We start from the raw sequence: 57,300 nt of genomic DNA on the forward strand, positions 1-57,300 counted from the left end.
ACCAAGGCCGTCCTCACCCTGGAGAGTCACCGCTGAAGAAGCTCCCTGGAGCTGTACCGGCCCGCGCGCCGCGAGCAGCCGTCGGCGGCCCGGCACGTGGTGTGGCAGCCCCTCCGGGAGACGGTCAGGCTGACCGGTGGCGCCGCCCACACGGCCGCCCGGCTCACCGAGGACCTAGATACGGCACTTCGGTCCGCGTCCCGGATACGGCTCTCACCCTTCTGACGATCCGGCCGTGCCCACGGCCCTGTTGTCACACTCCCGCCCCGGCAGGCCGTCCTTCTGAATAAGGGCTTCCGGAAACAACGATCTCCGGTTGAACGTCGGAATGGCCGAATCAATTCGCCGGCTCGCCGATCATTCCGAAACAAGCCAGTTCCCGCCAATGGCTTGATAGTTGCCCCTATCAACCCCTATCTTCCGTCAGGCTGGCCGGAGTTCGCCCAGGTCTCGGTCTTGTTCCCGAATCTCGTGTGGCGTGCATTACGTCGTGAGGGAGTGTCTCCGAGGCATGCTCAGGGAAGGGGAAGCACCGTGGTCAGAATGTGCCCACGTAGTATGCTGAACGAGCCATGAGGCGTAGACGTATTCAGGCGCGCCTTTTCTGAGATCACCACATGGTGGCGCGCGCCCGCACCGGCACTTCACAGGCCCATGGCGCCGGATACAGTCCGTCGAACAGGATTGAATCAGAGTGGAATCAGGGGAACGCACACTCACCGAGCTGTTCGAAGATGTCGTCGCACGCTTCCCGGACCGGGTGGCGGTGACGGCGGAAGACCGGGAACTCACCTATCAGGAACTCGATCACCGGGCGGCAGCGGTCGCCCGGCGGCTGCGGGAGGCGGGCGTGGGGACCGGTTCCCTGGTCGCCCTGCTCGTCCCGCGCACCAGCAGACTGGTGGTCGGTCTGCTCGGCATCCTCAAGTCCGGTGCCGCCTACGTCCCGGTGGACCCCGGCTATCCGCGGGAGCGGATCGCCTGGACCCTCAAGGACAGCGGCGTCACCCACCTCGTCACCACCGACGAACTCTCCGGGCCGCTGGGTGACTTGGGCGTCGATGTCCTGGTCCTCGACGAGTCGGCCACCGCGTCGGAGCCGCCCGCCGATGCCGGCCCGGGCGATCTGGCCTATGTGATCTACACGTCCGGGTCCACCGGTGTGCCCAAGGGCGTCGAGGTGGAACACCGCCATGTGGTCCGGCTGTTCGACGTCACCCGGGGCTGGTACGGCTTCGACGAGCACGACGTCTGGTCGCTGTTCCACTCCGTGGCCTTCGACTTCTCCGTATGGGAGTTCTGGGGCGCGCTGCTGTTCGGCGGGCGTCTCGTGGTCGTGTCGCAGGAGTCGGCCCGGTCCCCGGAGGCCTTCCACGAACTGCTCCGGGAGCAGCGCGTGACGGTCCTCAACCAGACACCGTCGGCGTTCGTCCGGCTGGCCGCCGTGGACGAGACGGCCCGGCATCCGCTGACCGCCCTGCGCGTCGTGGTGTTCGGCGGCGAGCGGCTGGAACCAGCCGCCCTGCGTGGCTGGTTCGACCGCCACGGCGGCGAACGGCCGCGTCTGGTCAACATGTACGGCATCACCGAGGCGACCGTGCATGCCTCGTACCGGCCGGTCACCGCGGACGACATCGGCGCATCGGGGGTCAGCCCGATCGGTGTGCCGCTGCCCGACCTCGGCTTCCATGTGCTGGACGAGCACGGCCGGCCGGTGGCCGACGGTTCCCCCGGCGAGCTGTATCTGTCCGGGGCGGGGCTGGCCCGTGGGTATCTGGGGCGCCCGGAGCTGAACAAGGAGCGGTTCGTCGAAGTCCCCGGCCCGGACGGCACGCTGCTGCGCTGCTACCGCACCGGCGACCGCGTGAGGGCACTGGCCGACGGCGGCTACGGCTATCTCGGCCGCGCCGACGACCAGATGAAGATCCGCGGCTACCGGATCGAGCCCGGCGAGATCGAGGCCGTCCTCGTGCAGCACGCGGAGGTGTCGGCCGCCGTGGCGGTCGCCCATGACTACGGCGCCGGGGACCTGCGCATCGTCGCCCATGTCGCCTCCGGCACCCCCGCGGACGTCCTCGCGCCCCGGCTCGGCGAGCGGGCCGCGGCCGTCCTGCCGCCGCACATGCGCCCTTCGGCGTACGTCGTCCTGCCTGAACTGCCGCTCACGCTCAACGGCAAGGTCGACAAGGCCCGGCTGCCCGAGCCGACCGCCGAGGCCGCGCTCGCCCCGGTCGCCGTCACCCCGGACACAGCCGGCGAACTCACCGGCAGCGAACGGCGGATCGCCCTGATCTGGCAGTCAGTCCTGGAACTGCCCGAGGTCGGCCGGGACACCGACTTCTTCGACCTCGGCGGCACCTCGCTCTCCCTGCTGCGCATGTTCGGCCAGGTCAACGAGGAGTTCGGCACGGACCTGGACATCACGGTGCTGATCGAGGGGGCGACGGTCGAGGCCCTGGCCCGCCATGTCGACGCGGCGCTGTCCGGCACGGCCCCGACGGCCTGAGCTGCGGGCGCACCGGCCTGCCGTACCACTTCCACCACGGAGGGACGCATGAGCACCATGCCCGATTTCACGCTGAGCCCCGAGGACCTCGCCGCTTTCCACCGCAACGGCTTCGCCGGTCCGTTCACGCTGTACGAGCCGGACGAGATCAAGAAGACCTGGGGTCGTACCCGGCTGGAGCTGCTGGATCGCAGCGCGGCTGTCTACAGCGACGACGCGGCGGTGTCCGCGGCGACGAACATCTCCAACTACGACCGTCATCTCGACCACGCCTTCCTGGCCGAGCACATCACCCGGCCGGAGATCGCGCACCGTGTCGCCTCGGTGCTCGGCCCCGATGTGCTGTGCTGGCGCACGGAGTTCTTCCCGAAGCACCCGGGGGACGAGGGAACCGACTGGCACCAGGCGGACACCTTCGCCAACGCGTCGGGCACCCCGCAGATCCAGTGGCCGGGCGGCTCGGACTTCGGCGGGACGATCACGGTGTGGTGCGCGTTCACCGAGGCGAGCGCCGAGATGGGCTGTCTGCAGTTCATCCCGGGCACCCATCGCACGATGTTCTACGACGAGACGAAGCGGATGCACTACGCGCCGGACCGGAACACGAGCGTGCAGAAGGACGGCGTGCGCCGCGGGTTCTTCGGCTACGACTACCGCGAGCTGCAGATCGACCCGGACTGGAAGCCGGACGAGTCCCAGGCCGTCTCGATGGAGATGCGGGCGGGGCAGTTCATCATGTTCTGGTCCACCCTGATGCATGCCTCGCATCCGCACCAGGGCCTCACCCGGGACATGCGGATGGGGTTCGCGGCACGCTATGTGCCCACGTCCGTGGAGATCTACCCCGGCACCGACGAGATCGAGGAGTACGGCGGCCGGGTCAGCCTGGACCGGTACGGCGCGGTCCTGGTCAGCGGCGCCGACAAGTACGGCCACAACCGCATCGCCACCCGCACCACCCGCGACCATCCCTTCGTGACCCAGTCACCGGCGGGGGCCTGATGCCGACGCCGTCCGCGGCGGGCGGCAGGCCCGGCGACGGCTCGCCGGCGGCGCTCGCCCACGCCCTGCTGGACACCGCGTCGATCACCCGCGCCGTACCGGACCGCATGCGGGTGGCGCCCGCCGAACCCCTCCCCGCCGGGACCCTTTCGGCGGCCCAGGAACTGCTCGACCGGGTGACCCTCGCTCTCGGCCTGCCCGAGGTCGAGGTGGTGGGCGAGCCGGACGGGCTGACCGCGGTGGAACTCGCGGTCAGCCGGCGGCTGGCGCTGCGCGCACCGGGCGCCGTCGCCGACGGCGAGCAGGAGCAGGCGGTACGGTCGGCGCTCGCCGCCTTTCCCGGGCCGGCCGTGCTGGTGCCCGCGCGGGACGGTACGCCGCTCCGGTGCTGGGTTGCCGGCCCCGAGAACGCACCGGCTGTCGCCGTCGTCAGCGCCTGCGGCATGCCCGTCGGACTGGTGGCGCGCTGGCTGGGCGCCCTGGCCGCGGAGTACCGGGTCGTGACCTGGGAGAGCCGCGGCCTGTTCGCCGCCGCCGACGGCACGGGTCTCGGCGACCTGGCCGACCACACGCTCGACGCCCAGAGCGAGGACGTGCTGGCCGTCCTCGACGGGTTCGGCATCGCCGAAGCCCATGCGCTGGGGCTGTGCGGGGGAGCGGTCGTCGCGCTCGCGGCGGCCGCCCGCTCGGACCGGATCACCTCCCTGAGCCTGTGGCACGGCGACTACGAACTCGGGGGCGAGGCACCCAAGACGGCTCACCAGCGGGATGTGGAGTCCTTGCTGACCATGGTCTCCCGGGGGCGCGCCCAGGCGGCGGCCATGCACCGGCTGATCAGCCGGCCCAGCACACTGGAGACCCTGCGCCCGGACATCGCCCACTACCTCATCCACCCCTACGCCACCCCCGAACTCCTGCGCCGGTACGGGCTGTTGAACGGGGCCATCATGTCGGCCGACTGCCGTGGGCTGCTCGACACCCCGCAGCCGGCCCTGGTCGTCACCAGCGACCGGGACACCACGGCCCACCCCGCCGGTTCGAAGTTCGTCGCCGCGAGCCTGCCGCGGGCCGAACTGCGCACGATGCCCGACGGCGACCACCTCACCGCCTTCGACGGAGGCGGCGAACTGGTCGCGCTCGCCCGGGAATTCCTGCACTCCGTGACGGTCCCCGAACGGAAGGGCACATGAACGAGATCGCCGACAGCGCCCGGCACAAGCAACTGGCCGAGGTGCTCAGGGAACACCCCGCGGTGGCCGACGCGCTGGTCACCGGCGACACCGGCGGCGACGGGCACGCCCGGATCGTGCCCGACCCCGCCGCGGCCGCCGTGCTGCACCGCTCCGTCGCCCTGGAGGAGGCCGGCCGGCTCGGTGCCGCCCTCGGCTGGCACGAGCCCGCGGGACAGGTACGGGTGGCCGGACTCAACCGCAGCGAGACGGAGTTCCTCCACCGCGAGATCTTCACCGACAACGCCTACTTCCGGCACGGCATCACCCTGCCCGCCGGCGCCGTCGTGCTGGACGTCGGGGCGAACATCGGCATGTTCACGCTCTGCGTGGCCCGGCGCAGTCCGGGCGCCCGGATCATCGCCGTCGAGCCGGTCGCCGAGCTGGCCGACGCGGTCGCCGTCAACGCCGAGCTGCACCAGGTGGACGCCACCGTCCTGCGCACCGCGCTGGGCCGCGCCGAGGGCCTGGCGGAGTTCACCTTCTACCCCCACAACAGCGTCATGTCGGGCCGGTTCGCCGACACCGCCGAGGACCTGGAGGTACTCAAGGGCTATCTGCTGACCGGGGAGAACGCACAGCAGGGCGAGCACCTGGATCGCCTCGCGGCCGACCGGATGACCGCGCAGACCCGCCAGGTACCCGTGACCACGCTCACCGCCGTCGTCCACGAACACGGCCTCGCCCGTATCGACCTGCTGAAGATCGACGTGGAGAAGGCCGAGGCCGAGGTCCTGGACGGCATCGACGACGAGCTGTGGCCGCGCATCGACCGGATCGTGCTGGAGGTCCACGACGTCGACGGACGCCTCGCCGCCGTCCTCGCCGAACTGCGGGGCCGAGGCTTCGACGTCACCCACGAACAGGACGCGCGGCTTGCCCTGACCCCCTGTCACAACATCTACGCCCGGCGCCCACGGGCCGACACCGCGCCCACGACCCCCACCGCACCCGTCGGGGGCCTGACCCAGCGCCGGCTGGAGGAGGAACTGCGCGACCTCGTCGCCCGGCGCCTGCCCTCGGTGCCGGGACCCGGCCACTACACCCTCACCACCGATCTCACCACCCACACCGACGACCACGGGCCCGCCCGGGAGCGGACTGTCCCCGCCTCCCCGCGGATCGCCGTGCTCGCCCGGATCTGGGCGGAGCTGTTCGGCCCGGAGGCGGTACGGCCCGACGCGGACTTCTTCGACCTCGGCGGCGACTCCCTGACCGCCGTACGCCTGATGGCGACCCTGGAGAGCGAACTCGGTGAGGACGCCCTCACCCCGGATCTGATCTTCACCGACAGCACCTTCGGCGCGCTGGCCGCCGCCGTCGAGGCAAGTGGGGATCCCGAAAGGACAGCGCGTACATGAGCTCCATGCACCACCTGCTGCGACGGGCGGCGCCCCCGTCGGCCGTCGCGGCGGGGCTGATCGCCGTCGTGGTGGGCATCACCAGCTCGGCGGCGATCGTCTTCACGGCCGCCCGGGCCGCGGGCGCCACCCAGGCCGAGCTCACCTCCTGGATGCTGGCGCTGGGCGTCGGCATGGGCGTGACCTGCATCGGCCTGTCGCTGCGCTACCGGGTGCCCGTGGTCACGGCGTGGTCGACGCCGGGCGCGGCGCTGATGGCGACCGGTCTGCACGGAGCGACCATGGCCCAGGCCGTGGGCGCCTTCCTGCTCTCCGCGGCCCTCATCACCGTGTGCGGGGTGACGGGCTGGTTCGAACGCGGCATGGACCGCATACCCGTGCCGCTGGCGGCCGGGCTGCTCGCCGGAGTCCTCCTGGAGTTCGGAACCCGGCTGTTCAGCAGCATGCACGGTGATTTCGCGGTGGTCTTCCCGATGTTCGTGGCCTACCTGCTGTCCCGCCGCTGGCTGCCCCGCTACGCCGTCATCGCGGCACTGGTCACCGGAGTCGTCGCCGCGGCGGCGGGAGGCTCGCTGGATCTGGGCGGGGTGCGGTTCCAGGTCGCCTCGCCCGTCCTCACCGCACCGGACTTCTCCTGGCAGGTGCTGATCAGCGTGGGCCTGCCGCTGTTCGTGGTCACCATGGCCTCGCAGAACCTGCCCGGCGTGGCGGTCCTGCGCAACGAGGGCTACCACGTCCCGGTGTCGCCGCTCATCAGCTGGACCGGCGGCGTCAACCTGCTGCTCGCGCCCCTCGGCCTGTTCGGCCTCAACCTCGCCGCCATCACCGCTGCCATCTGCACCGGCCGCGAGGCCCACGAGAACCCCCGCCGGCGCTATACGGCGGCGGTCTGGGCCGGCATCTTCTACCTCTGCGTCGGCGTCTTCGGCGGAGCCGTCGGCTCCCTGCTCACCGCCCTGCCCCCGGCGCTCGTGGCGGGCATCGCCGGGCTGGGCCTGCTGGGCACCATCGGCGGTTCGCTCAGCAGCGCGCTGTCCGACGAGCGATGGCGCGAGGCAGCCGTCGTCACCTTCCTCACCACCGCCTCCGGCGTGACCCTGCTCGGCATCGGCTCCGCCTTCTGGGGCCTGCTCGCCGGCCTGTGCACCGCCTTCGTGACCCACACCCGCCACCGCCCCGCCCCACCGACCCCGCCCACCCCGGCCCGCACCGAGTCCCAGCAGCTGCCCGACAGGAGCCGGATATGACAGGGACGGCCCGGACCCGTACCGAGCCGCAACACCCTTACAGGAACCCGACATGACCGGCACGGCCGGGACCCGCACCGTGGAGTCCGGACGCTGGTTCCACCGTCCGCTGCCCCGGCCGGAAGCCCGCCTGAGACTGGTCTGCGCCCCCTACGCCGGAGCCGGAGCCGGCGTGTTCCGGCCGTGGGCGGAGCGGCTCCCCGCCGACACCGAGCTGGTCGCCGTACGGCTGCCGGGACGCGAGAACCGGCTGCGGGAGCGGGTCCCGCCGAACTGGCCGTCGCTGGCCGCGGACTTCGCCGCCGCGCTGGAGGAGCATGTCGCCTCCCCCTACCTGCTGTTCGGGCACAGCATGGGCGCCATGCTGGTCTACGAGACCGTCGTACGGCCTCTCGCCCGGCCGCCCGAGCGGGTCCTGCTGTCCGGCTGCCGGGCACCGCATGTGCCGCGTGCCCTGCCCGCCATCCACGACCTGCCGCCGGAGGGATTCCGCGCGGAGCTCGGCAGACTCGCCGGCACACCCGCCGACGTCCTCGCCGACCCCCGTCTGATGGCCATGCTCGACCCGATGCTCCGTGCGGACATCCGGCTCGCCGAGACCTGGTCCCGCCCGGCACCGGATCCGCTGCCCGTGGCCGTCACCGCGTTCTGGGGCGAGGACGACGACGTCGCCCCACCGGACGCGGTGGCCGCCTGGCGGACCCTCGCGCCGCACGGCTTCCGCGCCCACCCCATCGCCGGCGGCCACTTCTTCCTGCACGAACGTGCCCGGGACCTGCTCGGGCTGCTCGACGACGAGATCACGCTGTGCCTGGCGGAGCGACGAAGGAGCGACGGATCGTGAGGTCACCCTATTTCGACGACGGCCACGCCGCCTTCCGTGAGGAGGTGCGCGTGTTCCTGGCCGCCGAGGTGATGCCGTACGCCGCCCGCTGGGAGGAACAGGACACCGTCCCCACTCCGGTGTGGAAACTCCTCGGCGAGCGCGGCTACTTGGGCCTGTTGCACCCGCGTGCCGTCGGCGGAGGCGAACGCGACCTGTTCACCTCCGTCGTCTTCCTGGAGGAACTCGGCCGCACCGGGTTCGGCGGGCTGCGGGCGGCCGTCTCCGTCCATGCCTACATGGCCACGCACTACCTCTCCTGGGTCGGCGGGCCCGGCCTGTGCCAGGAGTACCTGGCGCCGGCCGTGCGGGGCGAGCGGGTGGCCGCCCTCGCGATCACCGAACCGGGCGCCGGGGCCGATCTGTCGGGCCTGGCCACCACGGCCGTGCGGGACGGCGACCACTTCGTCGTCGAGGGCACCAAGTCGATGGTCAGCAACGCCATGACCGCCGACTTCCTCGTCACCGCGGTGCGCACGGCCCCCGGCGGATCCGGACCCCGCGGCGCGACCGGGCTGTCCCTGCTGGTGATCGACACCGCGCTGCCCGGCGTCACCCGCACCCCGCAGCGCACCCTCGGCTGGCGTTCCGCAGGCACCGCCACCGTCACCTTCGGCGCGGTGCGGATCCCCGCCGACCGGCTCATCGGCCGGCTCGACCACGGCTTCTACTACCTCATGCGCGGACTGCAGCTGGAACGCCTGGTCGCCGCCACCCTGGCCCTCGGCGGCATGGACCGCACCCTGGACGAGCTGCGCGCCTTCCTGCGCGCACGCGAAGTCGCCGGCGAGGAACTCGCGCACAAGCAGGCGCTCGTGCACCGCGTCGCCGACCTGGCGACCGAACTGGCGGCCGCACGGCAGCTCGTGCACCACACCGCGTGGCTGTACGAACAGGGCGAACTGCCCGCCGTGGAGTGCTCGATGGCCAAACTGCACACCACCGAGCTGGCCTGCCGGCTCGCCGACACCGCGCTGCAACTGCAGGGTTCGCACGGCTACCTGGATACCTCCTACGCGGCCCGCGCCCAGCGGGACGCCCGCGCCGCCACCATCGCCGCGGGGCCCAGCGAGGTGATGCGCGACCTCATCGGCCGGGCGGTGCTCAACCGTCCCGCCGACCGGAGCTCGGCGGCGAAGGGGAAGTGATGGGCAATCAAACGGCTTATTTCTTCCTGGCGTTGGCCCTCGTGCTGGGGGTGGCGCGGCTGTGCGCCGCGGGCTCCCGCCGGCTGGGGCAGCCGGCCGTGGTCGGCGAGATCGTCGCCGGTGTGCTGCTCGGCTCGACGCTGCTGTCCCAGACCTGGAGCTGGCGGCACGCCGTCCCGTACGACGAGGTCCAGCCGCTCCTCGGGGCGCTGGCCAACGTCGGTCTGGCTCTGTTCATGTTCGTCATCGGCTACGAGATGGACCCGGCCTTCCTGCGCGGCAGCGGCCGTACCGCCCTGTGCGTGGCGACCGGTTCGGTGGTGTTGCCCCTGGTCGGCGGCTGCCTCGCGGCGCTGCCGTTCGCGGCGGACCACGCGCCCTCGGGCGCGCCGGGATTCGTGCTGTTCATCGGCGTCGCCCTGTCCGTCACCGCCTTCCCGGTCCTCGCGCGGATCCTCGCCGACCAACGGCTCAACCACACTCCCATCGGCCGGATCGCCATGGCCGCCGCGGGCGTGAACGACCTCGTCGCCTGGGCCTGCCTCGCCGTCGTCGCCGCGCTGTTCACCAGCACCCAGTCCTGGCACATGGCGTTCGTCCCCCTCTATCTGGCGCTGCTGATCTGGGTGGTGCGCCCGCTGACCGCCCGGCTGCTGCGCGGGCGCGGGGCGGGGGCACCGGACCCGGCGGCGGCCGTGGTCGTGGTGGCCGCCGGGCTCATGGCCTCCTGCGCGGCCACGGAATGGCTCGGCATCCACTTCGTCTTCGGGGCGTTCGCCTTCGGCGCGGTCATGCCACGCGAGGGCGCCGGGGAGCGGCTGCGGGTCTCCGTGATGGACGGACTGGAGAAGTCGGCCACCCAGATCCTGCTCCCCGTCTACTTCGTGGTCGCCGGTACCCGCGTAGATCTGACCACGTTCCGCGCGGCACACCTCGGTGAGCTGGCGGTCATGCTGGCGGTGGCGGTCGTCACGAAGATGGCCGGTGCCGGCCTCGGTGCCGCCGCGGCCGGACTGCCCCGGCGGGAGGTGCGGACCGTCGCGGTGCTGATGAACACCCGTGGCCTCACCGAGATCGTCATCCTCACCGTGGGACTCCAACTGCACTTCATCGACCAGGCGTTCTACTCGATCCTGGTGGTGATGGCAGTGCTGACCACTGTCATGACCGGACCACTGCTCCTCGCCCGCCGCGCCACGGAGGGGGACGGTGTGCCCGTGGAGCGCGGGGCGGACCGTGTTCCGGAGCCCGCGGCAGGCGGCCGGGAGGAGACCCGCCCAGCGCATCAGGACAAGCGGTCCTGACGGCCCCGCCTCAGGCAGGCCGCACGGACTCGTCCCACACGCTGGTGCGCAGCAGCCCCGCGCGGTGCAGCCGCTGCTCCAGTTCCAGGACCCCCTGCGCCGCCTGCCGCGGACACGGAGCGGCCACCCCGATCAGACCCCAGCGCCCGGCCACGGAGGTGATCGCCCGCGCCCACCCCTCGTGCCCGGGCCGCTCGACGCTGTCCTCCAGCCGCTTCAGATCCGTCTCCGGCGTCGGCCGCACCACCTTCGTCGCCGCGTACACCCCCTGCCGCCTGCCGAGCGTCTCCCGCGCCTCGGCGAGGAACGCCCGCACGTACTCGGCACCGTTCGAGGAAAGGTTCAGATCCTGCATGGCGACCACGGTCCGCCGGCCGAAACGGCCACCCAGACGGGCGATGGCGAAGTCCACGCCGCCCTTGACGAACCCCAGATCGCGCCCCGAACCCTGGAACGCACCGTGCAATGCCGCCATGCCCTCCTGTACGGCACGGAACTGAGCGGCCGTGATGTCGAACCGGGCGCAGGTCTCCTCGTCCACGTACACGCTGCCCTCCCAGACGCTGCCCCGGGTGATCTGCACCGTTCCGCCCTCGGCGGGCTGCCCGGCCACCACATGGGCGGAGGGCGCCAGGATGAACTCGTAGCCGGGGACGCGGTGGCGCAGATAGTGGGTGTGCGCCTCCAGGACGTAGTCCTCCTCGGTCTCCATCGCCTGGCGGGCCAGCGCGTCGAGCGCCGCGTCGTCGGCGAGGGGCACCGCCATGCGGATCCTGCTGCCGGTGAGTGCCTCGGCGGGTTTGAAGCAGCCGAGCTCCAGCCCGTACCGCTCGCGCAGCAGGCGGGCCGCCGTGTGCACCCGGTGGCGCAGCAGCGCCTCGTCGGCGCCGGCCCGGGACACCGAGTAGCCGGGCAGCCGGGGTAGCAGGACACCGAACTCCCGGTGGAACGCGGTCACTTCGGCCTCGGCCGCCAAGGTGGTCTCCGGCGCGCGCTCCGCGCCCGGCGCGGCGAGGCCCACCGCGTCCTCGACCGTCGGGTACAGCGTCGTCTTCCGGTTCCAGCGCTCGGCGACCTCCGGCCCGTTGGCGTCCACCCGCAGCTGCTCCAGGCCCGCCGCGCGCTTCAGCCAGAGCAGCAGCACCCGTGCCTCGGTGTCGATCGCGAACAGCCGCACCACCGTCTCCGGTGCCGCGCTCAGCTGCCGGACCAGGCGCTCCAGGGGTCCGGCCGGCCGGTCCGGGAGCGAGTCGACCGCCATCGCGAGCAGGGCGTGCGTCAGGTAGTAGTAGCGCAGCTCGGGTACCTCCACGGGAACCGCCTCGGACGCCGCCACCGCCTGCCGCCACGGCTCGCCCCGGCCCACGACCAGGTCGCCCGGCGCGGCCAGATACACCGCCCGCGCTTCGTTGTAGGCCGAGAAGTCGTCCGGCGAGCGGCCGAGGGCCAGTTGGGCCACGTCGGCCTCGAAGCAGCCCTTCAGCGTGGACGCGGTGCCGAGCACGATGGCCGGTACCTGGCCGCGCGGTGCCCCGAACGGCAGCAGCTCCTTGCCCGCAGCCTCCTTCGCACCGGCCAGATCCGTCCCGAGCAGACGCCGTGAGACCTGCTCCAGTTCCTCGGCCGAGAGCAGATCGGGCCCGGTGACGAACCCCTCCCACGCCAGGGTCCTGCCACGGTGAACGACGGTCTGTTCCTGTTTCTGCATCCACGGCTCCAGGATTCGGTGCGGAAAGCGACAGCTCGATCACATTCTGTATCCCCCCGAACGGCGGCGAGACCGCACACAGGTCACGACAGCCTCACTCACAGCATGCGCCCGAGGGCGCCTTCCGGCCGCGGCGCCGGTGATGGGATGATGATCGACGACATCAAGGCGACGGCGGTCCGAGGAAGCCGGTGGAAATCCGGCGCGGTCCCGCCACTGTGACCGGTGAGCGAGTTCCGGCAGGCCACCGCCCCGTCCGGGGTGGGAAGGCGGGGCGAGCGGCGACCCGGGAGCCAGGAGACTCACGCGGTCGCCTCCTCGACGGACACCGGGGCGGATCTCCCCGGGAGGGGAGTGGTGCGGCGTGCCCGAGAGGCCGACGCGGAGAGCATCAGGCGGTGCGGCACCGTGCCGGGTCGTGGTGTGCCGGGACTGCTGCTGCGGCAGCCCCAAGGTGACCGGGGTCGATCACGCGGCGCAGACCGCGCGGCTGCGGGCGGAGATGCCGGTCCGTGTTTCCGGGTGTCTCGACGTGTGCGACCAGGCCAACGTCATCGTCGTACAGCCCTCGGCCGCGGGCCGGGCCGCCGGTGCGCGGCCGGTCTGGCTCGGGCTCGTCAACGACGCGGACGCGACCGAGGACATCGTCACCTGGGTGCGCGCCGGCGGCCCGGGCGTGGCTCCCCGGCCGGACATCCTCGACCTGTACACCTTCACGCCGCCCCGGCGCCGCGCGGATCCCCCGGCGTGAAGTGAGCGTGGCGCGATCACCGCGGCGAGCGCAGGACGCGCTGGACGCCCAGCCCACGCGCCAGGCCGTCCTGGACGCCGTACTGCTGCCCGCCGGCTGGCTCCTCGGCCGCGCGGGCGACGGCTTCCGCATCGCGATGAACGGCCGGCACGGCGGCCGGATCGGCATCGCCGCCTGCTCGACGCCGAGGCACCGCGTTTCCGCCTCGCCGGCAGGGCGACCGAGCCGGCCGCCGCCCGCGCACACCGGATACTCGGTGGCCGACCGCGCGCTCCAACGGCACGGCGGCCACGGCTGCCTCAGCGAGTACGGCATCCAGAAGAACGTCCGCGACCTGCGGGTCCATCAATTCCCGGAAGGAACCGACGAGATCATGCGCGTCATTGTGGCCCGCGGCCTGACGGAGGCGTTCGGATGACCGGCACCGAAGAGCCCGTCCTGTTCCACACCACCGGCCGGGCCGCCCACATCACCCTCAACCGGCCCCGGGCCCTCAACGCCCTCACCCACACCATGGTGCGCCGTATCGACGCGGCGCTGACCGCCTGGGAACACGACCCGGCCGTCGAGACCGTGGTCATCACCGGCGCCGGAGAGCGCGGACTGTGCGCGGGCGGCGACATCCGCGCCGTCCACGACGACGCCCGGGACGGCGACGGCACCGCATCGGCCGCGTTCTGGCGCGACGAGTACCACCTCAACGCCCGTATCGCCCGCTACCCCAAGCCGTACGTCGCGCTCATGGACGGCATCGTGATGGGCGGCGGGGTCGGCGTCTCGGCGCACGGCAGCGTCCGGATGGTCACCGAACGGTCGCGGGTCGCCGTGCCGGAGACCGGCATCGGCTTCGTGCCCGACGTCGGCGGCACCTATCTGCTCGCCCTCGCCCCGGGCGAACTGGGCACCCATCTCGCGCTGACAGGCGCGCAGATCGGCGCCGGCGACGCCCTGCTGTGCGGCCTCGCCGACCACTGCGTACCGTCCGCCGCGCTCCGCTCCCTCGTCGACGACCTCGCCGAGATGCCCGTACCCGACGTCCTCGCCCGGCACGTACAGCCGTCGCCGCAAGGGGAGTTGGCGGCAAGGCGTGAGTGGATCGACGCCTGCTACGCCGCCGACTCGGTCGAGGAGATCGTCCACCGGCTGTTCGCCCACGGCGGCCCGGAGGCGAAGGAGGCCGCCGAGACCCTGCTCGCCAAGTCGCCCACCGCCCTCAAGGTCACCCTGGCCGCCGTCCGCCGCGCCCGGCGCCTCGGCTCGCTGGAACGGGTCCTCGACCAGGAGTACCGCGTCTCCTGCGCCGCGCTGAGCACACCCGACCTGGTGGAGGGCGTCCGTGCCCAGCTCATCGACAAGGACCGCGATCCGCGCTGGTCCCCGGCGACCCTCGTCGAGGTCTCCGACGCCGACGTGGCCCGCTTCTTCGTTCCGCTCGGCGACCGCGAACTGGGGCTCGCCGGGCCCGACTGCGCCCAGGAGATCCCCTGGTGAGCGGGATGGCCGGGGTCATCGGACTCGGGCACATGGGCGCCCCAGGGCCGCCAAACTGGTCTGGTCCGGCCACCGGTTGAGCGGTCACGACCTCGCGTCGGCGCTCCTCGGCCGTGCCACGCACGCGGGCGAGCCCGCGCCCTCGGCCGCCGACGCGGACGCCGAGGTGGTCGTCACCGTGCTCCGCGCCGGCCGCCAGGTCCTCGGCCTCTACGGCACCGCCCTCCCGGCGGCCCGGCACCCTGTCCGTCGACTGCCCCACCATCGGCGTCGCCGACGCCCGCACCGCCCACGCCCGCGCGGCCGCCGCCGGAATGCGGGCCCCGGACGCGCCCGTCTCCGGCGCAGTGGCCGACGCCGAGGCCGGCACGCTCACGTCCATGTCCGGCGGACGAGAGGCCGAATTCGCCGGGGCGCGGCCCCTGTTGGAGGCCACGGGCAAGAAGGCGGTCCACTGCGGCGGTCCCCGGGCGCCGGGCACCCCCAGACCCGCCGCCGACCACCAGGGACCGGAGCGCAGCACAGGCATGAGCACGCACCCGGCCGCCGAATACGAGACCGTCGACTCGTTCTCCCCTGGGACCGGTTCGGACAGCCCCGTACGCCGATCGCGGCGGCCGTGGCGGGATACGCTGACCGGACACCACCCTCGCGGAAGGCGTCCGCTTCGAACGGCGTCTGTTCCACGCGGTGTTCGCGACCGCCGACCAGCAGGAGGGGATGGCGGCCTTCATCGACGAACGGCCGCCCGGATTCCGCCACCGCTGACCCACCGGCCCCCTGCCGCCCCGCTCGGCGGGAGAGGAAGATCACGTCGGGCGGAGGCGGTCTTGGCCATGTGCGCGTCAGGCGGTACGGTCGGTCCGATATCGACGACGGCGACACGGAAGCTGGTGAGAATCCGGCACGGTCGCGCCACTGTATGCGGGACCCCCAGGGGGCTCGCGAGTCAGACCCGTGGCCGTCGTCATGTGCACCACCGAGATGGGACGCGAACTCCCAGAGGAGGTCCTGCCATGGCGCAGACCGTCGCCCAGCCGACAGCCACCACCCCCGTCGTTCCCGCCAAGCTGCCGCTGAAGGCGATTGCTCCCTGGGCGGTCTTCTTCGGCATCCTCATGATGATCCTGCTCTACTTCATCGGCGCCGAGCAGGGCGCCACCTCCGTGTTCAACGGCACGGGCGTCCACGAGTGGGTGCACGACGCCCGCCACCTGCTCGGTTTCCCCTGCCACTGACGCGGGGACGCCGCACGCCCATGAACTCCGCAACCGTACGGAACCTTCTCGTACGGGGCATGCTCGCCGGCCTCGCGGCCGGCGTGCTCGCCCTGATCGCGGCCTATCTCCTCGGTGAGCCGAACGTCGACAAGGCGATCAGCTACGAGGACGCCCACTCCCACGGGCCGGAGATGGAGGTCGTCTCTCGCTCCCTGCAGTCCACCGCCGGCCTCGCCACCGGCGTCCTCGTCTACGGGGTCGCCTTCGGCGGCATCGCCGCGCTCGCCTTCTGCTTCGCCCTGGGCCGTGTCGGCCGCTTCAGCCCCCGCGCCACGGCACTGCTGCTGTCGGGCTGCGCACTGCTCGCCGTGTACGTCGTGCCGTTCCTGAAGTACCCGGCCGGTCCGCCGTCGGTCGGCAACCCCGACACCATCGGCGAGCGGACCACCCTGTACTTCCTGATGATGGTGCTCAGCGTCCTCCTGGCGATCGCCGCCACCATCCTGGGCAAGCGGCTCGCGCCGAGCCTGGGCACCTGGTGGGCGACCGTGGCCGCGGTGGCCGCGTTCGCCGTCGTGATCGGACTGGCCTACCAGTTCCTGCCCGTCGTCAACGAGGTGCCGAAGGACTTCTCGGCCACCCTGCTGTGGCGGTTCCGGCTTGCGGCCCTGGCGATCCAGGTCGTTCTGTGGAGTGGATTCGGCCTCGTCTTCGGCGAGTTGGCCGAGCGGGTGCTGAACCCCAAGCCGGCCACGGCCCCGAACAGCCGGGCGGTTCCGGCCGGGCGCTGACTCCTTCCGGACAGCAGAGGGCCCTTCGGAACCTTCCGAGGGCCCTCTGGCGTTCTCCGGACACCGATACGCACGGCACCACGGGCAGGGCACAGGAGAAGCCGCCGAGCGGACGCACACCACCCGGGCGAGGAGCGGAGGAACCGGATGGCCAGACCCCCTCAGCCGCGCCATATCACCCTCGGCGGCCGCGAGGCGGTCGCTCTCACCCTGGAGGAGTACGAGCAACTGGTCGCCAGCCGCCGCCAGATCGGCGGCCAGAGCGCCCGCGTACGGGTGCTCGCCCGGCAGGCCAAGCGCGCCGAACGGCTCCTGCACGACCTGGAGACACTGATGATCACCCAGGGGCACGCCTGCCAAGGCCACCCCCAAGGGGACGACGCCCGCCAGGAACACCCGTACAGGGCACCGGCGACATGCCCCGATGGCGCGCTCGTGGCGGATGCCGCCGGGGCCGCCTGTCTGCGCTGTGCGGTGGCGGCACTGCTGCGCCGTCACCGCGATCCGGCAGCCTGAACCGCCGACGCCGGCCTGTCGGCTCAGGCCGCCTCGTGCCCCGGCCTCGCCCCGGTTGTCGATGACCGGCCCGGGGCCGTGATGTCCGCCGTGCCGTCGGTGAGGTGCAGGACGAGGTCGGCCTGGGCCGTCAGGCGCAGGTCGTGGGTGATGAGGAAGGTCGTGCGCCCGGCGGTGAGGCGGCGCAGCGGCGCCATGATGCGGGCCGTGGAGTCGTCGTCGAGTCCGGCCGTGGGCTCGTCGAGGATCAGGACGGGCGCGGTGCGGAGCATGGCCCGCGCGAGGGCGATCCTGCGGCGCTGACCGCCGGAGAGATTGTTGCCCCGTTTGCCGACGGGGCTGTCGTAGCCGTCGGGGAGCATGCCGACGAATCCGTGTACGTCGGCCGCGACGGCAGCGGCGAGGACCTCCGCCTCGGTGGCGTCGGGACGGCCGTAGGTGATGTTCTCGCGGACCGTGCCGTCGAAGAGCATGCTGTCCTGCGGGAGCAGGGTGATGTGCCGGCGCACCTCGTCCACGGGGAGTTCGGCGATGTCCCGGCCGTCGAGCAGGATGCGGCCCCGGGACGGTTCGTGGAACCGCAGCAGCAGCTTGCCGAGGGTGGACTTGCCGGTGCCGCTGGGTCCGGTGACCGCGACGAGGAGGCCGGGGGCGATGTCCAGACGCACCCGGTTCAGCACGGGCTCGCCGCTGCCGGGGTAGGAGAAGCCGACGTCCTCGAAGGTGACGGCGCCACGCACCGGCTCGGCGAGCGGCGGGACGTCCGGCCGCGGAGCCGTCTGTTGGACCGTGCCGGTGCGTAGCACCTCGATGAGGCGTTCGCAGGCGGCGGTTGCGGAGGACGCGCTGACGACGAGTTCGCCGAGTTCCTGGAGCTTGGGGTGGAGATAGCCGAGGAAGGCGGCGAAGGAGAGCAGGCCGCCTACGCTGAGGTGGTGTTCGGAGATCTGCCAGGCCCCGGCGCCGATCACGGCCAGCACGCTGAGGGTCTCGATCAGTTCGCCCATCGGGCCGTACACCGAGGACAGCCGGATCTGCCGCAGTCCGGCGCGCATCCAACTGCGTCCTTCGCGATGCAGCTTGCTGCTCTCGGCCTGCTGCCGGCCGTAGGCCTGCACCAGGGCCATGTTGGCCAGGCTCTCCTCCAGCAGGCCGGCCAGCCGGCCGTTGCTGTCGCGTTCGGCGCGGGTGGCGGAGCGCATGAGGGTGCCGAACCACCGGGCGCCGAACCAGATCAACGGGGCGGCGGCCAGTGTGATGAGGGCCAGCTGCCAACTGGTCCAGAGGGCCGCCGCGGCGAACACCACCGCGCCGACCGCGGCGGTGATCAGTTCGACGGGCGCGGAGGCCACCAGCGACTCGACGGTCTCGATGTCGCCGGTCAGCCGGGAGACCAGGTCACCGGTGCCGAAGCGGTCCAGGGCGTCCGGGGGCACCTGCTGCAGATGCCGGAAGACGCGGTCGCGCAGGCCGAGCAGGAAGTGTTCGCTGGTCCACCCGGCGAGACAGCCGCCCGCCGCGGAGGCGACCGCACCGGCCGCGGCAAGCCCCAGCCAGAGGGCGGCGGGCCCCCAGAAGGCGCTGAGGCGTCCGGGGGCGAGCACATCGTCGGTGAGGACGCCGACGATTCCGATCGCGCCCGCGTCGCACCCCGCGGAGACCACCAGCAGCGCGGCGGACACCAGCACGGCGGCGCGGTTGACGCTGACCAGCGGCCAGAACGTGCGGAACGCGGCCAGCGGGGAGATACGCGCGTGGCGCATCCGGGACGAGGCACCGGCCGCGGCTTCCGCCCCGGATCCGGCCACGGACATGGTGAGGGGTGCTGCGGTGTGCATGGCCGGCGCTTCCTGGGCACTGCCCGATCCGACGGCGTGCCGGGGTCCGTCGCACGCGTGTGCTGCGCGACGGACCCCGGCACGGTCTGCCTGTGTGGACGTGTTCCGCGCCGCCGTACTACTTGGCGGCAGCCTTCTTGTGCTTGCGGTGGTGGTGCTTCTTGTGGTGCTTGGCCTTGGCGGCGCCACCGCATTCCTTCTTCTTGGCCTTCTTGGCCAGCGTGATCTTGGCGAAGGACATGACTCGATTCCTTCCTGAGGGGACGTCAACCGGCGCTGATCGCCGGACAGTTCGTCTTGTGTTGCACCTGTGAGTACGGGGGCGGCCGATGCCTCATTCAAGAAGGAAGGTGAGCGTTGACCTATATTCCCTTACCTGATCCACGTACGGGATCGCGAGGTCCTTGCTCTTGGCCGGCACCCTGGTGTTGTCCAAGACGCGGATCATCGCGCGACCGGTGATCGCGTGCGCCTCCTCGCCCGTTCGCCGCAGCGCCCGGTACTGCGACGGTGCCATACCGGCCGCCGTATCCGGGTGGAGCGCCGCCCCACCCCGCCGTAGGCGTGCGCCGCCCCTGCGGCCCGGTCTTCCGGCGAGGCGGCGGGACCCCGAGCGCGCGACCCAACTCCAGTGCGCCCGTGCCAACTTGTGTGCGCCGACCCCGCCCGACCTGACGGGTCGTCACTGAATCGGGCGGTGGCACGTGACGGCGCACGACGAGCCGTGAGCTCTTCGCGCCCTGTGAGTCATCGGCCGTCGCTGCCGTACTGCCTACAAGCCCGCCGGGACCACCGGTGGGCGGGCACCGCAGTGGAGAGGAAGGCCTATGACCGCACGACCGCGGCACCGCCACACCACGCCCTCACGGCTCCTGCCGTCGCTCCGCACCGTCCTCACCGTCACCAGCTTCGGCATCGTCCTGCCGCTCCTCGCGCCGGCTGTCAGCCGAGCGGCCTCCGCGACCACGTGGGACCGGGTCGCCGCCTGTGAAAGCGGCGGCAACTGGAGCACCAACACCGGCAACGGCAACTACGGAGGGCTGCAGTTCACCCAGCCCACCTGGGTGGCGTACGGCGGAACCGCGTACGCGCGGCGGGCCGATCTGGCCGGCCGGGCGGAGCAGATCAACGTGGCGGAAGCGGTGCTCGCCCGGCAGGGGCCGGGCGCCTGGCCGGTCTGCTCGGTGCGGGCGCACCTCACGCGAGACGGCGGGCAGAGCGCCACGGCCCAGCATCCCGGCGTTCCCCTGCGCGCCGCGGCCTCGTCCCACTCGCGTGGCGGCACCGGCCAACGCTCCCACGCGACCTACACCGTGCGCGAGGGCGACACCCTGTCCGGCGTCGCCCGGCAGGCCGCCGTGCGCGGTGGCTGGCAGCGCCTGTACGCAGCCAACCGGAATGTCATCGGCCCGGACCCGGATGTGATCCAGCCGGGCCAGCAACTCACCCTGCCCTCGGCCGGCTAGAGCCTGCCCGGCGGATCGGGTCGCAGGACACGACGGTGCCTCACCGGCCCCGCGCCTGCCAAGGATCCGCCGGACACGACCCGGTGTCCCGAGTCGGAAGTCTTCCGGAAGGGCATTCGGGCATCGGTCGCACTCTGACCGATCTGAAGAAGGACCTCTGACTCAGGACACTAGTCCTCCCCGGGGGCGGCCAGTGGGCGCCCCAGTCGCAGGTTCCACCGCCCGGCCCGGCCGCTGAGTTCGGTCACGGTCAGCGGTGGCACGTCGAGGCGCCAGAAGACCGAGGCGGGCAGGCCCAGGGCCTCGACGACGGCCGCCCGAATCACCTCCGGCTCGACCACGGCGACCGTACGGCCGTCCGTGTCCTGGGCGGCGTCCAGCCAGCGGCCGATCCGCTCGCACACGTCCCGCACCGACTCCCCACCGTGCTCCGCCCAGCCGGGATCCGTGAGCCAGTGGCTCACCGCCTCCGGCTCCGTGGCCCCCACCTCCTGCAGGGTGCGGCCCCGCCAGCGGCCCACATCGAGACCTGTCAACTCGGGTACGGGTACGGCGTCGAGGTCCAGTGCCGCGGCCGTCTCCCGGCAGCGCGCACCGGGGGAAGTGACCACCCGGGCAGGGGAGGGAAGCGACCCGGCCGCCGCACGGGCACAGGCCGCGCCGAGGTCGTCGACGGAGTCGCCGTCGTAGAAGCGGGCCTGCCGCAGCGACGGGCTCATGGCGGGCGAGACGAGGGTCACGCGGCTGGTCACGCGGCTGCTCCTGTGGTCCGTGTCAGCGGTGTCATGGGGTACGGGACTCGACCGGGTACGGCGCATACGTACGCCGGTCCGATGGGGGTCGCGGCTCAAGGGTCGCCCAGGGCTACCCCCTCGGCGACACGAGCCGGTGCGCATGCCGCAGCTCGCAGCCGAGCGCGACGGCGAACCCGGCGCGCGGGGCGTGGTACACCGTCCACAGCGGGCAGGTGCAGCCGACTGCGGCGAGGCCAACTCATGGGACCCATTGCCGAGTTGATCGAGCAACGGGCGGTGCTCCAGCAGCGCCGGCCGGGTGGCCGGCTGCAAGGCTCGTAGGCCGTCGCTCAGCCACGGGGAGAGGAACAGCAGCCCGGTGTCCCGTAGCGCCAAGGACGCCGCGAGGCGTTCGGCCTCGGAGAAGAACTCCGGGTCGGCATCAAGGACTTCGGCGGTCCGGAGCAGCACGGGTCCCGTCAGCGGGCGCCGGCTCTGTTCGAGCTGGGTCATGCCGTGCTCGCGGCGCAGCCGGCGTGGGCGTGGACCTTGCGGTCGGCCGGTCGCCGGGCCATGCGCACCTCCTTGCCTCGCCTGTCTCGGTCGCCTCGGTCGCGAACATAGCATCCGCAGAATTCGCAGAGCTCGCCTGGAAGCGCCGCCGTGGCCACCGCCGGCGTCCGCAGCTGCGGGGCGTGGCCGGCGGTACCTGCCCCCTCTGGAACATCTACGAGGCGTTCGCCGCCCCCGGCCACGTCCAGATCGCCGAAACCCCCGACGGAACAGCGGTACTTGTGGACGGCGCGGGCCGTGACCCGGCACCGCGGGGGCTGGGGCGAACCCGGCAAGACCGTCGCCATCGGCCTCGGCCGCGAGATCCGCCATGCGCATCGTCTCGTCTGCTCCGACGGCCTCGACCTCGCCGACGCCTCCGCTGCCACGCCCATCGGCATGGGCTGCCGTGTCTGCGAACGCCTCGACTGCCCTCGACGCGCCGCCCCACCCCCTCGGCCCCCGCTGCGGATCGACCAGAACACCGGCACCCTCGTGCCGTGTCCCGTGTCCCGTGTCCGACGGGACGGCTGGATTCTGACCCCTGCCCGCCGGGTGCGACGGCTGTTTCCGGATCGCGCCGATGTACCGCCCACTTGCGGACGTGCCGGGAATGACCCGACGGTGGGTGGGAAGGGTGCCGTACGGCGCACCGCGGGGAGCGGTCGGCCGGGCCGGGGACGTCGGGCGCGGCGGGTGGTGGGGGAGGGGCCGGGTATGGGCGGGCAGCCCTTGTATCTCGAACCGCGGCTGGGTCGGCGGCTGCGTTCCGTCCTGGAGTCGCCCGGGTGGTTGCACATGCTCGCGGACGCCCTCGGGTCTCCGCTGCATGTCGTCATTCCCGATCAGATCGTGGAAAACTTCGATGGTTTTCGGTCAACCTATGGCAGACATCATCTGTCCGGGCAGGTGTTCTTCGCCCACAAGGCCAACCGGTCCAGCGCCGTGCTGCGGCGGTTGGCCGCGACCGACGCGGGTGTCGACGTCGCGTCGCTGGGCGAGCTGCAGCGCGCGCTGGGCTCAGGCTTCGCACCCGACCGGATCATGGCCACCGGCCCGAAGAACCCGGAATTCCTGTGGCTCGCCGCGCGCGGCGCGGTCACCGTCGGGATCGACGCCCCGGAGGAACTGGAGCAACTCGCCGTGCTGGTACGCACGTACAGCCTGCCGCGCGTCCGCATCCTGCTGCGGCTGTCGGGGTTCGAGGCCGCCGGCGTACGAGTGCTGAGCAGGCGCAGCCGTTTCGGCACGCCCGTACGGGAGCTGGCCGCCGTGCTGGACATGATCGAGCGGTATGCCGACGCGGTCGACCTGACCGGGGTGGGGTACCACCTGGACACCACGAGCGTCACCGAGAAGGCGACCGCGCTCGAAGGCTGTCTGCGGGCGCTGGAGGAGTGCAGAAGCCGCGGTCTGCGCCCGCGGGCGGTGGACGTCGGCGGCGGGTTCGGGGTCAACTACCTTGCCGACAGAGGGCAATGGGAGCGGTACACGACCGAGCTCACCGGCGCGGTGCTGGGCACCCGACCGCCCCTGACCCGGGGCGGGCACGGCTACGGCCTGCGCAACGAGGGCGGCACCCTCCGCGGGACACTCGGTCTCTACCCCGCACACCGGCCCGCGGCGGGGGCCCGCTACCTCGACGAGCTGCTCACCCACCCGGCCCCCTCCTTCGGCGGCCGCCCCCTGGCCGAACTCCTGCTGGAGCACCTGTACGACCTGTACGCCGAACCCGGGCGGGCCCTGCTCGACCAGTGCGGGACGACCCTGGCGAAGGTGCTGGAGGTCCGCACCCCACGGGACGGCGGGCCGCTGCTGGTCCGGCTGGCGGCGAAGGCCGACGACGTGGCGCTGGAGGAACACGGGGTGCTCATGGACCCGATCGTCGTCCCCCGGCACGCCGCACCCTCCGGCGACCCTGCCGAACCAGCCGCGGTCCAGCTCTTCGGCAGTCTGTGCCTGGAGACCGACCTGATCACGCGCCGGACGGTCCACCTGCCCCGCCGCCCCGAGCCGGGCGACCTGCTGGCCTTCGCCAACACCGCCGGCTACTGCATGGACTTCCACGCCACGCGTGCCCAGGACCAGCCCGTCGCGCGCAAGGTCGCCGTCTGGCAGGAGGGCGGCTCATGGCGGTGGTGCCTGGACGACGAGTACTGGCCGATATCCGTGGGGGGAGCCCAGTGAGGTACGACAGCATCACCGAAGCCATCGGCAACACCCCGCTGGTGCGCATCGACCCGGATGTGCACGGTCTCACGCACATCGACCTGTACGCCAAGCTGGAGTTGCTGAACCCGTTCGGGTCGGTGAAGGACCGTGCGGCCTGGAACATGGCGCGCCCGCTTCTGGCCGCCGCGACCGAGCGCGGCAGCCAGGTCGTCGAGCTGTCCAGCGGCAACACCGCCAAGGCCCTGGCCGTCCTGGCGGGCATGCACGGCCTGACCTTCAAGAGCGTCACCAACCGGATGCGGATCCCGGAGATCAAGGACCTGCTGCTGTTGCTGGGCGCCGAGATCGAGGAGCTGCCGGGCCAGAGCGAGTGTCTCGACCCGACGGCCACCGACGATCCGCTGACCCTCTTCCACCGCACGCTGTCCGAGCCCGGCACCGCCTGTCTGCACACCGACCAGTACTTCAACCCACGCAACACCGAGGCCCATCTCACCGGCACCGGCCCGGAGATCGTGAAGGACCTGGACGGGCGGGCCCCGGACTGGTTCATCGCCTGCGTGGGGACGGCCGGCTCCTCCACGGGTGTCGCCCGGGTGCTGCGCGAACACGATCCCTCCGTACGGGTCGTCGGGCTGGTCGCGGCCAAGTCCGACTTCGTCCCCGGCATCCGCACCATCGACGAGGCACACGAGGTGGGCCTGTTCGATCCCGGCACCTACGACTCGATCGAGACGGTCGGCTCCGACGAGGCGATCGAGGGCATGCTGACCCTCAACCGCCGGTGCGGCATCCTGGCGGGACCCACCGGAGGAGCCGCCTACTTCGGCGCCCTGCGTCAACTCCGCGCCGCCGACGCCGAACTGACGGAGCGCCGATCGGCGGTCTTCATCGTCTGCGACCGCGTCGAGAGCTACCTCGGCTATGTGCGGGAACGGCGCCCCGACCTCTTCGGCCGCCCCCGCCGAGCGAACTCCCCCGCCGACCTGTCCGACGCCGAGGTACACCAGGCCCCGTCCGCCGATGTCACGGAGGCACGGACATGGCTCGACAGCGGCAGGCCGCCCCTGGTCGTCGACCTGCGCAGCTCCTTCGCCTACGCCGCCCTGCACATCGACGGCTCGGTCAACATCGTCGACGAGCTGTTCGAGGAACTCCTCCGTGGCGGACTGCCGTTCAGCCGCAGCCGTCCCGTGCTGCTGGTCTGTCCGGTGGGCGAGAAGTCCGCACGGTACGCGGCACTGCTGACCCGCATGGGACATCCCGACGTCCGCAGCCTGACCGGCGGCATCATCGCCTGGCGCGACGCCGGCGCACCCCTGGTGCGGGACTGACCCCCGACACGAAGCGGCGACGACCATGACGGCATCCAGGACCCGCACCCAGCCGACCGAGGTCATCGAGGAGCTGGGGGAGTGGCAGCGCGACCTGCGCGACCAGTTCCCCATCCTCACCGGGCACCCCGAGCTGTCGTACCTGGACAGCGCGGCCACCGCCCAGAAACCGCAGCCCGTACTCGACGCGGTCCAGAGCTACCTCACCACGACCAACGCCAACGCCGGGCGGGGCACCTATCCCTGGGCGAACAGGACCACAGCCCTCGTCGAGCAGACCCGGGAACGGGTGAAGCGGTTCCTCGACGCCCCGGACCCGGAGCGGTCCGCTGTGCACTTCACCAGCGGCACCACCGAGGGGCTGCGCACCATCGCCCGCGACTGGCTCCCCCAACTCCTCACCGACGGCGACGAGATGGTGGTGCCGCTCGCCGACCACCAGGCCAACATCTCGCCCTGGCTGGAGGCACGGCAACAGCTGGCCCGCCAGGGAGTGCACGTCCGTGTCCTGCCGATGCCGTACCAGCGGGCATCGGGCGACTACGACCACACGGCCCTGGCGGACCTCGCAGGACCGCGCACCAGATTCGTCGCCGCGACCCACGTCCACCATGTCTACGGCGGCGACATGAACCTCCACCGCATCCGCCGGGCGGTCGGCCCCGACGCCGTCATCTGCCTCGACGCCGCCCAGAGCGTCGGCCACCTGCCCGTGTCCGCGGCCCGACTCGGCGTCGACTTCCTCGTCTTCTCCGGCCACAAGGCCATGGCCCTGCCCGGCTCGGGGGCCGTCTGGGCACGCCAGACACGCGGACCGGCGTTCATGCCCGGCGGATGGCCGGGCACGCCCAACACCGTCGGCATCGCCTCCCTGGCCGCGGCGCTGGACTGGCTGGAGGCCGCCGGGACCGACCGCATCGAGCGATGGACGGTCGCCCTGGCGGCCCGGCTCACGGACGGACTGCGCCACCTGGACGCCTACGAGATCCTGGGCTGCCGGACCAGCCTGGCCGCCGACTCACTCGTACAGCAGCGCCAGGGCATCGTCACCTTCCGGCACCGCGACATCGACTCGGGCGACCTGGGGTTCATCCTCTTCAGCCACGGCTTCATGGTCCGCTCCGACAGCCACTGCCAGGGCGAGGCGGGGGAGCGGTACGGCTCGGTGCGGGTGAGCCTGCACGTCTACACCACCGTGGAGGAGGTCGACCGGCTGCTGTCCGTACTTACCTCGCTCGGGTGACGTGGCACCGGATTCCGTAATGGGAACCGTTTCCACCAGTAGGGTCTCGACTCGGAAGCAGCGGTGGATGCGAGACAGCGAGGTGGCACGACCCGATGGGGCTGAGCCTGGCCACGGCCGAGCGATGGGTGGAGCGCTGGGAGCGCCAGCAGCAGCGGTACGCCGTCGACCGCGAGGAGCGCTTCACGGTGATCGCGGACGTCGTGGAGCACATCACGGCGAGCGCCGGCGGCAGGCCCCTCGTCGTCGACCTCGGCTGCGGTCCCGGGTCGCTCGCGGCCCGGCTGGCCCGGCGGCTGCCGGACGCCGACATCGTGGCCGTGGACCGGGACCCGCTGCTGCTCGAACTCGCCCGCACCCACCACCCGGACGCGGCCCGCTATGTCGACGCGGTGATCGGTGCGGACGGCTGGACGCAGTCGCTGGGCCTCGACCGCCCGCTGGACGCGGCCGTGTCGACGACGGCACTGCACTACCTGACCCCGGACGGCCTGCGCCGCACCTACCGGCAGCTCGCCGGGTTGCTGCGACCCGGTGGTGTCCTCGTCAACGGCGACCATCTGCCCCAGGGCGAAGCCGGGCTCGCCGGCATCTCCGCGCACATCGGACGCCGCCGGGCCGAGCGACAGCGGGTCTTCGCCCACGAGGACTGGTCCTCCTGGTGGACGGCCGTCGCCGAGGACCCCGAGCTGGCCGGCCTGCTCACCGCCCGCCGCACCCGACAGCCCGCCACCGGCACCGGCGGCACCGCCCGTCTGTCCCTGCCCGTCCATCTCGGCCTGCTGCGGCAGGCGGGGTTCGGCAGTGCCGGTGCCGTCTGGCAGTACGGCGACAGCTGTGTGGTCGTGGGGATCCGCTGATCTCCCGTGTCATACCTTGGTCGTGTGTTGAGGGGTTACGCGTGCGGCCTGCTCGACCGCGGACGATGAGATCACGACGGACGGAGTTCCATGAAGACCATCAGTCTCAGCGAGCACGAGGTCCGTGCGGCCGTGTCGATGCGCGAGGCCATCGACGCGGTGCGCCACGGCTTCGCAGGGCTGGCGCGCGGGGAGTTCGAGATGCCCACGCGCACCGCGCTGCGGGACGGCCGGTTCCTCGTGATGTCCGCCCACCACCGGCCGACCCGGTCCGCCATGGTCAAGACCCTCAGCGTGAACTTCGACCGTGCGCCCGCGATCGCCGGCACCGTCGTATGGAGCACCCTGGACCGGCTCGACCATCTGATCGCGGACGCCGGCGCCGTCACCACGCTGCGCACCGGCGCGGCGGTCGGGGTCGCCACCGACCTCCTCGCGGCGCCCGACGCCGACCGGCTCACCCTGATCGGCACCGGCGGCCAGGCCCCCGACCAGGTCCGCGCCGTACACACCGTCCGCCCGCTGCGCCGCCTGACCATCGTCGGCACCACGGAGGAACGCGCCCGGCCCCTGGCGGACACCCTCCGAGACGAGCTGGACGGCACCGAGATCCGCATCGCGACCGACCCGGCCTCCGCTGTCGGTGACGCCCACATCGTGTGCTGCGCCACCTCCGCGACCAGCCCGCTCTTCCCTGCATCCGCCCTGCCCGCCCAGGTGCACGTCAACGCCATCGGCGCCTTCCGCCCCACCATGCGCGAACTTCCGGACGAACTGCTGGCCGGCAGCAGTGTGTTCATCGACGAACTCGGTGCCGTCCTGGAGGAGTCCGGCGAGATCATCCATGCCCTCCGGGCCGGCGCGCTCACCCGGGACGACCTCACCGACCTGGGCACCGCCCTCACCTCCGCCCCCGCCGGTCACGGCAAGCACACGGTGTTCAAGAGCGTGGGCGTCGCCATGCAGGACTGGGCCATCGCGCGTCTGCTGGCCGACAAGTTCATCTGCTGATCCCGCACTCCGCCCCGTTCAGGGGACCTCCGGGCCGCGGTACTCGCTCATCGCGTCGATGAGCCAGTGCGCCAGATGGCCGGCGAAGGAGGAACGCGGAAAGAGACGGTACGTCGGCCGGCCGTCGGTCTGCCAGAGCAGCACGGGGACCGGTCCCACCGTCGTCGACACCGCCCGGCCGGGCCCGAAGGCGCGGGGATGCAGGTCCAGTGGGCAGCCCTTCTCCAGCACCTGCCGGGCTGCCGGGCCGCTCAGCTCCAGCGTGGTGCGGTTCGCCGAGACGTCCACGACCGAGCCCGGGTCTCCCGCGAGCGCCTGCCGCAACTCGGCGGCCACAGCGGTCCCGTCGGCCTGGGAGAGCACGAGCCATTCGTCGGGGCCGAGCCAGACGACCGTGTGGGGGCCGGATGCGGTGGTGCTGCCGCACTGCTGAGGGAGCGGCGCCCCCAGGGTCTTCCCGATCCGGTCGGCCGCCTCGGAAGCGGGGTCGACGCGAAGGTTCACCATGGTGATGAACGGCCACTCGGCCAGCGCGACGCCGCGAGCGCCGGTGACGCCGGCGGCGCGCATCCGTTCCTCCAGATGTGCCAGCGGACTGGTGCGCAGCGCCACCGGGCCCGCGCCCGTGTCGATCATCGGCTCAGCCATCGCGCTTGGTCCCTTCGGGGTCGTAGAGGACGAAGTCGGTCACCTCGACGGGCACCAGGTCATCGTCCACCGGTGCGAGCAGGGTCTCGCCGATCCTTGCCCGCCCGCCGGCGACGAGGGCGAGGGCGAACGGACGGCCGAGGGCAGGGCTGTGGTAGCTGGAGGTGACATGGCCGAGCATCGGGACCGGCCCGGCCCCGGGAGTGACCGGCACGTCGGGCGCGACGAGTTGGGTGCCCTCGGGCAGCCGGGTCGTGCGGTCGGCCGGGAGCAGGCCGACCAGCTGCTTGCGGTCGGTGCGGGAGGTGTCGGCGCGGGAGAAGGACCGCTTGCCGATGAAGTCCTTCTGCTTCGAGACCACCCACGACATCCCCGCATCGTGCGGCGTGACGGTGCCGTCGGTGTCCTGGCCGACGATGATGTAGCCCTTCTCGGCCCGCAGGACGTGCATGGTCTCGGTGCCGTACGGGGTGATGCCGTACGGTCGGCCGATCGCGTACACCTCCTCCCAGACCGCCAGGCCGTACCACGCGGAGACGTTGATCTCGTAGGCCAGTTCACCGGAGAAGGAGATCCGGCAGATACGGGCCGGGATGCCGGAGGCCAGGGTGGTCTCGCGGAAGGCCATGAAGGGGAACTCGTCGTTCGACAGGTCGACTTCAGGGGCGAGATGGGCTACGACCTCGCGCGACTGCGGGCCGACGACGGCGATCGTCGCCCACTGCTCGGTCACCGAGGTGCAGTGGACGTCGAGTTCGGGCCACTCGGTCTGCAGCCACTCCTCCAGCCAGTCCAGAACCCCGGCCGCGCCGCCGGTCGTGGTGGTCATGAAGTAGCGGTCGTCGTCCAGGCGCAGCGTCACACCGTCGTCGAAGATCATGCCGTCGGGCTTGCACATCACGCCGTAGCGGGCCATGCCGGGCTTCAGCTTCTTGAAGGCGTTGGTGTAGATCCGGTTGAGGAACTCGCCCGCGTCCGCGCCCCGGATCTCGATCTTGCCGAGGGTGGAGGCGTCCATGAACGCGACGCCCTCACGGGCGGCGCGGCATTCACGGGCCACGGCCGTGTCCATGTCCTCACCGGGCCGCGGGTAGTACCGGGGGCGCTTCCACTGCCCGACGTCCTCGAACTCCGCGCCCTGAGCGACGTGCCAGCTATGGAGGGAGGTTGTGCGCTCCGGATCGAACAGGTCGCCGCGCTCCCGCCCGGCCAGGGCGGCGAACGCCACCGGTGTGTACGGCGCCCGGTAGGCCGTGGTGCCGATCTCTCCCAGTGAACCGCCGAGGGCCTCGGCGATGACGCCGATCGCGTTGACACCGGACGTCTTGCCCTGGTCGTTCGCCGTGCCGAGCGACGTGTAGCGCTTGACGTGCTCGACGCCCCGCATGCCGGCGCCGGTGGACCGCCAGATGTCGGCGACCGTGACATCGCGCTGCAGGTCGACGAAGTGGGTGTCCCAGCTGCCGGGGTCCCCGTCAGGGGCGGGTACCAGCCACAGTGCGCGCACCGGCCCGGGCCCGGGCCGCGCATCGCCGGGCGACGGCACGGGCACCGGGAAGCCGGCGTGCGTGGCGGCCCGCGCACCGGCCCGCGTCCCTTCGGCCAGACAGCCGTCGAGGTCGTACGTCCCCCGGGCCGCACCGACGACCTGCTGGTCCCGCACGGTGCCGTCGGGGACGAAGGCGACCAGGTCCGCGTCCCAGCGCAGCCGGCCCTGACGCTGGCTGTGCAGGTGCACCACCGGGCTCCACCCGCCCGAGACCGCGAGCAGGTCGCAGGCGAACGACTCCGGATCACCGGTGACTTGACCGCTGTCGTCGAGAGCCCGGACGGTGACACCGGTGATCCGGCCGCCGCCCGCGGTGCCGACCACCGCACTGCCCGTCAGCACCCGCACCCCGGTCGCCACGGCGGTCTCGGCGGCCCGGTGGGACAGCTCCGGGCGCGCGTCCACGACGGCGCTGATGCCGATTCCGGCGGCGTGCAGATCGGCGACCGTGTCGTAGGCGCTGTCGTTGGTCGTACTCACGACGGCCCGCGTGCCCGGAGCCACGGCGTACCGGTTGAGGTACGAGCGCACGGCTCCGGCGAGCATCACCCCGGGGCGGTCGTTGCCGGCGAAGACCAGCGGGCGCTCGTGCGCACCGGTCGCCAGAACCACCTGGCGGGCCCGGATGTGCCACAGCCGCTGGCGGGAGACGCCCGCGGACGGTTCGGGGGCCTCGGCTCCGAGATGGTCGGTACGCCGTTGCAGGGCCAGCACGTAGTTGTCGTCGTACGACCCGAAGGCCGTGGTGCGGTGCAGTACGACGACCTCGGGTGCGGCGTCGAGTGCCGCGCGTACGTCGGCGACCCACTGGAGGGCGGTCTGCGAGCCGACCCTCTCGGTGCGGCCGGAGAGCAGCGAACCGCCGGGCTCGGGCTGGTCGTCGACGAGGACGACCCGCGCGCCGGAGCCTGCGGCAGCGGCGGCGGCCGCGAGCCCGGCGGGTCCGGCGCCGACGACCAGGACGTCGGTGTGGACGTACTTCTTGTCGTAGACGGCGGGGTCGGGGCTCGGGTCGAGCCGGCCCATCCCGGACAGGTTGGTGGCGGACAGGCCGTCGTACAGCTCCACCGTCGTCGCCGGAAGCATGCCCTCCGAGCATGGGCCCGCCAACTGCACCAGGGCGTTCGGCTCCTCGACGCCCGAGGAGACGATGCCGCGCGGGCGGTGGCGGTAGAGCGACGGGGCGACCTCGGCGAGGCCGTTCGCCAGCAGGGCCGAGGCGACGGTGTCGCCGGGGTGCCCGGTCAGCTCCCGCCCGTCGACGGTGAACCGCAGCACGGTGCCGCGGTCGATACGGCCACCCTGCCGGCGCCGGAAGTGCTGGTCGGTCATCGGTTCCCTCCGGGGCGGGGCTCGTCGAGCCGGTAGGAGGCGAGCACCTCATAAGTGGCGGTGTCCCGCAGGACGTTGAACCAGCGCCGGCAGCCGGTGCTGTGCACCCACCGCTCGGCGAAGCGGCCCTTGGGGTTGTCGCGGTAGAAGACGTACTCGGCCCACTGCGCGTCGGAGAGTTCCGCGGGGTTCTCGGGGTAGGGCACGTGGGCCTGTCCCCCGTAGTGGTACTCGGTCTCGTCCCGAGGACCGCACCACGGGCAGGTGATCAGAAGCACCAGGTCCTCCTCAGTGGGCCACGGCTGCCGCGCCGTGCTCGTCGATCAACGCGCCCGTCGTGAAGCGGTCGAGGGCGAAGGGGGCGTTCAGCGGATGCGGTTCGCCCGTGGCGATGGTGTGCGCGAAGGTCCAGCCGGCCGCCGGGGTGGCCTTGAAACCGCCCGTGCCCCAGCCGCAGTTGACGTAGAGGTTCTCGACGGGGGTGCTGCCGACGACGGGGGAGGCGTCCGGGGTGACATCGACGATCCCGCCCCACGTGCGCAGCACATGGGCACGGGCGAAGACCGGGAACAGTTCGACGGCGGCTGCCATCTGCTGCTCGATCACATGGAAGGAGCCGCGCTGTCCGTAGCCGTTGTAGGCGTCGACACCCGCGCCCATCACCAGTTCGCCCTTGTGCGCCTGGGAGACGTAGACATGCACATGGTTCGACATCACCACGGTGGGGTGCACCGGCTCGTGCAGCTCGGAGACCAGCGCCTGGAGGGGGTGGGACTGCACGGGCAGCCGGAACCCGGCCAGCCGTGCCAGCACGCTGCTGTGCCCGGCGGCCGCGAGTCCGACCCGGCCGGCGAGGATACGGCCGCGGCTGGTCTCGACGCCCACGACCCGGTCGCCGTCCTTGAGGAAACCGGTGACCTCACAGCCCTGGATCAGGTCCACGCCCAGCTCGTCGGCGCGACGGGCCAGTGCCCAGGCGACGTGGTCGTGCTTGGCGATACCGGCCCGCGGCTGGAAGGTGCCGCCGAGGACCGGATACCGGGTGCGGGGCGAGACGTTGAGGATGGGGCAGACCTCGGCGACCTCGTCCGGCTCCAGCCACTCGGCGTCGACTCCGTTGAGCCGGTTGGCACCCACGCGGCGCACGCCCTCGCGGACGTCCTGGAGGGTGTGCGCGAGGTTGAGGACGCCGCGCTGGCTGAACAGGAAGTCGTAGTCCAGCTCCGCCGGGAGGCCTTCCCACAGCTTGAGGGCATGCTCGTAGATCGCCGCGCTCTCGTCCCACAGGTAGTTGGAGCGGATGATCGTGGTGTTGCGGGCCATGTTGCCGCCGGCCAGCCAGCCCTTCTCCAGGACGGCGACATTGGTGATGCCGTGGTTCTTGGCGAGGTAGTAGGCGGTGGCCAGGCCGTGGCCTCCCGCGCCGACGATGACGACGTCGTACGAGGAGCGCGGCTCGGGGTTGCGCCAGAGGAAGTCCGGATGCTCCGGCAGCGGCTCGGCGGTCATGCCGCGGCTCCGTTCAGGTGGGGATAGAGGGGGAAGGCGGCTGCGAGCTTCTCGACCCGGTCGCGCAGTTCGTCGTCGGCCTGTTCGCCCTTCAATGCCTCGGCGACGATGTCGGCGACCTCGCGGAACTCCGTCGCGCCGAAGCCGCGGGTGGCCAGGGCCGGCGTACCGATCCGCAGCCCCGAGGAGACCATCGGCGGGCGGGGGTCGAACGGCACCGCGTTGCGGTTGACGGTGATGCCGATGCGGTGCAGCCGGTCCTCGGCCTGCTGTCCGTCCAGCGCGGAGTCGCGCAGGTCGACCAGGACCAGGTGGACCTCGGTGCCACCGGTCAGTACCGTGATCCCGGCCTCGGCCACGTCGTCGGCCAGCAGCCGGCCGGCGAGGACCCTGGCGCCGTCCAGGGTGCGTTGCTGGCGCTCCCTGAACTCCTCGCTCGCCGCCACCTTGAAGGCCACCGCCTTCGCCGCGATGACGTGTTCCAGCGGACCACCCTGCTGACCCGGGAAGACCGCGGAGTTGATCTTCTTGGCCAGGCCGGCGCGGCTGAGGATCACACCGCCGCGCGGGCCGCCGAGGGTCTTGTGCGTGGTGGTCGTGACGACGTCGGCGTACGGCACCGGGCTCGGGTGCAGGCCCGCGGCCACCAGCCCGGCGAAGTGCGCCATGTCCACCATCAGGTAGGCGCCCACCTCGTCGGCGATCCGCCGGAACGCGGCGAAGTCGAGTTGCCGGGGGTAGGCCGACCAGCCGGCGACGATCATCCTGGGCCGGTGGGCGAGGGCGAGCTGCTCGACCTCGTCCATGTCGATGCGCAGGTCGGACTGGCGCACGTGGTACGGCACGACGTTGTACAGCTTGCCGGAGTAGTTGAGGCGCATGCCGTGGGTCAGATGCCCGCCGTGCGCCAGGTCGAGGCCGAGGATCGTGTCGCCGGGCTGGAGCAGCGCGAACATCGCGGCCGCGTTGGCCTGGGCGCCCGAGTGCGGCTGCACGTTCGCGGCCTCGGCGCCGAACAGGTCCTTCACCCGCGCCATGGCCAACTGCTCGATGACGTCGACGTGTTCGCAGCCGCCGTAGTAGCGGCGGCCCGGGTAGCCCTCGGCGTACTTGTTCGTCAGTACCGAGCCCTGGGCGTCCAGGACGGCGGCCGGGGCGAAGTTCTCCGAGGCGATCATTTCGAGCGTCGACCGCTGACGGCGAAGCTCGGCGTCCACCGCGGCGGCGACCTCCGGATCGAGCTCGCTCAGCGGGCGGGAGAGGGAGGAGGTGGCCGTGGTCGACGGGGTGGTTGCCATCTGTACACCATCCTGGGAGACGACTAATAGCCAACTGATATATCAGTCTGTGCGGTAAGGTATGGGAGCTCGCCGTACAGGTCAAGAGGGCCAAGGGGGCTTCATGCAGCAGATGGCGACCGAGCCCGGGGCCGAGCTGTCCCTCGCCGAGCGCGCCTACCGCGCCCTCCGTGACCGCCTCGTCATGCTCGACATCCGCCCGGGCGCGCCGATCAACGAGGACCAGCTGGCACAGTCCCTCGGTGTGGGCCGGACGCCGGTGCGCGAGGCCCTGAAACGGCTCCAGTACGAGCGCCTGATCACGACCTACCCCCGGCGCGGCACCTTCGCCACCGAAGTGAACATCACCGACCTGGCCCATATCTCCGAGGTGCGCCAGGAACTGGAGCCCCTGGCCGCCGCCCAGGCAGCGCGGCGCGCCACGGCCACGGACCGGGCGACCCTGACGGCCCTGCGACAGGAGCTGGAGAGCGCGGATTCCCGCCGGCGCGACGCCGCCGGGCTCCTGCACCTGGACCTTCAGGTCCACCGCGCCGTCTACGCCGCCACGCACAACCCGTATCTGGACGACACCCTCGTCCGCTACGACAACCTGGCCACCCGTATCTGGTGCCTGTTCATCGACCGGCTCTCCGACATGGCCGGCCATGTCGGAGAACACGGACCGCTGATCGAGGCGATCGTCGCCGGTGATCCCGACACGGCGGCACGACTCGCCCGCAGCCATGTCGAGGGCTTCGAGCGCGCCGTTCGCGACGCCGTCTGAGACGGCGCCGCGCGACTGGCAACTCGCCTCCTTCTCACGCTGGTCAGCTGCCGGGACAGCGATTCTCCGCGTCAGCTCACCGGGCCACGCGAGTCCCCCGGGCGCAACCGGGGCCTGCCCGCCAAAGTGGTCCACAGATACGGCTCGGCGGCGTCCTCGGGGAGCTGGGCGATCATGTAGCGGACGCAGCGCTCGATCTTCACCCGCCACAGGCGCGCCGCCTCGTTCCCGTCGGCGTCGCACAACGCGTCGTACACGGCGGCGTCCTCGTCGGTGATGGTGTCGCAGGCCTGGCTGTAGTTCATGTCCAGGACCGTCACGGACATGCGCAGGCGAGCCGTGAGGCGTTCGAAGGTCCGGGCGGCCTGCGGCAGTCCGCGATCCGGGCGAGGGCGTCCTGGAACCGCAGGTCGACTTCGCGCATGCGCACATGATCGTGGTCACGCGCGGCGGCGCGCACCTCCGTCAGGGCCGCCGAGGCCGGAGCGAGGTGCTCGCGCCCGAGCATGGCGATCCGGCGCATGAGCAGCGCGCCGAGACTGGCGCGCAGGGCGTAGAGATCCAGCACGTCCTTCGCCGCGACCTCGCTCTCGGCCCCGCCACGACCGCCCGGATCGCGTCCCTCGTCGAGGCGCTGCCACACCTGTCGGGCGCGCGCTGAGCCACCCCGACACCGTCTTGTGCCACGCCGCTCGCCCGGGCCGCGCGAGCGGCCCGGTCTGCGGGCGGCTGCCGGCGCCCCACCACACTCAAGGAGTCACCGACCATGACCACAGTTCGCCGGGCGGCGGACGCCCCGCGCCTGGTCACCGGGACCGACCTGCCTCCGGCCGGGCACTTCATCGACGGGGCCTTCGCCGAGGCGTCGACCGAGCGCGTCATCGACGTCGTCGACCCCTGTAGGGAGAACGTCATCGCCCGGATCCCCGAAGGGACTTCGCAGGACGTCGACCGAGCGGTCGCCGCCGCCGTCAGGGCCAGGGCCCGGTGGGCGCGGCTGGTCCCCAAGGAGCGCTCCGAGCTGCTGCACGCCGTCGCCGACCGGCTGGCCGAGCACACCGAGCCGCTGAGCAGGCTGGAATCGGCGAACACCGGCAAGCCGCTCGCGGTGTCCCGGGACGACGTCGCCATGACCGTCGACCTGCGCTGCGCGCGACCACCTCCATGGCCGCCGGTGACTACGCCGAGAACCACCTGTCGGTCCTCCTGCGGGAACCGCTCGGTGTGATCGGCGTGGTCACCCCCTGGAACTACCCCTTGCTCATGGCGGCCTGGAAGATCGCGCCCATTCTCGCCGCGGGCAACACCCTGGTCCTCAAGCCGTCCGAGCAGACTCCGCTGACCACCCTGAAGCTCGCCGAACTCGTCGCCGACCTCCTGCCGCCCGGAGTGGTGAACGTGGTGAACGGCTACGGCGCCGCCGCCGGCAGCCTCAAGCGCGTACACCTCGAACTCGGCGGCAAAGCACCGGTGGTGATCTTCCGGGACGCCGATCTCGCAGCCGCCGCATCGGCGTTGCGCGTCGCCGGTTTCTGGAACTCGGGGCAGGGGTGCGGGGCCGCCTGCCGCGTGCTCGTCCACGAACCGCTCGCCGGGGAGTTCATCGAGCAACTCGTGGGCGAGGTGCGGTCGTTGATCGTCGGCGAGCCCGCCGCCGGGGATGACGTGGAGGTCGGCCCCATGGTCTCGAAGGCCCACTTCGACCGCGTCATGGGGTATGTGGAGCGCGCGCAGAAGGAGGGCGGCCGGGTGGCGACCGGAGGCGGAGCCGTCGACGGGCCCGGTTACTTCGTGGCCCCGACCGTGCTGGTCGAGGTACCCGAAGGAGCCGAGGTCGCCCGCGAGGAGATCTTCGGCCCCGTGGTCACGGTCGAGACCTTCGCCGACGAGGAGGAGGCGGTACGGCGGGCCAACGACGTCCCTCTCGGACTGTCGGCATCGGTGTGGACCGAGAACGCCCGCCGCAGTCACGACATCGCCGCCCGCCTCGACTTCGGAACCGTCTGGGTCAACTCCCATCCGGTTCTGGCCGGCGAGGTGCCCTGGGGCGGCTTCAAGGGCTCCGGCTACGGCCGTGACCTGTCGATCTACGCGCTGGACGACTACTCGCGCACCAAGCACGTGATGCACAACCACGGGCGCTGATCCCGTACGCCTGTATTTCCCCGGACGATGGTGTCCTTGGCGGGGTGTGGGTCAGACTCGTACACCGAACATGAACGGTCCGCCGATGGTGTCCATCGACTCGTACCGTACGACCGTGCCGGTCCGAGGAGCGTGGAGGATCTGGCCGTTGCCCGCGTACAGGCCGACGTGGTGCAGGTCGTTGAAGAAGAAGACCAGATCGCCGACCTGGAGCTGGCCGCGTGTGAGGCGGGTGCCGATGCCCGTCTGGGACTCGGAGGTGCGCGGTATGGAGACGCCGGCCTGAGCGTAGGCCCAGGAGGTCAGGCCCGAGCAGTCGAAGGAGGACGGGCCGGAGGCGCCGTAGACGTACGGCCTGCCGAGCTGGCTCTGAGCGGCGGAGAAGGCGGCGGCAGCCCGGCCGGACGCGGAGTCGTCGTTGCCGAGATCCACGCGCTCGGTGGAGGAGTGGCTGGCCCGCGCCTGCTCGGCGGCGAGCGCGGCCTTCTCCTTGGCGGTCAGTGTGTTGAGCAGCTTCTGCGCCTCCGCGAGCTTGCTCTGGACGTCCTTCTTCTTGTCGCCAAGCTCGGTCCGGGCGGAGGCGAGGTCCTTGAGCTTCTCGGTGGCCTCAGCGCGCTCCTGGGCGAGTTCACGCTGTTTGTCCTGAATCTTCTTCAGGGTCTCGACCTGCCTGCTGCTCAACTGGTCGAGCGCGGAGGCCTTGTCGAGGAAGTCGTCCGGGTCGGAGGACAGGAAGAGCTGGACCGAGGCATCGATGCCCCCGGAGCGGTACTGGGAGGTGGCCAGTGAACCGAGGCCGTCGCGCAGCTTGTTCAGCTCCTGCTGGCCGCGGGCGACGCTGTCCTGGATCGTGGAGATCTCCTCCTGCAGCTTCTGCTGCTTCTCCTTGGCCCCGTTGTACTTCTCGGTGGCCTGTTCCGCCTGCTCGTAGAGCTTGTCGACCTTCGCCTTGACCTCGTCCTTGCCGGGCTTCTGACTCGGGGCGGCGTCGGCGGCGTTCGCGCTGAGCGCGACGGCAGCGGCGGCCGCGGTGGTCAGCACGGTGACGCGTGTGCGGCTTGGCTGTTTGGGTCGACGGTGGGACGCCACAGGGGCGAGCTCCTTGTTCCTTCAGCCGCCTGCCGTCACATCGGTGGGCGGTGCCCTCCACCGTCACTCCTGCTGAGTGATCACCGGAGCGGGGGGTCGGAGCAAGACCTTAATGACTTTCTTACGATCGGATCAAATGTTTGCATGGAAATTCTCGTGCGCCTGGCGCCGACTCGCCCGTTCCCGCCGCCCTGGTACGGCCAACCCGTCCACAGCTGGTTGACGTTGACCGCCGACCAGGCCGCCGCCACCGTGTGGTGCTCGGTGCTGCCGGAGCCGTACAGGTCGGCCGCCGCCGACAGGGTGCCCGCGCGGGCACCGGAGTGGTCGGTGGTCGATGTGAAGTACGTCGTCAGCGCCTTGTACCAGATCTGCAGCGCCTTGCCCCGGCCGATGCCGGTGACCGTGGAGCCGTCGGACGTCGGGGAGTCGTAGCTGATCCCGTTGATCGTCTTGCTGCCGCTGCCCTCGGACAGCAGGTGGAAGAAGTGGTTGGCGACACCGGACGAGTAGTGGACGTCCAGGCTGCCGACGGAGGAGGACCAGGAGTCCGCCGAGTTGCCGTCCTTGCTGGGCTGGTCCATGTAGCGCAGCGGGGTGCCGTCGCCGTTGATGTTGATCGCTTGGCCGATCCGGTAACTGCCCGGCTCGTTGGAGCTGTTGGCGTAGACGCCGTGGCTCATCTCGTGGCCCGCGACATCCAGCGAGGTGGGCGGGTGGTTGTTGCCGGAGCCGTCGCCGTAGGTCATGCAGAAGCAGCTGTCGTCCCAGAAGGGGTTCACGTACTGGTCGCCGTGGTGGACGCGGGAGTCGGCGGCGGCGCGGAACGATGTTGGAAACCGGTCTCGTTTCCACTCGACCTGATGGCATTTCCGCAGGTCAGGGCCGTGTTAAAGAAGATGACAACGGTCACCGGTGCAGCCTTTGGCGAATGCGTCGATCGTGCGTTTCACTGCGGCCAGAGACCCGACGCGAGGGGGATGCGTACGACATGAGTGACCACGACCACGACCGGGGCCACGGCCAGGACCCGGGCCACCAGAACGAAAGCAATGGGCACGGGCACGCTCACGGCGCCGGCGGACATGCCGGGCACTCGCACGGTGTGTCGGCGGACACCGACCGCCGCTGGCTGGCCCTCGCGCTCACTCTGATCACGGTGTTCATGGCGGCCGAGGTCACCGTCGGCATCGTCGCCGGTTCACTCGCCCTGATTTCCGACGCGGCGCACATGCTCACCGACGCCGCCTCGATCGTGCTCGCCCTCGTCGCCATGCGCCTGTCGGCCCGCCCCGCCCGCGGCGGGTTCACCTACGGACTCAAACGGGCGGAGATCCTCTCCGCCCAGGCCAACGGACTGACTCTGCTGCTGCTCGGGGCCTGGCTGGCGTACGAGGCGATACGGCGGCTCATCAGCCCGCCCGAGGTGGAGGGCGGGCTGATGCTGGCGACCGCGCTCGTCGGCATCGTCGTGAACGTGGCCGCCGCCTGGTGCATCTCCAAGGCCAACCGCACTTCTCTGAACGTCGAGGGTGCCTACCAGCACATCCTCAACGACCTGTTCGCCTTCATCGGCACCGCCATCGCCGCGCTGATCGTCGTCCTCACCGGGTTCGCCCGGGCCGACGCCATCGCCACCCTCGCTGTGGTCGCCCTGATGTTCAAGGCCGGTTACGGACTCGTACGCGACTCCGGACGGATCTTCCTGGAAGCCGCCCCTGAGGGCTTCGACCCGGACGCGATCGGTGACGAACTCGCCGCACAGCCCTCCGTCGTGGAGATCCACGACCTGCACATTTGGACGATCACCTCCGGCGAACCCGCCCTCTCCGCCCACGTCCTGGTCGAACCCGGCGGTGACTGCCACGCCGTACGGCGCCACCTCCGGCAACTGCTGCGCGACAAGCACGGCATCGGCCACGCCACCCTCCAGGTCGACCACCTCGGAGAGGACACGGACGCGGCGGAACTGCTCCAGATCACCACGCCGCCGACGGCACAGCGCACAGAGCACTGCGACGACGCCCACGGTCCCGTTCACCGGCCCGGCCGGCACGAGCACTGACAGTTCAGGCGATCGCGACCGGCGCCGACGGCCTCGCCCGTTCGGGCCGAGCCCTCGCACCTGGTTGCCTGCGTGACCGCGGCATCGTCGTCGCCGTGCCCAAGGGCAGTGCAGGGGCTACGAGTTGGCCGATGCCCGTCTCGGCCACGCCCTGGCAGCAGCAGCCCTCCTCCTCGGAGTCGACGCGGACGGTGCCCGTCCGGGCGCGTCAGTTGCGGGCGGGAAAGGCAGGGCAGCCGCCGGGCGTGTTCGCAGGTGTGCTGGACTCTCCGCCCGTGCGGGCCCGGACGGGCCATGGAGGGAGGCTACTTGTGCTTGCCGCCGCCCGCCCGGCCCTTCCCGGCCGTGCCGTTGCCGGAGGTGCCCGTCCTGCCCGTTGTTCCCTGGCGGGCGTCCGCGGCGCCTTCGCCGGACTTGCCTGTGCCGGCGGACCTGCCCGGCGCGGCTGTCGCCCGCGCCAGCTGCTCGGAGCAGTACGCGGTGACCTTGGCCTTGCCGCCGGCGGCCGTGACCAGTTGCTGCCAGGCTTTCGCGTCGAGGGCCTTGCCATGGCCCTGGACGTTCTCGTAGGCGCGGCAGTGGGCTTCGATGTCCCGGCCGTGGGCCGGTCCGTCCGTCGGCCCGGAGTTGCGGGAGGGCGCCGACGACGGCGTACCGCCCGGCCGGTCCGGAGCGGGCGCCGACGAGCGCGCGCTGCCGCGGCCGGCGCCGCCACCGTGCGAGGAGGAACCGATGGCCGCGACGGCCACACCACCCAGCGTGAGGCTGGCGAACACCGCGCAGAACGTCATCTTCAGGGAACGCCGGGTACGCCGCTCCTCGGGCGGTCGCCAGTCGTCCCGGCGCCGGGCGCGCGCCCGGTGCGTGCCCGCGTCGCGGGCGGTGCGAAAGGCGGCCACGGCCCGCTGCTCGGCCTGGAGGTCGAGGTCGTCCGCACGGATGGTGGTGGCCAGAGCCGTTTCCAGAGCGGCGGTATCACGCACGTACCGAGGTTCGGACAGGGCACTGCCGTGCTCACGTCGAGGGCCCGGAACTCCGCCGCTCAGCCCTTCACCCATGTCCGCTTCCGTTCCTGTCCCACAGATTCTCCGCACGCGGCCTTCCAGGCCGGGCTGCCCGCCAGCCGGACGGCTGCCGTCGTCGTTCATGTCGACTCCCCCAGCGTGCGACAGGCCCCATCCGTCACACCCGCCTCCGCTTCGCCGCCGACGCCCAACTGGCGGGCGAGGCGTTTCAGGCCCCGGTGGGCGGCTGTGCGCACCGCTCCCGGGCGCTTGCCGAGGACGCGTGCGGCGGCGGGACCGTCCAGGCCGACGACCACGCGCAGGAGCACGGCCTCGGCCTGGTCCCGGGGCAGTCCGCGGACCAGTTCCAGTGCCCGCTCGGTGGAGAGGGACTCCAGCGCCTGTTCATGGGTGCTGTGCGGACCCGGCAGATCCAGTACGTCCTGTTCGGTCCCTCCCGCCCGGGGCCGCACACGCTGGCGGCGCAGATGGTCCAGCGCCCGGTGCCGGGCGATGGTCGCCGTCCAGCCGCGAAAGCCCGCGCCGTCGCCCTTGAAACGCCCGAAGTCGCGGGCTATCTCCAGCCAGGCGTCGGACGCCACGTCCTCGGCGTCTTCGCCGACGATGCCGCGCAGGAAGCCGAGCAGGCCCGGCTGAACGATCCGGTAGGCGACCGCGAAGGCGGCCTCGTCGCCGTTCTGGGCCCGTGCGACCGCCGCGCCCAGTTCCCCGTCGCGCGCCTGCACGCGCCGGGTTTGCCGTACCTGGCCCAAGATCGTCCTCGTTCACGCCGGTTCATAGCGGGTGCCTTCCGTCCGCCGCGCTCCGGTCGCAACGACGGCCCATGATGACCAGCGTCTGCCGTCACGGAAGTGTCACAACGCATCAGGCGTCCTTCATGTCCTCGCCGGTTTCCCCGCAGCACGGGCGGGTGACGTTTCGGGCGGGCCGTGCGCTGGCGGAATACCGGGTCGGTGCCCGGGCAGGCCCCGGGCGACCGTCCCCCGGTGCCTGGCGCCGAAGCCCGCCACGGACCCCTCTCCGTGCCGTTCGTGACTCCCCCCGTGGACGGCACGGAGAGGGACGGCGCGGCCGGACCCCGACCACTGAACGGGTTCCGGCCCCTCTGAACGGGGTTCCGGCCCCTCGCACCCCCAACGGACCGGCGGTGTCCGGTCCGTACCCCGAATCCGTCCGCCCCGCGTAATGCCCAGGCGCCCCCGTGCGCTCCTTCTGGCATGAGTGCCTACCTCCGTCTGCGCGCGGTGCCGCCCCCGGCGCTGCGCAACAGCGCGACTTGGCTGGAACGGCTTTTCGACGACGGCGCCGAGACCGTCCGGCGTTGTCTGGACCAGGAGCGCATCTACGCCGGCGCTCCCGCACACGAACCCGGGGACCGGCCTCGGATCGAGGCGGTGCTGGGAGGCCGGCCCGTGTTCCGTGCCGGCCGGCCGGGGCCGCCGTTGCTGGTGCTGACGGCGGCCCAGGCCCGCCGGGTGGCCGGGTTCCTGGCGACGGCCGACTTCGACGCGCTGTGGCTTTCCGCGCGGGACCAACTGCTGCCGCATTACGGCGGCGAGACCGCGGAGCCCGAGACATGGGGTGCGTTCGCGGCGGCGCACCAGGAGCTGAGGGCGTTCTACGCGCAGACGGCCGAGTACGGAGACGCGGTGGTGAAGTGGCTGTCCGAGGCGTGAGTTGTGCATGAGGTGTAACAGTTCCGGCCCGCCGCGCTCTCTTCATGCGGGCGGCCGCGTCGGCCGACCGGGACAGGGGACACGACTCGTGCAGTGGACGAACGACAACGGCGGAGCGTACGGCGAGGATCCGTACGGTGGCGCCGGGCACGTGTACACCTACGGCCACCAGGGGTACGGCGGCGAGGGGTACGGCGGCGACACGGCCACGCTGACCTGGGATCCGGTGCAGCACGCGCAGTGGACGCAGCCGCACCCGACGACGTGGGACGCCGCCCACGGCGACCTCCTCGCCGTGCCGGCCCAGGGGATCGACACGCAGTCCATCCCATTCGTGCCGGTACCGGAATCCGAGCCGGACCCGGACACGCCGGAGGACGAGCCGGTGCGGCCGGTCTTCGTGGACTCCTCGGGGCGACGCCAGCGTCTCGTGCTGCGTACCGCCCGGTTGCTGGTGATCCCCGCAGGCGGCTATGTCGCCCTGCTGATCAGCACCATGCTGGGCGGTTCCGGCATCAGTGCCCCGTTCGTCCCGCAGCCGGGCGCCACCCATGCGGGCACGCCGCGCGTGACCGTCCCGGACTCCGCGTCCGGCACCGGCCACTCGGCGGGGGGCTTCGGCGCCGCGGCGGCACACGAGGACGCCCGTCCCGCAGTGCCGCGGCCCGGCTCCGGCCCGGCCGGCCGCGCAGCAGCCCTGGCCGCCCCCGCCACCACACCCGGGACCACTGCGGCGCCGACCACGACCACCGCCCCGACTCCCACTGCCACCCGCACCTCGAAGGGGCGCGCCCTCGGTTCGTCCCACAAGCCCGTGAAGTGACTTAAGGCCCTGACGTGACCGATCGCCACCGCGCCGCTCCTCGCCGCCACAGCCGTACCCGCCAGATCACCCCCCGCGCCCACTGGCTGCTGCTGAGCGTGCTCGCGGTGACCTTGTCGACCGCCCTGCTGCTCCAGGGGTACACCCACCACATGTTCGGGATCACGCCGGACGACGTGACCGGTGCCCGCGGACGCAGCGAGGCGGTGCCCGCCCAGGTGACCCACGGCGGCCCGGTGATCGCGAACGCCGCCGGTGCCGTGCACACCGCCCGGCCCCTGAACCGCACCATCGCCCTCACCTTCGACGACGGCCCCGACCCCGTCTGGACGCCGCGCATTCTCGACGTGCTGCGCCGCAATCAGGTGCGGGCGACGTTCTTCGTCGTCGGAACCGAGGTCGTGGACCACCCGGAACTGGTCCGCCGGATCGTCGCCGACGGCCATCAGATCGGCGTCCACACCTTCACCCATCCCGACCTGTCCCGCCTCGCCCCGTGGCAGCGTTCCCTGGAACTGCGCGAGACACAGCTGGCGGTGGCCGGCGCCGCGGGGGTCACCACCTCGCTGCTGAGGCCGCCGTACTCCTCGGAGAACGACGCGCTGAACGACGCCGACTGGTCCGTCCTCAAGCAGGCCGACGCGGCGGGCTATGTCACGGTGCTTTCCACCCAGGACGCCGAGGACTGGCAGCGTCCCGGCACCGCCCGCATCCTCACGAACGCGACCCCGCGCGGGCACGCCGGGCAGATCCTGCTGATGCACGACGGCGGCGGTGACCGCTCCCAGACCGTCGCCGCGCTGAACACCCTGATCCCGCGGCTCAAGGCACAGGGTTTCCGGTTTGCGACGGTCGGCGCCGCAGTCGGCATGGGCGGCCCCGTCCAGCCCGCCGGCCTCGGCGACCACCTCCAGGGAATGGCCCTCGTCGACGTGTTGCAGGCCGGCGACTGGGCCGTATGGCTGCTGGGTGTGCTGATGTACGCGGCCGGAGCGATCAGCGTGCTGCGCGCGGCGGTCGTGCTGATCGCGGCCCGCCGGCACCGGCGGCTGCGCAGGGCGAGGCGCCGGGGCAGGTCCTGGGGGCCGCCGGTGACCGAACCGGTCAGCGTCATCGTCCCCGCGTACAACGAGAGCGCCGGAATCGAGGCGGCCGTGCGGTCCCTGCTCGCCTCTGACCATCCGGTGGAGATCATCGTGGTGGACGACGGCTCCACGGACGGCACCGCGGACCTGGTGGAGTCGCTCCGGCTGCCGGGGGTACGGGTGATCCGGCAGGAGAACGCGGGCAAGCCCGCCGCCCTCAACACCGGCCTCTCCGCCGCCACTTGCGACCTGGTGGTCATGGTCGACGGCGACACGGTCTTCGAGCCCGACACCGTCCCTGCGATCGTGCAGCCCTTCGCCGACCCTCGTGTGGGTGCCGTCTCGGGCAACGCCAAGGTCGTCAACCGCGGTGGTCTGCTCGGCCGTTGGCAGCACATCGAGTACGTGGTGGGCTTCAACCTCGACCGCCGCCTGTTCGACCTCGCCGAGTGCATGCCGACCGTCCCGGGGGCGGTGGGCGCGTTCCGTCGTGGGGCCCTGCTGGACCTCGGCGGCGTCAGCGACGTCACCCTCGCCGAGGACACCGACCTCACCATGGCGCTGTGCCGCGCCGGCTGGCGCGTGGTGTACGAGGAGGGGGCGGTCGCCTGGACCGAGGCACCGGCGTCGCTGAACGCCCTGTGGCGACAGCGGTACCGCTGGTGCTACGGCACCCTCCAGGCGATGTGGAAGCACCGCGGCGCACTGGTCCAGCGCGGCGCCGCCGGGAAACTGGGCCGCCGTGGCCTGGTCTACCTGCTCCTCTTCCAGGTGCTGCTGCCCCTGCTCGCGCCGGTCGTGGACATCTTCGCCCTGTACGGCCTGGTCTTCCTGGACCCGGTCCGGATCACCGGCCTGTGGCTGGCCTTCCTTCTCCTGCAACTCCTGATGGGCCTGTACGCGTTCCGCCTGGACGGCGAACGCCCCGGCACGCTGTGGAGCCTGCCGCTGCAGCAGTTCGTCTACCGGCAGCTCATGTATCTGGTGGTGATCCAGTCCGTCTTCACCGCCGTGTCCGGCTCGCGCCTGCGCTGGCAGCGCATGGAGCGCTACGGCAGCCTGCGGGCGCCGGCGGGCACGGAGCCTCCCGGAGAGCACCGCACCGCTGCCCCCGCGCGGCCGGAACCGGAATCGTACGAGGGCGTCGCGCAGCCGGAACCGTACGCGGCCGTCTCCCACCCCGGAACGTACGCAGCTGCCCCGGGGCCCGGACCGTACGTCTCCCACCCGCAGCCAGGTCCGTACGAGTCCCACCCGCAGCCAGGGCCGTACGCGGCCCCTTCCCGGCCCGCGCCCCACGACACCACCCGCTGGTACTGAAAGCAGAGTGATCCGAGCCCATGAGCGGAACCCGGCGTCGACCGCCGCAGCGCACCATCTCCGGCAGCCGTGCGGCGGGGAGTCGCAGCAGGTCAGGCACCGCATCGCCCAGGCGCTGGATCGACTATCCGCGAGCGGGCCGGGCGGGCGTGCGCCGCTGGCTGCCGTCGTGGCGCCAGGTGCTGGCGTCGTTGCTGCTCTGCGCCGGCGCGGTGGCCGCGGCCGTCGGGTACGCCTACGCCACGATCACCATTCCCGATCCCAACCCCTCGACGCTGCTCCAGAACAACGTCTACTACTGGTCCGACGGCACCGTCCTGGCGACCGACGGCAGCGTCAACCGGCAGAACGTCTCGCTGGCACAGGTCCCGCCGGGCGTCCAGGGAGACTTCATCGCCGCTGAGAACGCCTCCTTCTACTCCGACCCGGGCATCGACCCGCAAGGCATCGCACGCGCCCTCGTGGACATGGCCGAGGGCGGTTCCGTCCAGTCCGGTTCGACGATCACCCAGCAGTTCGTCAAGAACACCTACCTCGACCAGTCGCAGACGCTGTCCCGCAAGTTCAAGGAACTGCTGATCTCCGCCAAGATCGGCGCGAGCCTGAGCAAACAGCGGATCCTCCAGGGCTATCTGAACACCTGCTTCTTCGGCCGTCGGGCCAATGGCATCGAGGCCGCGGCGCGCGTGTACTACAACCTCCCGGTCGAGAAGCTGAACGTGAGCCAGGGCGCCTTCCTCGCCGCCGCGGTCAACGAGCCGAGCCTCTTCCAGTACGCCGACTCCGACCCCGAAGCGCGGGCCCAGGCGCAGACGCGCTGGTCCTGGGTGCTCGACCGCATGGTGCAGACCGGCAGGCTGACGGGGGCGCAGCGCGCCCGGTACGCGGCGGCCGGCTTCCCGGCGCCCAGGAAGTGGACCCCCGGCGCGGGGCTCACCGGCCAGGCCGGCTATCTGGTCCAGCTGGCCCGCTCGTACGTCCAGCAGCACGACCCCGGCGTCACCGACAGCAGCCTGAGCCGGGGCGGTTACCAGATCCGCACCACCTTCGACCGCAGGAAGACGGCGCAACTGGCCAGGGCCGTCGCGAAGGTGCGCGCGGAGCGCATCGACCCCGTCCACCGGGCGACCGACCGGAACGTCCAGGCCGGCGCGGCCTCGGTGGACCCGGCGACCGGCAGGATCCTGGCCGTCTACGGTGGCCCTGGCTACGAGCAGGCCCACTACGCGGACAACGCCGACACCTCCGGCGTCCCGGTGGGCTCGACCTTCAAACCGGTCGTCCTCGCCTCCGCGCTCCAGCACGGCGCCGTCCTGAAACCGGGCACCTCCCCGGCGCCGATCACCCCGGCCAGCAAGTTCAACGGCGACGACGGCATCCAGATCAAGGACCAGCAGGGCAACGACGTCACCGACGACAAGGACCCCACGGGCCTGCTCCACCAGCACAACGACACCACGCATCGCTGGGGGAACATCTCGCTGCGCACCGCGATGGAGCAGTCGGTCAACACGCCGTACGTGCAACTGGGCGAGGACGTCGGCTACCCGGACGTGGCCCGGACGGCGAAGGCCCTGGGCCTTCGCCCGCAGAGCCTGGCCGCGCCCAGCGCCGGTTTCTACATCGGCACCTCCACCCCGAGCGCCATCCGCATGGCGGGTGTCTACGCGACGTTCGCCACCTCCGGGACGCAGGTCACGCCGTACTCGGTGACCAAGGTGACCCACGACGGGGCGGTACTGCCCGGCTTCACGGCTCCCGCCCCCGTACAGGCCCTGCCGGCGGCGGTCGCCGACAACGTGACCGACGTCCTGCGGGGCGTCATCACCCGGGGCACCGGTACCAAGGCCCAGGCCCTGGGCCGGACCGCGGCGGGCAAGACCGGAACCACCGACGACTACCGGTCGGCCTGGTTCATCGGCTACACCCGCCAACTCGCCACCTCCGTCGTGCTGTTCAAGGAGGACCCGGCCCATCCCCAGCTCCAGTCCCTGGCGGGGGTGGGCGGCCTCCAGAAGGTGTTCGGAGGCGACATCCCGACCGAGATCTGGACCCGGTACATGAGTGACGCTCTGTCCGGCCTGCCCGACCTCCCGTTCCCCGCCCCCGCCTCCCTCGGTCGTGGCACCGACGAGCCCGGCGTCCCCTCCGCCTCTCCCGCCCCCGCCAAGCATGCCGCCAAGCGCGTCGGCAGGCCCGGCGGGCGCACGACCGGCACAGCCGCCCCCAGGCCGGGCCTCCCGACGGCCCGCCCCAAGTGCCGTCCGCACAAGTGCGGTTGAGCCGTCCCGGCCGGGGGTCCCGTCGATGCAGCCGTGGTCTGCCGGGTGCGACGTGCACGAGCTGCCGATCTTCCTGAGGTCGTCCGGCCGGCAGCCGAGCATGCCGCCTTCGAGAAGGCCGCGGCTCCGCCACCGGACTTGGCGCGGCGGCTGGAGAGACTGCTGTTCGGTACGCAGACCCCGCGATTGCGGTGCTTCGCCGCCGAGTCGAACGACCGTGACGGTCACCGGGGTCTGCGGGTGGGCCCGCTGCTGGTGGAGGCCGTGCTGGCTGAAGCGCGCGCCCTGGGACTCGGACACGTCCGGTGGCAGACCCGGCCCTGGAACACCGACGCGATCAGGTTCTACGACCGACTGCGGGCACGGGCGTAGGAGAAACTGCGCTACCGCCGGCCGGCCGGCTGACCCGAGCCCGTCACCGACCGTGAGAGCGGAACAACCCGGCTAGCCGGAGACGGCCTTCGCCCAGCCCCGCGTGACCGTCTCCCTCGCCTTCTCCAGCTGCGCGTCCGTCGGGAACTGCGGTGTGCCCTCAACCGTCGGCAGTCGTGCGGCGGCGGCCTTGTCGAGGGTGCCGTCCTCCCGCATGGCGTCCATGAGCACCGGGCGGGCATAGGCACGCAGCCGGAGGTTCTGGCCCTCTGGGCTGAAGACGTACTCGTGCCACAGGCGGGCAGCCGCCGGGTGCGGGGCGTACTTGTTGATCGCCAGCGCGAAGTACTGGGCGAAGCTGCCGTCGAAAGGGATCGCGACCTGCCAGTTCACGCCCTTGCCGCGGAGCTGGTCGGCGTAGCCGAGGTTGATGTAGTCCCAGTTGATGCTGATCGGCGTCCGGCCGCTCGTGACCGTCGCCGAGTCGGAAGCGAGAGGGTTGAAGTTGCCGCGCTGCTTGAGTTTCGCGAAGAAGTCGAGACCGGGCTGGACGTTGTCGAACGACCCGTTGTTCGCCAGCGCGGCCGCGTAGACACTGGCGAAGGCGGTGGCCGACCGGGGCGGGTCGCCTTCGAGTGCGACCTTGCCCTTGTAACCGGGCTTCAGCAGATCGGCGAAGGTCTCCGGACAGGGCTTGACCCGGTTGGCGTCGCAGCCGATGGAGATGTAGCCCCCGTAGTTGTTGGACCAGCGGGCCTTCGAGTCCTTCTGGTCACCGGGGATCGAATCGTAAGCGGCCACCTTGTACGGCGCGAGAAGATTCTGCGCCGCTGCTTTGCGCGCGAACGTATCGCCGACGTCGATCACGTCCGGCGCTGTCGGCCGGTTCCCCCTCTTCCTCAGGGCGTCGATCTCGTCCTCGCTGTGGCCCAGCGGATCCTCGACCGTGACCTTGATCCCGTACTTCTTCTCGAAGCCGTTGATCAGGCCGCCGTAGTCGGCCCAGTCACGCGGCAACGCGATCGCTCTGAGCGTGCCCTCCCGTTTCGCCGCGGCGATCAGTGCGTGCATGCCGCCCATGCTCTCGGCGGACGTGGCCACCGACGGCTTCGCGGGGCCGGCGGCCGGTGTGTTCTCGCAGGCGCTCAGGCCCAGTGCCACGAGAGCGGAGCAGCCGAGGACCGCCGCTGCTCGGGCACACGGTGTGGTCACGGCTGCTCCCGGACGTGGGGGGGGAAGGTGGTCACCTCGACCGGCTGCCGGCGGCGCCACGGGGTCCGGAGCGGCGGGCCTCCCGCCATGCCTCCGGGCCTTTTCGGCTCCACGGCGCCGACGAAGGGGTCATCGAGGCCAGGGTACCCGGCCGCCTCGATGGCGTAATGCCGCCCGGGAAGCCCGGGATCACCGTCTTTCCCCCCGGGGCTCGGCTTCTCCGGACGGGGCGTACCGGCTCACCTCACAGCGCCGTGTCGTCCCATTGGCCGAGCAGCAGCTCGTCGAGTCCTTCCGCCTCCGGCGTGGCGTCGTGGTGCAGGGACACCTCGGCCCAGATGACCTTGCCGGTGGTTGTGTAGCGGGTCCCCCAGCGTTCGGCGAAGCGGGCGACCAGGAAGAGTCCGCGGCCGCCTTCGTCGGTGACCTTCGCCCGGCGCAGCCGCGGCGAGGTGCTGCTGCCGTCGGCGACCTCCAAGATCAGGGCGCCCGCATCGGGACTGCCGACGGGCTCCGTGCGGAGCAGCCGCACGGCGATGGGCTCGGCTCCGTAGCGGATGGAGTTGGTGATCAGCTCGCTGAGGATGAGTTCGGCGGTGAAACCCACCCGCTCCAGCCCCCACTCCGCCAGCCGGCGGGCGCAGGCGGTGCGCACGGGAGCCACCGCCGCCGGGTCACGGGGCACCTCCCACTCGGCGACCTGATCCGGTCCGAGCCGGCGCGTACGGGCCACCAGCAGCGCGATGTCATCCCGGGGCCGGTCGGACAGCATGGCCTCCATCACCGCCGCGCAGGTGGCCTCCGGCGTGCGAGCGGGCCCTGTCAGAGCGTCGCGCAGGGCCTCCATACCGGCGCCCGGGTCCCGGGTGCGGTCCTCGATCAGCCCGTCGGTGTAGAGCACCAGCCGGGCATCCTCGGGCACGGTGACCTCGGCGGTCTCGACGGGCAGGCCGGCTCCGAGTCCCAGGGGCGGCGAGACGGGCAGCTGAGGGAAGTCGACGGTCCCGTCGGGCCGGACCACCGCCGGCCCCGGGTGGCCGGCGGTGGCGATGGCCAGTCGCCCGGAGGTGGGGTCGTAGACGGCGTACTGGCAGGTCGCCCCGGTGATCACTCCCTGCCCGTGCTCCGCCGCGGTGACCTCCTCGGCGTCGATCTGCGCGACCAGCTCGTCCAGCCGGCCCAGCAGCTCCTCCACGGGCATGTCCAGGCTGGCGAAGTTGTGCACGGCGGTGCGCAGCCGGCCCATCGTCGCCGCGGCGTGCAGACCGTGGCCGACGACATCGCCGACGACCAGCGCGACCCGGGTACCGGACAGCGGGATGACATCGAACCAGTCCCCGCCCACTCCGGACAGGGCCGGCAGATAGCGGTAGGCCACTTCGACGGCGGACTGCTCGGGCAGCGCGCGGGGCAGCAGACTGTGCTGCAGGGTGACGGCCATGGCGTGTTCGCGGGTGTAGCGACGGGCGTTGTCGATGCACACCGCTGCCCGGGCGGCCAGCTCCTCGGCGAAGGACACGTCCTCGTCCTCGAACGGCGGGGAGCCCTTCGCGCGCCAGAAGCTCACCACGCCCAGCACCACGCCGCGGGCGCGGAGGGGCACCACGAGCATGGAGTGGATGCCGTGATCGAGGATCCGCCGGGCGCCTTCGGGCTGTTGGGCCCGCCAGGCGTCGGACGCGCGCAGGTCCCCGACCAGGACCGGGCGGCCCTCGGTCATCGCCGTGGAGACGGGGTGGGCCGGGACGAGCCGCAGCAGCTCGCGGACGGGGTCGAGGGCGTGGCCCGCGTCGAGACCGGCGACGGCGGTGCGGCGCAGCTCGGTGATCCCGGCGGGCGCACCGGGGGTCTCCTCGCCGCGCAGGACCGGGTCCAGCAGATCGACGGTGGCGACGTCGGCGAACCGGGTCACCGCCACCTCGGCCAGTTCCTCGGCCGTTCGTTTCACATCGAGCGTGGTGCCGATCCGCAGTCCGGCGTCGTAGAGCGACTGCAGCCGTTCGCGCGCCCGCTCCGCCCGGCCGGAGAGGGCCCGCAGCTCGGTGGTGTCCCGGAGCGTGACCACGCTGCCGACCGGTCCGTGAGGCGCGGTGAGCCGCTTGCTGACCGCGAGCAGCCGGTCGGCCGCGAGGTACACCTCGTCGGTGGCGGGGCGGTCCGAGGCCAGCAGCCCGGCGAGGTCCTCGTCCAGCCCCAGATCGGTGACGTACCGGCGCTCCGCGTCCGCCGGCAGGTCCAGGAGCCGGCGTGCCTCGTCGTTGACCAGCAGCAGTCGGCCGTCACCGCCGACGATCAGCACTCCTTCCCGCACCGCGTGCAGCACCGCGTCGTGGTGCTCGAACATCCGGGTCATCTCGGTCGGCCCCAGGCCGTGGGTCTGCCGCCGCAACCGCCGGCTCACCAGGCCGGACCCGCCTGCGGCGACGACCAGGGCCGTGGCGGCGCCGCCGAGGAGGACCGGTAGCTGCCGGTTCACCCTGTGCTGCACCCTCTCGACCGTGACGGGCACGGAGACGATGGCGATGACCGAACCGTCGGGACCCCTGACGGGCACCGCCGAGATCACGGAGAGCCCCAGTGAGCCCTTGAACGTACTCGTGAACGGCTTGCCGGTCGCCGCCGCCGCGTAGGGCCCGATGACGCGTTTCCCGACCTGACGCGGGTCGCTGTGGGCGAGGGTGATCCCGTTCAGCCCGTAGACGATGACGGCGTCGACGCCTGTGGCCTTCCGGGCCGCCTCGGCGTGCGGCTGCAGTGCCGCGGTCGGGTTCGTGCTGGTCAGTGCCGCTACGGTCCCCGGGGAGTTCGCGAACGTCTGCGCCACGGTGAGCGTCCGGTGGCGGGCGTCCGCCATCACGTCGCGTTGAGCCTGCACGACGAGCGCCACCAGGGCGGCGGCGACGAGCAGCATCACGACCGCCAGCTGGAGCAGGAAGACCTGGCCCGCGAGGCTGCGCAGGCTCAGCAGCGAACCCGACCGCCACGCCTCTCTCACCCGACGTGGCCGACCGGGCCGATGAGTCCTCATGGACGCGTCAGGCACATCCTGCCCGGATTCACCTGAGACTCCGCTCATATTCCCTTTCTATCGTTTCTGGGTGGCCGACCACGAAGCGACCGGGACGGACTGGTCCACTCGGGCACGGCGAGGAGCGCATGGACCCCGCCGGATCCCCGCGGCCACCCGCAGCCCCTGAGGCTCGGCCGACGGGCGTCGCGTGCGTCGAGGCTCCGGCCCGGCTCCGGCCCATGAGTTCCCCGTCGGCCACGGAACGGACTCACCCGCGCGTATGCGACTCATGGAGTGGCGCGTCGACTCACCTGGTGCGGCGCACTCCCGCGGCGCCCGAGCGGCTGCCGCACGAGGCCGGCGGAACGCCGCCGTGTGCGTCGGTGTGAGTCCTTGAACACCGGACGTCGATCGGTAGCTCTGTTGCGCGGACAGACACCCGGCGGGCGCAGGTGGGCCAGTGCTGGGTGATGGTCACTGTCTGCCAGGCGAGAGGGAATGGTTGGTCCTCGGCACCGGGGTTGATATGGATCTCCAGTCCCAGGGTGCTGGTGACGCACTTGATGTCCCAGACAGTGACGGGGCCGTAGGTTCGGCGGAGCGCGGCCGGTTGACGTAGTGGATGACGTCACCCACTTGGAGTGGCTCTGCCGTGATCGGCTCCCGTCCGGTGGTCTACTGCCTCTGGTGCGGGTGCGCCGGGCTGCCGGTGCGGAAGGCAGGGATGCCAGGGGCCCTGCATTGCGGGCGAAGCGGGGTGGCCATCTCGCAGCTGAGCGGGGTTCCGTGCCGTGTGATCAAGAGGGGATCTTCGGTGCGTTCACCGATGGCCTTGCGTGCGAGGCCGGACACACGCTCGCTCACCGGGAGAGCCTGCCGTGTGGTCCCGGTCCTGGTGTCCTCGGTCTCGATGGTGTTCGCGGTGGGGTCGACGTCGCACACATCCAGCGAGAGGCGGCGACGCGCATTCCCACTCGCCGGATTCCGCCACGTGATCGGCACTCTCTGGGAAGTGAACGACAGGCTGGCCGCCCGGGTCTCCGACCGCTTCTACGCCAGTCTGCTCGACCTTACGGACAGGGTCGAAGACGACAGGTCGCCGTTGCGTTGCACCACACGATGCGCGCGCAACGCGACAGATACGTCGAGACGCCGTCTTTGTGGGCAGCCCATGTCCATGTCGGGCCGTGACCCACTCTGCGAACCCCAGGACATGTGCGGTTGTCCAGCGAACCGGCGAGCCCAAGTCAGTGAAGAACCGTATGCACTTCGACATCACCCCACCCAACCCGCCCGCCGAGTAGCAGCGTGTCGAGGCGCTCGGCGGGCGCCGGCTGGAGGCGTGCAACGCCGGAGGGTTCCTGCGGATCGCGGACCAATAGGGCAATGAGCGGTGTGCAGCGTGAAGTTGCTGGTCGCGGGTCTGGTGTGCGCGGGCTTCGGGGTGCTCCGGGCCGGCAGGCGGATGACTTCCGTCAAGAACGTTGGGTCAGCGGTCGACTTCGCAGTGCGTCAGGACCAGTAGGGCCCTCACCACCAGCGCCGATCGTCCTGGACCACGGCCTCCACGGGCTGCGCAGCGACGGCGCGGAGTTCCCCGGCGAAGTGAGCGTGAGCAGTCTCCGGACAGAAAAGGAGACGCAGGTGTTCCTGACCGTACGGGACATCACCGAGCGCAGACACGCCGAGGTCGAACGCGCCGAGCGCTACGAGGAGCACCGACGCATCGCCTGCACCCTGCAGCACAGCCTCATGGGCGAGCCGTCCTCCCTGCCGTACCTGCCCGCCGCCCACCGGTACCTGGCGTCCGTCCAGGACCCTGGAGCGGGCGGCGACTGGTTCGACATCATTCCGCTGGACGTTCACCGCACCGGCATCGTCGTGGGCGACGTGATGGGTCGCGGCCTGGAGGCGGCGGCCGTCATGGGCCAGATGCGCGCTGCCTCCACGCACTGGCCGCCACAGACGTACCGCCGAGCCGGCGGATGACCGGGCTCGACGCGTTCGTGGCCGACCTGGCGGACCAGCTCGTCACCTGCGTCTACCTGGTGGTAGACCAGAGCACCCATGAAGTCACCCTCTGCTCGGCGGGACACCTCCCGGTCATCGCCCTGCCCCCCGACGGGCCCGCCCGAATGCTCCAGACGCCGGTCGGGGTACCGCTGGGCGTCAACGATCCGTGCGGCGCCGGGGTGCCGTTCCAGCAGGCGACCCGACCGGCACCACTGGGCACCACGCCGGCCATCTATACCGACGGACTGGTCGAAAGGCCCGGCACCGACATCGAGACCCAGATCCACACCCTCGCTCGCACGCTCGACACGGCGCTGAAAGGAGTACCCGCCGATCAGGAGAGCCTCGACCAGACCGCCGACCTGCTGATCAAGACCCTCCCGCCAGACACGGCCACACATGACGATGACGTGACACTGCTCCTGATCGGGCTGCCCATGCCGGAGGGAGAAGCCTTCGTGCCTGATCGCTGTGATGGCGGTCCTCTTCGACCTCGGCGTGACGGAGTGCCCGTGTCGGCACCGGCGCGGGCGGCACCGGCCGCCGACAGCGACCGGAATCTGTACATTTGTTCAGTAGGGATCGCGACTGTCAGTCGCGCGGTTGCAGTTCCGTGCTCATGAACCTCGCAGGCGAGGCAGTATGTCCGACTTGAGTGCGCCGATCGTGGCCACGTTCCTCGTGTACGTGGCCGTCATGATCGGAACAGGTGTCTGGGCCTACCGCCGTACGCACACCTTCGCCGACTTCGCCCTGGGCGGCCGCAGGCTCCCCGCGTTCGTCGCCGCCCTGTCCGCAGGGGCCAGCGACATGTCCGGCTGGCTGTTCCTCGCCTTCCCCGGAGCGGTGTACGCGGCCGGTGTCGGCGCCAGCTGGATCGCGGTCAGCCTTGTGCTTGGTACGTACCTCAACTGGTTGTTCGTGGCGCCGAGGCTGCGCACCTACACGGAGCGCGCCGGGAACGCGGTGAGCCTGTCGGCCTACCTGGAGGAGCGGTTCGAGGACCGCACACGGATGCTCCGGATGGTCTCGGCGGCGGTGACCCTCGTGTTCTTCACCGTGTACGTCGCCAGTGGACTGGTGGCCGGCGGGCTGCTTTTCGGGCACATCTTCGGCGCCGGTTTCCGGCTCGGGGTGGCCCTGACCGCCCTGGTGATCGTCGTCTACTCATGCCTGGGCGGCTTCCTGGCCGTGAGCCTGACCCACGTCATGCAGGCCACGCTGATGTTCCTCGCCCTGCTCGTCCTCCCCGTCGTAGGTATCGCGACGCTCGGCGGTTTCGGTGCGCTGCGTGACTCCCTCAACAGCAAGACGCCCAGCCTGCTGGACATGGGAGCCAAGGTCGACTTCGTGAACGGACGGTGGTTGGGAGGCGGCGGGTCGCTCGGCGCCGTCTCGATCATCTCGTTGCTCTCGTGGGGCCTCGGCTATTTCGGGCAGCCGCACATCCTGGCCCGCTTCATGGGCATCCGCAGCACCAGTGCCGTACCCGCTGCCCGCCGTATCGAGACCGGGTGGGTGGTCGTGGTGCTGGCCGGTGCCACAGTGGTCGGCCTGCTGGGCATCGCGCAGTTCAGCACACCACTCCATGACCCGCAGACGGTCTACATCGCTCTGAGTCAGACCCTGTTCAGTCCGTGGGGCGCCGGCGTGATGCTGATCGCGGTGCTCGCCGCGATCATCTCGACCGCGGACAGCCAGCTCCTCGTGTCGT

47 protein-coding genes, 6 pseudogenes and 2 riboswitches (1 of these 55 only partly in view) are annotated in these 57,300 nt (G+C 71.6%); of the genes and pseudogenes, 35 read left to right on the plus strand and 18 right to left on the minus strand.

The features are described from left to right. The first annotated feature begins 694 nt into the window (after nt 1-694). From AV521_RS00005 to AV521_RS00040, 8 genes are read left to right on the plus strand one after another with little or no spacing between them, the layout of a single operon-like run. Nucleotides 695-2,506, plus strand: a complete 1,812-nt coding sequence (locus AV521_RS00005) for an amino acid adenylation domain-containing protein (protein ID WP_256725365.1) — start codon at nt 695-697, stop codon at nt 2,504-2,506. Between the two features lie 48 nt (nt 2,507-2,554). Beyond that, nucleotides 2,555-3,508 (plus strand): chlorinating enzyme, encoded by a 954-nt coding sequence (locus AV521_RS00010; RefSeq protein ID WP_079249041.1) that lies wholly within the window; start codon nt 2,555-2,557, stop codon nt 3,506-3,508. Then, nucleotides 3,508-4,698, plus strand: coding sequence for an alpha/beta fold hydrolase (locus AV521_RS00015; protein ID WP_076082019.1), 1,191 nt, complete (start codon nt 3,508-3,510; stop codon nt 4,696-4,698). The genes AV521_RS00010 and AV521_RS00015 overlap by 1 nt, the downstream gene beginning before the upstream one ends. Beyond that, nucleotides 4,695-6,098 (plus strand): FkbM family methyltransferase, encoded by a 1,404-nt coding sequence (locus AV521_RS00020; RefSeq protein WP_076082020.1) that lies wholly within the window; start codon nt 4,695-4,697, stop codon nt 6,096-6,098. The genes AV521_RS00015 and AV521_RS00020 overlap by 4 nt, the downstream gene beginning before the upstream one ends. Next, complete coding sequence (locus AV521_RS00025) at nt 6,095-7,345, plus strand: benzoate/H(+) symporter BenE family transporter (protein ID WP_076082021.1); 1,251 nt, start codon at nt 6,095-6,097, stop codon at nt 7,343-7,345. The genes AV521_RS00020 and AV521_RS00025 overlap by 4 nt, the downstream gene beginning before the upstream one ends. Nucleotides 7,346-7,397: 52 nt before the next feature. Continuing rightward, a complete protein-coding gene (locus AV521_RS00030; RefSeq protein WP_076082022.1) occupies nt 7,398-8,189 on the plus strand; it encodes a thioesterase II family protein in 792 nt (263 codons plus the stop codon). Further along, the gene (locus tag AV521_RS00035) at nt 8,186-9,376 is read left to right on the plus strand and encodes an acyl-CoA dehydrogenase family protein (protein ID WP_076082023.1); all 1,191 of its coding nucleotides are present in this window, start codon (nt 8,186-8,188) and stop codon (nt 9,374-9,376) included. Before AV521_RS00030 ends, AV521_RS00035 begins: the two co-directional genes overlap by 4 nt. Continuing rightward, the gene (locus AV521_RS00040; protein WP_076082024.1) at nt 9,376-10,680 is read left to right on the plus strand and encodes a cation:proton antiporter; all 1,305 of its coding nucleotides are present in this window, start codon (nt 9,376-9,378) and stop codon (nt 10,678-10,680) included. Before AV521_RS00035 ends, AV521_RS00040 begins: the two co-directional genes overlap by 1 nt. Nucleotides 10,681-10,690: 10 nt before the next feature. On the opposite strand, the gene AV521_RS52180 is transcribed toward AV521_RS00040, so the two are convergent. Next, nucleotides 10,691-12,388 carry a hypothetical protein gene (locus AV521_RS52180; protein WP_076082026.1) on the minus strand — a complete coding sequence of 566 codons (1,698 nt, stop codon included), beginning with the start codon at nt 12,386-12,388 and terminating at the stop codon, nt 10,691-10,693. A gap of 181 nt (nt 12,389-12,569) precedes the next feature. Next, nucleotides 12,570-12,692, plus strand: a riboswitch (cobalamin riboswitch). Nucleotides 12,693-12,806: 114 nt separating this feature from the next. Here AV521_RS52180 and AV521_RS00050 point away from each other — a divergent pair. The 8 genes and pseudogenes from AV521_RS00050 to AV521_RS00080 all read left to right on the plus strand — a co-directional run bounded on the left by AV521_RS00050 (nt 12,807) and on the right by AV521_RS00080 (nt 17,157). Continuing rightward, the gene (locus AV521_RS00050) at nt 12,807-13,139 is read left to right on the plus strand and encodes a hypothetical protein (protein ID WP_076082028.1); all 333 of its coding nucleotides are present in this window, start codon (nt 12,807-12,809) and stop codon (nt 13,137-13,139) included. Beyond that, nucleotides 13,126-13,557 (plus strand): annotated as a pseudogene (locus AV521_RS00055) (acyl-CoA dehydrogenase family protein); the annotation flags it as partial. The gene AV521_RS00050 and the pseudogene AV521_RS00055, both read left to right, overlap by 14 nt. Further along, nucleotides 13,554-14,630, plus strand: coding sequence for an enoyl-CoA hydratase/isomerase family protein (locus AV521_RS00060; RefSeq protein WP_076082032.1), 1,077 nt, complete (start codon nt 13,554-13,556; stop codon nt 14,628-14,630). The pseudogene AV521_RS00055 and the gene AV521_RS00060, both read left to right, overlap by 4 nt. A 5-nt stretch (nt 14,631-14,635) precedes the next feature. Beyond that, nucleotides 14,636-15,103, plus strand: a pseudogene (locus AV521_RS00065) (NAD(P)-binding domain-containing protein); the annotation flags it as partial. A 166-nt stretch (nt 15,104-15,269) separates the two neighbouring features. Further along, nucleotides 15,270-15,398 (plus strand): annotated as a pseudogene (locus AV521_RS50250) (enoyl-CoA hydratase); the annotation flags it as partial. A 74-nt stretch (nt 15,399-15,472) separates the two neighbouring features. Further along, a riboswitch (cobalamin riboswitch) is annotated at nt 15,473-15,611 on the plus strand. 35 nt (nt 15,612-15,646) lie between these two features. After that, nucleotides 15,647-15,868: a CbtB-domain containing protein gene (locus AV521_RS00070; RefSeq protein WP_076082034.1), complete on the plus strand. Its 222-nt coding sequence runs from the start codon at nt 15,647-15,649 to the stop codon at nt 15,866-15,868. A gap of 20 nt (nt 15,869-15,888) precedes the next feature. Next, complete coding sequence (locus AV521_RS00075) at nt 15,889-16,641, plus strand: CbtA family protein (RefSeq protein ID WP_076082036.1); 753 nt, start codon at nt 15,889-15,891, stop codon at nt 16,639-16,641. A 147-nt stretch (nt 16,642-16,788) separates the two neighbouring features. After that, entirely contained in the window at nt 16,789-17,157 is a 369-nt protein-coding gene (locus AV521_RS00080; protein ID WP_076082038.1) for a hypothetical protein, read from the plus strand. A 23-nt stretch (nt 17,158-17,180) separates the two neighbouring features. Here AV521_RS00080 and AV521_RS00085 read toward each other — a convergent pair whose 3' ends face one another. The 3 genes from AV521_RS00085 to AV521_RS00090 form a co-directional block, all read right to left on the minus strand. Further along, nucleotides 17,181-18,995, minus strand: coding sequence for an ABC transporter ATP-binding protein (locus AV521_RS00085; RefSeq protein ID WP_256725366.1), 1,815 nt, complete (start codon nt 18,993-18,995; stop codon nt 17,181-17,183). A gap of 118 nt (nt 18,996-19,113) precedes the next feature. Beyond that, nucleotides 19,114-19,236 carry a hypothetical protein gene (locus AV521_RS50255; RefSeq protein WP_023545129.1) on the minus strand — a complete coding sequence of 41 codons (123 nt, stop codon included), beginning with the start codon at nt 19,234-19,236 and terminating at the stop codon, nt 19,114-19,116. Between the two features lie 93 nt (nt 19,237-19,329). Next, nucleotides 19,330-19,512: a hypothetical protein gene (locus tag AV521_RS00090; protein WP_076082040.1), complete on the minus strand. Its 183-nt coding sequence runs from the start codon at nt 19,510-19,512 to the stop codon at nt 19,330-19,332. Between the two features lie 310 nt (nt 19,513-19,822). Here AV521_RS00090 and AV521_RS52185 point away from each other — a divergent pair, with 310 nt between their 5' ends. Continuing rightward, on the plus strand, nt 19,823-20,461 hold the full coding sequence (locus AV521_RS52185; protein WP_076082042.1) for a transglycosylase family protein: 639 nt from the start codon (nt 19,823-19,825) through the stop codon (nt 20,459-20,461). Between the two features lie 170 nt (nt 20,462-20,631). Here the strand turns inward: AV521_RS52185 and AV521_RS00100 are convergent, their stop codons facing one another. Next, on the minus strand, nt 20,632-21,213 hold the full coding sequence (locus tag AV521_RS00100) for a histidine phosphatase family protein (RefSeq protein ID WP_076082043.1): 582 nt from the start codon (nt 21,211-21,213) through the stop codon (nt 20,632-20,634). A gap of 680 nt (nt 21,214-21,893) precedes the next feature. Here AV521_RS00100 and AV521_RS00105 point away from each other — a divergent pair. From AV521_RS00105 to AV521_RS00130, 6 genes and pseudogenes are all read left to right on the plus strand, one after another. After that, nucleotides 21,894-22,257, plus strand: a pseudogene (locus AV521_RS00105) (short-chain fatty acyl-CoA regulator family protein); the annotation flags it as partial. Nucleotides 22,258-22,464: 207 nt separating this feature from the next. Beyond that, the gene (locus AV521_RS00110) at nt 22,465-23,934 is read left to right on the plus strand and encodes an alanine racemase (RefSeq protein WP_076083336.1); all 1,470 of its coding nucleotides are present in this window, start codon (nt 22,465-22,467) and stop codon (nt 23,932-23,934) included. Then, nucleotides 23,931-25,253, plus strand: a complete 1,323-nt coding sequence (locus AV521_RS00115; RefSeq protein ID WP_076082044.1) for a pyridoxal-phosphate dependent enzyme — start codon at nt 23,931-23,933, stop codon at nt 25,251-25,253. The genes AV521_RS00110 and AV521_RS00115 overlap by 4 nt, the downstream gene beginning before the upstream one ends. Before the next feature lie 25 nt (nt 25,254-25,278). Next, the gene (locus AV521_RS00120) at nt 25,279-26,496 is read left to right on the plus strand and encodes an aminotransferase class V-fold PLP-dependent enzyme (RefSeq protein ID WP_076082045.1); all 1,218 of its coding nucleotides are present in this window, start codon (nt 25,279-25,281) and stop codon (nt 26,494-26,496) included. Between the two features lie 95 nt (nt 26,497-26,591). Next, the gene (locus AV521_RS00125) at nt 26,592-27,356 is read left to right on the plus strand and encodes a trans-aconitate 2-methyltransferase (protein WP_076082046.1); all 765 of its coding nucleotides are present in this window, start codon (nt 26,592-26,594) and stop codon (nt 27,354-27,356) included. Nucleotides 27,357-27,446: 90 nt separating this feature from the next. Next, entirely contained in the window at nt 27,447-28,367 is a 921-nt protein-coding gene (locus tag AV521_RS00130) for an ornithine cyclodeaminase family protein (protein ID WP_076082047.1), read from the plus strand. A gap of 18 nt (nt 28,368-28,385) precedes the next feature. On the opposite strand, the gene AV521_RS00135 is transcribed toward AV521_RS00130, so the two are convergent. Genes AV521_RS00135 through glyA form a run of 5 tightly spaced genes read right to left on the minus strand, consistent with a single transcriptional unit; the run spans nt 28,386 to nt 34,703 of the window. After that, a complete protein-coding gene (locus AV521_RS00135; RefSeq protein WP_076082049.1) occupies nt 28,386-29,015 on the minus strand; it encodes a sarcosine oxidase subunit gamma in 630 nt (209 codons plus the stop codon). Beyond that, a complete protein-coding gene (locus AV521_RS00140; protein ID WP_076082051.1) occupies nt 29,008-31,896 on the minus strand; it encodes a sarcosine oxidase subunit alpha family protein in 2,889 nt (962 codons plus the stop codon). The genes AV521_RS00135 and AV521_RS00140 overlap by 8 nt, the downstream gene beginning before the upstream one ends. Next, nucleotides 31,893-32,174, minus strand: coding sequence for a sarcosine oxidase subunit delta (locus AV521_RS00145; RefSeq protein WP_076082053.1), 282 nt, complete (start codon nt 32,172-32,174; stop codon nt 31,893-31,895). The genes AV521_RS00140 and AV521_RS00145 overlap by 4 nt, the downstream gene beginning before the upstream one ends. A gap of 10 nt (nt 32,175-32,184) precedes the next feature. Continuing rightward, nucleotides 32,185-33,405 (minus strand): sarcosine oxidase subunit beta family protein, encoded by a 1,221-nt coding sequence (locus tag AV521_RS00150; RefSeq protein WP_076082055.1) that lies wholly within the window; start codon nt 33,403-33,405, stop codon nt 32,185-32,187. Further along, a complete protein-coding gene (gene glyA, locus AV521_RS00155) occupies nt 33,402-34,703 on the minus strand; it encodes a serine hydroxymethyltransferase (RefSeq protein ID WP_076082057.1) in 1,302 nt (433 codons plus the stop codon). The genes AV521_RS00150 and glyA overlap by 4 nt, the downstream gene beginning before the upstream one ends. A gap of 103 nt (nt 34,704-34,806) precedes the next feature. On the opposite strand from glyA, the gene AV521_RS00160 reads away from it, so the two are divergent. After that, nucleotides 34,807-35,469 (plus strand): GntR family transcriptional regulator, encoded by a 663-nt coding sequence (locus AV521_RS00160; protein ID WP_076082059.1) that lies wholly within the window; start codon nt 34,807-34,809, stop codon nt 35,467-35,469. A gap of 71 nt (nt 35,470-35,540) precedes the next feature. Here AV521_RS00160 and AV521_RS00165 read toward each other — a convergent pair whose 3' ends face one another. Beyond that, the gene (locus AV521_RS00165) at nt 35,541-35,774 is read right to left on the minus strand and encodes a hypothetical protein (protein ID WP_143658548.1); all 234 of its coding nucleotides are present in this window, start codon (nt 35,772-35,774) and stop codon (nt 35,541-35,543) included. Nucleotides 35,775-35,785: 11 nt separating this feature from the next. Then, entirely contained in the window at nt 35,786-36,112 is a 327-nt protein-coding gene (locus tag AV521_RS00170; protein WP_076082063.1) for a hypothetical protein, read from the minus strand. A gap of 123 nt (nt 36,113-36,235) precedes the next feature. On the opposite strand from AV521_RS00170, the gene AV521_RS50020 reads away from it, so the two are divergent. Then, nucleotides 36,236-36,697, plus strand: coding sequence for an aldehyde dehydrogenase family protein (locus tag AV521_RS50020; protein WP_218639318.1), 462 nt, complete (start codon nt 36,236-36,238; stop codon nt 36,695-36,697). Beyond that, the gene (locus AV521_RS00175) at nt 36,634-37,614 is read left to right on the plus strand and encodes an aldehyde dehydrogenase family protein (protein WP_218639319.1); all 981 of its coding nucleotides are present in this window, start codon (nt 36,634-36,636) and stop codon (nt 37,612-37,614) included. The genes AV521_RS50020 and AV521_RS00175 overlap by 64 nt, the downstream gene beginning before the upstream one ends. A gap of 51 nt (nt 37,615-37,665) precedes the next feature. Here AV521_RS00175 and AV521_RS00180 read toward each other — a convergent pair whose 3' ends face one another. Both AV521_RS00180 and AV521_RS00185 read right to left on the minus strand, forming a co-directional pair. Continuing rightward, the gene (locus tag AV521_RS00180; protein WP_076082065.1) at nt 37,666-38,703 is read right to left on the minus strand and encodes an NlpC/P60 family protein; all 1,038 of its coding nucleotides are present in this window, start codon (nt 38,701-38,703) and stop codon (nt 37,666-37,668) included. An 80-nt stretch (nt 38,704-38,783) separates the two neighbouring features. Further along, nucleotides 38,784-39,518, minus strand: a pseudogene (locus tag AV521_RS00185) (M4 family metallopeptidase); the annotation flags it as partial. A gap of 176 nt (nt 39,519-39,694) precedes the next feature. On the opposite strand from AV521_RS00185, the gene AV521_RS00190 reads away from it, so the two are divergent. After that, the gene (locus AV521_RS00190) at nt 39,695-40,768 is read left to right on the plus strand and encodes a cation diffusion facilitator family transporter (protein WP_076082067.1); all 1,074 of its coding nucleotides are present in this window, start codon (nt 39,695-39,697) and stop codon (nt 40,766-40,768) included. Nucleotides 40,769-41,073: 305 nt separating this feature from the next. Here AV521_RS00190 and AV521_RS00195 read toward each other — a convergent pair whose 3' ends face one another. After that, nucleotides 41,074-41,751: a hypothetical protein gene (locus AV521_RS00195; RefSeq protein WP_107480769.1), complete on the minus strand. Its 678-nt coding sequence runs from the start codon at nt 41,749-41,751 to the stop codon at nt 41,074-41,076. A 161-nt stretch (nt 41,752-41,912) separates the two neighbouring features. After that, on the minus strand, nt 41,913-42,518 hold the full coding sequence (locus AV521_RS00200; protein WP_371916986.1) for an RNA polymerase sigma factor: 606 nt from the start codon (nt 42,516-42,518) through the stop codon (nt 41,913-41,915). A gap of 492 nt (nt 42,519-43,010) precedes the next feature. Between AV521_RS00200 and AV521_RS00205 the strand changes: the two genes are divergently transcribed. The 5 genes from AV521_RS00205 (at nt 43,011) to AV521_RS00225 (ending at nt 49,351) form a co-directional block, all read left to right on the plus strand. Beyond that, nucleotides 43,011-43,469: a DUF1877 family protein gene (locus tag AV521_RS00205; protein ID WP_076082072.1), complete on the plus strand. Its 459-nt coding sequence runs from the start codon at nt 43,011-43,013 to the stop codon at nt 43,467-43,469. Between the two features lie 88 nt (nt 43,470-43,557). Next, complete coding sequence (locus AV521_RS00210; RefSeq protein WP_076082074.1) at nt 43,558-44,292, plus strand: hypothetical protein; 735 nt, start codon at nt 43,558-43,560, stop codon at nt 44,290-44,292. Between the two features lie 14 nt (nt 44,293-44,306). Further along, entirely contained in the window at nt 44,307-46,697 is a 2,391-nt protein-coding gene (locus tag AV521_RS00215; RefSeq protein ID WP_076082076.1) for a bifunctional polysaccharide deacetylase/glycosyltransferase family 2 protein, read from the plus strand. Between the two features lie 20 nt (nt 46,698-46,717). Further along, on the plus strand, nt 46,718-48,979 hold the full coding sequence (locus AV521_RS00220) for a transglycosylase domain-containing protein (RefSeq protein WP_107480770.1): 2,262 nt from the start codon (nt 46,718-46,720) through the stop codon (nt 48,977-48,979). Between the two features lie 45 nt (nt 48,980-49,024). Beyond that, nucleotides 49,025-49,351 (plus strand): GNAT family N-acetyltransferase, encoded by a 327-nt coding sequence (locus AV521_RS00225; protein WP_256725367.1) that lies wholly within the window; start codon nt 49,025-49,027, stop codon nt 49,349-49,351. Between the two features lie 72 nt (nt 49,352-49,423). On the opposite strand, the gene AV521_RS00230 is transcribed toward AV521_RS00225, so the two are convergent. Next, nucleotides 49,424-50,563 carry an ABC transporter substrate-binding protein gene (locus tag AV521_RS00230; RefSeq protein WP_076082080.1) on the minus strand — a complete coding sequence of 380 codons (1,140 nt, stop codon included), beginning with the start codon at nt 50,561-50,563 and terminating at the stop codon, nt 49,424-49,426. Between the two features lie 244 nt (nt 50,564-50,807). Beyond that, on the minus strand, nt 50,808-53,591 hold the full coding sequence (locus tag AV521_RS00235) for a SpoIIE family protein phosphatase/ATP-binding protein (RefSeq protein ID WP_079249043.1): 2,784 nt from the start codon (nt 53,589-53,591) through the stop codon (nt 50,808-50,810). Between the two features lie 892 nt (nt 53,592-54,483). On the opposite strand from AV521_RS00235, the gene AV521_RS52480 reads away from it, so the two are divergent. From AV521_RS52480 to putP, 3 genes and pseudogenes are all read left to right on the plus strand, one after another. Next, nucleotides 54,484-54,963 carry a CHAT domain-containing protein gene (locus tag AV521_RS52480; RefSeq protein WP_371916987.1) on the plus strand — a complete coding sequence of 160 codons (480 nt, stop codon included), beginning with the start codon at nt 54,484-54,486 and terminating at the stop codon, nt 54,961-54,963. Further along, nucleotides 54,960-56,209, plus strand: a pseudogene (locus tag AV521_RS50270) (PP2C family protein-serine/threonine phosphatase). The gene AV521_RS52480 and the pseudogene AV521_RS50270 overlap by 4 nt, the downstream one beginning before the upstream one ends. A gap of 19 nt (nt 56,210-56,228) precedes the next feature. Next, a protein-coding gene (gene putP / locus AV521_RS00255; RefSeq protein WP_076082083.1) for a sodium/proline symporter PutP crosses the window boundary here: on the plus strand, nt 56,229-57,300 show its 5' end (the start). It continues 2,513 nt past the right edge of the window; only the first 1,072 of its 3,585 coding nucleotides appear in the window; it begins with the start codon at nt 56,229-56,231; its stop codon lies off the right edge, out of view.

Origin of the sequence: Streptomyces sp. IMTB 2501, assembly GCF_001953885.1 — a bacterium.
Classification (GTDB): domain Bacteria; phylum Actinomycetota; class Actinomycetes; order Streptomycetales; family Streptomycetaceae; genus Streptomyces.

Excerpts from the sequence above, each read along its gene's own strand:
- AV521_RS00130 (WP_076082047.1), top strand. The coding sequence starts at position 27,447 with ATGAAGACCATCAGTCTCAGCGAGCACGAGGTCCGTGCGGCCGTGTCG.
- AV521_RS00160 (WP_076082059.1), top strand. The coding sequence starts at position 34,807 with ATGCAGCAGATGGCGACCGAGCCCGGGGCCGAGCTGTCCCTCGCCGAG.
- AV521_RS52185 (WP_076082042.1), top strand. The coding sequence starts at position 19,823 with ATGACCGCACGACCGCGGCACCGCCACACCACGCCCTCACGGCTCCTG.
- AV521_RS00060 (WP_076082032.1), top strand. The coding sequence starts at position 13,554 with ATGACCGGCACCGAAGAGCCCGTCCTGTTCCACACCACCGGCCGGGCC.
- AV521_RS00080 (WP_076082038.1), top strand. The coding sequence starts at position 16,789 with ATGGCCAGACCCCCTCAGCCGCGCCATATCACCCTCGGCGGCCGCGAG.
- AV521_RS00015 (WP_076082019.1), top strand. The coding sequence starts at position 3,508 with ATGCCGACGCCGTCCGCGGCGGGCGGCAGGCCCGGCGACGGCTCGCCG.
- AV521_RS50255 (WP_023545129.1), bottom strand. The coding sequence starts at position 19,236 with ATGTCCTTCGCCAAGATCACGCTGGCCAAGAAGGCCAAGAAGAAGGAA.
- AV521_RS00030 (WP_076082022.1), top strand. The coding sequence starts at position 7,398 with ATGACCGGCACGGCCGGGACCCGCACCGTGGAGTCCGGACGCTGGTTC.
- AV521_RS00090 (WP_076082040.1), bottom strand. The coding sequence starts at position 19,512 with ATGGCACCGTCGCAGTACCGGGCGCTGCGGCGAACGGGCGAGGAGGCG.
- AV521_RS00165 (WP_143658548.1), bottom strand. The coding sequence starts at position 35,774 with ATGAACTACAGCCAGGCCTGCGACACCATCACCGACGAGGACGCCGCC.
- AV521_RS00025 (WP_076082021.1), top strand. The coding sequence starts at position 6,095 with ATGAGCTCCATGCACCACCTGCTGCGACGGGCGGCGCCCCCGTCGGCC.
- AV521_RS00220 (WP_107480770.1), top strand. The coding sequence starts at position 46,718 with ATGAGCGGAACCCGGCGTCGACCGCCGCAGCGCACCATCTCCGGCAGC.
- AV521_RS00020 (WP_076082020.1), top strand. The coding sequence starts at position 4,695 with ATGAACGAGATCGCCGACAGCGCCCGGCACAAGCAACTGGCCGAGGTG.
- AV521_RS00150 (WP_076082055.1), bottom strand. The coding sequence starts at position 33,405 with ATGACCGCCGAGCCGCTGCCGGAGCATCCGGACTTCCTCTGGCGCAAC.
- AV521_RS00075 (WP_076082036.1), top strand. The coding sequence starts at position 15,889 with ATGAACTCCGCAACCGTACGGAACCTTCTCGTACGGGGCATGCTCGCC.
- AV521_RS52480 (WP_371916987.1), top strand. The coding sequence starts at position 54,484 with ATGGTGTTCGCGGTGGGGTCGACGTCGCACACATCCAGCGAGAGGCGG.
- AV521_RS00040 (WP_076082024.1), top strand. The coding sequence starts at position 9,376 with ATGGGCAATCAAACGGCTTATTTCTTCCTGGCGTTGGCCCTCGTGCTG.
- AV521_RS00085 (WP_256725366.1), bottom strand. The coding sequence starts at position 18,995 with ATGCACACCGCAGCACCCCTCACCATGTCCGTGGCCGGATCCGGGGCG.
- AV521_RS00010 (WP_079249041.1), top strand. The coding sequence starts at position 2,555 with ATGAGCACCATGCCCGATTTCACGCTGAGCCCCGAGGACCTCGCCGCT.
- glyA (WP_076082057.1), bottom strand. The coding sequence starts at position 34,703 with ATGGCAACCACCCCGTCGACCACGGCCACCTCCTCCCTCTCCCGCCCG.
- AV521_RS00235 (WP_079249043.1), bottom strand. The coding sequence starts at position 53,591 with ATGAGGACTCATCGGCCCGGTCGGCCACGTCGGGTGAGAGAGGCGTGG.
- AV521_RS00070 (WP_076082034.1), top strand. The coding sequence starts at position 15,647 with ATGGCGCAGACCGTCGCCCAGCCGACAGCCACCACCCCCGTCGTTCCC.
- AV521_RS00190 (WP_076082067.1), top strand. The coding sequence starts at position 39,695 with ATGAGTGACCACGACCACGACCGGGGCCACGGCCAGGACCCGGGCCAC.
- AV521_RS50020 (WP_218639318.1), top strand. The coding sequence starts at position 36,236 with ATGACCACAGTTCGCCGGGCGGCGGACGCCCCGCGCCTGGTCACCGGG.
- AV521_RS00120 (WP_076082045.1), top strand. The coding sequence starts at position 25,279 with ATGACGGCATCCAGGACCCGCACCCAGCCGACCGAGGTCATCGAGGAG.
- AV521_RS00205 (WP_076082072.1), top strand. The coding sequence starts at position 43,011 with ATGAGTGCCTACCTCCGTCTGCGCGCGGTGCCGCCCCCGGCGCTGCGC.
- AV521_RS00110 (WP_076083336.1), top strand. The coding sequence starts at position 22,465 with ATGGGCGGGCAGCCCTTGTATCTCGAACCGCGGCTGGGTCGGCGGCTG.
- AV521_RS00135 (WP_076082049.1), bottom strand. The coding sequence starts at position 29,015 with ATGGCTGAGCCGATGATCGACACGGGCGCGGGCCCGGTGGCGCTGCGC.
- AV521_RS00125 (WP_076082046.1), top strand. The coding sequence starts at position 26,592 with ATGGGGCTGAGCCTGGCCACGGCCGAGCGATGGGTGGAGCGCTGGGAG.
- AV521_RS00140 (WP_076082051.1), bottom strand. The coding sequence starts at position 31,896 with ATGACCGACCAGCACTTCCGGCGCCGGCAGGGTGGCCGTATCGACCGC.
- AV521_RS00175 (WP_218639319.1), top strand. The coding sequence starts at position 36,634 with ATGGCCGCCGGTGACTACGCCGAGAACCACCTGTCGGTCCTCCTGCGG.
- AV521_RS52180 (WP_076082026.1), bottom strand. The coding sequence starts at position 12,388 with ATGCAGAAACAGGAACAGACCGTCGTTCACCGTGGCAGGACCCTGGCG.